Genomic DNA, 41071 nt, shown 5'->3' with positions numbered 1-41071 from the left:
CCGGAATCAAGCCCGACATTTGCGTATACCGCCAGGCTGCGTGCGAATCTTTAATCACACCCCAAGAGCTCAACCAATGGGGCAATTCAATGGCGGGTAATTTGGCAGCCCAGGTAAGCGCCAATCCATTGGCAGCCGCGACCAGCAATCCGCCGAAGGAGCTGCACGCTTGGGTGTAACCGAGCACTCGTTCACGTTGGTGCGGATCGGAAAATAACTCCGCTAGCCAGGCCACGGCCGCGACAAACTCGACGCAAACTCCAATAAACGACAGGCAACGAAACACCAGCAACATTTGCACGCTGGTGGAATAGCTGGCCGCAAACGTGGAAACGGCGTAAATCAAAATACTCCACGTGAGGACACGCCGCCGCCCCAGGCGGTCCGTTAAATAGCCCCCGAACAGCCCGACAATTCCGCCCACCAAGGCCGGCACAAAAAACAGGAGTCCCCGCCAGAGAGAAAATGCGTCGGTATTGGGCTTAATGCCGAACTCCATCAGTGCCGGCCGCAAAATGAGTGGCAGCATCAACAGCACATACGTGTCAAACGCGAAGCCGATGACCGCGATCATGCAAATCAGCCACTGGATGATCGTCATTCGTGGCGATGGAGAACTGCTTGCAGGGGGTGCAACAGGCACGCTCATGCGTAGATTCCGGAGAGGTGATGGTGTGTGCTATCGCCGTGCGGAAATGTAACGATTTACCACGAGGCGAGATTTCTAATGCCCACGTCGTTGCCGCCAGCGCAGCGGCATTGTAGGCCATCGCTGGGCAATACTCAAACGCAAACCGGCGCCGCAGGGTAGTGAATACAGAGCAAGACCGGCGGGTTTCCGCTGAGGCTAGGCCGCGCGCTGCAAGCTAGGAGTGTTGTCCTCGATCGGATCGGTTTCCGGCTGATCATGATCGTAGCTGACCACTGCGCTGCCGACCCACGGCACCAGCGGCCGTTTTCGAGTCATCCAGGATAAGAGGGCTGGCAGCAAAATCATGGAGGTTAACGTGCAGACGGCGACCCCAATCGTGAGCGAACGACCCAAGCTTTGCAAACCCTGGTGGCTGGCAATTAAGAGCCCCGCATAGCCGATGATGGTGGCCAACGAATCGACCAACAAACCCACCGCCGTTGCAGAAGACATGCGGTAGCGGCCCTGCTGTTCCAGAAACTCGTGCACCACATACACGCCATAATCGACTCCCATTCCCAACAATAACGGCAACGCAATGAGATTCGCTGGATTCAGCGGCTGGTTGAGATATCCCATCAACCCAAACGTAATGACCATGCCCATGGCCAGCGGCAGTGCGGCCAAGAACACGTGCAGCAAATTGCGAAAATCGATGAATAATAAAACAAAAATCACAATCAGCGAGTAGCCGGCGGCTTTTTGGTAGCTGGTTTCCATCTCTTGCGAAGCTTCAAACGCTTGCAGGGGATTGCCAGTCACTTTGGGATCGACGCTGCGAACCTGTTGGACAAACGGAGTTAAATTCTCGATATTCCAAATGTCGCCGCGACCATAAATTTTCAGCAAGTATTTTCCATTTTGACCGACGAACCGGCTGACCAAGCTGGGCGACAAGTCGCTCAACTGCGGCGGCTCCGGGTTGGCCATGCTGCGCATGAAGTACAAGGAAGTAAGCAAATCGCCCGCCATTTGCTGCTGAAATTGCGACAGCCTGGCGTAACAGTCCGAGGTCGACAGCCGGCGCATGGAGTCGCGCAACCATTCCAGGTGTCGGGTGCACTCGGCGGCATTCGGCGTGCGGCGCATCACCTCTTCCAAGTTCGCCAGCACTGCTCCGAGATCATCCAAAGAATCCAAGCCAATCAGCGGCGGGCGTTCGGGCAAAGACGCCAGCCGCTGCGCCATTTTGATGATAATGGGTTGCTTGCATTTCTCGTCGTCGGGCAAAAAGCGGGCGATTTCTTCGGTCCGATCGACGCTGGGCAATTGCTTGAATTTTGCCTCCCGCTTGAGCAACTCCTCGCGGCTGTCGGAAATGGAAAGTGCGTACCAGGCGCTTTTGTCGCACTCGACCAACAAACGCCGTTCTAATTTAACGCTTTCCAAATCTTTGGCTTGCATGTCCAATAAATTGTGATCGTACCACAGCTTTTGCACGCCCCAGCCGGCGGTCGCGGTAATGAGCAATCCGGCGCAAAATACCAGGCGAGGGAAACGCAGCAGCGGATTGATCCACTTGTGAACAGGCACCGGCGTAGGAAATTTCAGGCCTAACTGGGAACCATCGACCACCTTGATCAGCGGCGGCAGCACAAACAGTTGCGCGACCGCGCACAACAACAAGCCTCCGCCGGCGATGATTCCCAGTTCCGCCACGCCGGTAAAACTGGTTAGTGCCGCGGAGAAAAATGCAATCGAAGTGATCAACGCTCCCGTGACAATGGCCGGACCGGCGGCGCGAGTCGTTTCCAGTAAGGCTTCTTCACATGCCAGCCCTTCGCGCATCAATTGCATGTAGCGCGAAACATAATAGGCGCCATAATCGATGCCAATGCCGATCAGCGTGGCCGTAAACGTCACGCTAAGAATGTTCAAATGCCCAACAGTTAGCGTTACATACCCAAAGGCCCAGGCGGTGCCCAACAGCAGCACCAGATTGGCCAACAGAGCATGCCGCAAGCCGCCGAATCCCGCGATGACAATGATGACCACTCCCACGAACGAAAGCAGGCTACCCCACAGCATCGACGATTGGCTTTCGCGCATTTCGTCATTTTCCATGACGGGCAAGCCGGTCAGCCCGATTCGCACGTTCGGATGGCGCGTTTTGATTTCAGCAATAATTTCCCGCAGCGCATCGACGGCTTCGCTGCCGCGTGCAAATTCTTCCTTGTTGACCACCAAGCGCAACAGCACAAACCCCATTTGGCCGTCCTTGGCCAGCAGGTAGTTGGGGCCTAGCTGGCTCAACATCGACATGGCAATTGGCATGTCGGGTGGCGCGGCGGCACGGTAGGCCTCGCCCCGAAATTGTGCAACCAAACCGCTGAGCGTGGCATCGATTTGATACATCGTCATCTTCAAATCGATGCCAGCCACGCCGGCAGATGCCGCTTGGAGTTGCTGTGTTAAATTTCCAAGCAGCTTGCCCACTTGCAACTGGGACCAATCGCCGCAGGCAACGGACGCCTTTTGTTCAACGTAGCGATCAATGCCCTGCAATTGTTCCGGCGGCACCAGATGGAGAGCTTTCGGCCGAACCTTGGTCAGATCCCACTCGTCCAAAATTGCGTGGAACAGCCGCTTCTCGCGCTCCAGGGCGGTGGAAATTTCTTCCACGACCGGCACAACCTGCTCGCGGCCGGCCCCTTCGACGACAATCACGGCATCGTCTTCGTCGCCGAATTCATTGACGTACTCAATCCACAGACGGTTGTAATCGCTTTTAGGATTCAGCAAATCGAGGCGGCTGCTTTTGTAGCCCAAATGGCCGATGGAATAGATGACCGAGACGATGGCCAAGGCCACGGCGACCGCCAATGTGGGCTTTGGAAAGCGCAGCACCAGCCGCGTGATGGCCAACAGCCCGGCGGTTAGCCACGATTGCTGCGGCGCATGGGCAGACGAATCAGGTTGCACCGCCACGGCTACATCCGGAGACGGATCGCTTACGCCGTCTAGATCGGGAGTGGGCGGAAACTGCTGCGACATGCATCACCATCCATGGTGAACTTCGGCGGCTCGGTCCTTGAACCGCAAACAGAACGCTGTTTTGTTGCCATCTCGCGAATGGAGAGGACAGTGCGTCCGCCCCCCATAACTGACCCTGGCAAGCCGGGAATGGTAGCGAATTTGCCGCCTCGGACCAACCTCAGAGTTTTCGAATTTGACGGGCTTTTTCCGGTGATAGCTAGCTTTCCAGGCCGTCATCGCCCAGGGGTCGGTCGGGATAGCCGAAGGCTGGCTCTTCGGCAAAGTAACGAGCAGAACGAGTGCGTCCGGCCGCCGGTGAGGCGGGGTCCTCTGTCTCGGAAATCGGGTACCTGGGCCGGGCGGATGCAGTGCCAGCCTCTTCCCGCGCCGTGCCATCCAGCAGCCACAGCGGGTTAATGCGGTCGTCCAATTCTCCGCTGAATTCTTCGGCAGCCCAGCGTCGCATAATGGGCGACAACCTCACGCTGCTTTGCGGCATGTCGACACGCAAAGGTACGCTTGGCTCCTGGGCAACTGGCTCCAATTGGGGAGACAGAAACGGCAAAACAACTTCGACCGGGTACACTTCAGCGGGCGCTATGGACTGGGTTTCGACTGACACTGCCGGGCCAATCGCTTGGGCCGTGGCAACGCTTGTGATGGACATGACGGGCGGCGAAGCAGCTTCTTCTTTTTGCCGGCGCGGCCGGTGGCGCCGCGGCGGCGGATTGGCTTCGTCGACGTAAGGCTCGTCACGCCCCGAGCTGCGATTGCTGGGCAAGCGGCGGACATCCATTTTGCAGCTCTTAAACAGCGATGCCAAATGTTCATGGCACGTGAAGACGAGCAATTGATGCCCACGCCGAGAAAAATCTCGCAGCACCCGAACCGCTGCGCCAGCCCGTTGCGTATCAAAATTCACCAACACATCGTCCAGCACCATCGGCAACTGCACGCCACGCCGGGCATACAAACCGACAATCGCCAGCCGCAGGCTCAAAAATAGTTGCTCACGGGCTCCTTGGCTGAGTACTTCCACGGTCAGGGTACGGTCTTCGTCGTCATCGACCAGCAACGTATTTTCGCCCCACCGGGTCCACACGCGTCGATACCGTCCCTCGGTAAGTTGCGTCATGAATTCGGAAGCATCGCGTAAAGCTTCCGGTTGCCGATGGCGTTCGTAATGCTCCTTGATTGAAACCAGCCAGTGGTGCGTCAGTGTAAGGATTTTCCAACGCTGCAGCGCGGCGGCAATGTGCTGCTCGATTTGTGCCAGCTCAAACCGCTTCACGGCCGGTTGCCGGTCACAGGAAATGCGCCGAATTTGCTCGCTACGTTGGCCGCGTTCTTCAAACAGCCGTTGCTGCTGCCGGCGCAGATCTTCCAAATGCTGACGGCTGCTGGCGAGCTGGGAGTTAAGTTGCTCGAAGCTGGCATTCGCTACCAGTGAAGCGAAGAACGACTCTTTTTCGATCATTGCGCCGCCGAGAGGATTTTGCTGGCATGCGGGGTTGGTGGTCGCGCCTGTCAACAGCGAGGCAATTTCTTGTGCCGCGGAATCGCGCTGTGCGATGAGCGAGCTAATTTGTGAAAATTCTGCACTGCGCTGGCGAAATTCGGCTAAATTAGGCACGCGGCAATCGACGAGCAATTTCTTGGCACGTCCTCGCAACCGACCAAGCCGGCGCGCGGCGATTTTCCCTCGCCGCCGCAACTTCTTTTGTCGGTGGATCATCGAACGACGCTGCTGCTGGCGAGTTTCTTGTTCCGCCAGTGCGCGGCGCAAATCACGGAGTTGTTCGCTGGCCGTACCCGCCGGCTGCGGAATCTCGGCGGCCAGAAAGACTTGCTCCAGTCGGGCTGTAAATACTCCCAGCTCTCGGCGATGGCGCTCCAATTCCGCTTGTGCATCGGTGAGTTGCCGCTGCGCTTCGTCGAGTTGCTGACCCGCGTGATAGAGGGCTCGTGCTTGCCGTGGCGAAAAGTTTTCGGGCAAGCCAACAGCCGACAAAGCGGTTTTCCAATTTTGACGCGCAAGAGTCAAATCCCGGTCGAAATCGGCATTTTGAGAATCGGCAGCTTGCAACGCTTGATCCGCAGCCTGTCGCTGCGCTTCCAGCGGAAGCAGATCTTCCAACTTGGCCAGCTCTTGCTGTGCGGTTTGCAACCGTGCCTGCAGTGAGCCAGCACCTTTGGGAAGGTTGCGATCCAAGTCGCTGCGTTCGGCTTCGGCCTGCTGTACTTGTGTTCCGACCAGCGCCAATTGTTGACGGCTGGCTTCCAAACGACTGGCTGCTGAACGCTCGATGCTATATTTAGCGGCAACCGCCGAAACCATTCCTAACACTCCGAGACCAGCCATCGGCCAACCGAGCGATCCGGTGAACGTGCCCGGCAACAGCAAACCGCCAAGAATCAGCACAACACCCAATACAAATACGCCGCCCAACGAGAGCAACATCCAAGCAGGGAGAACTTGCCGTTGAAGACTGCCGGCGATGGAGTGTTCTAAATCGGCTTTGGTGTCAGCCAACTGTTGCAGCAGCCCGTCCAATTGCACGCGTCGCCGCAGTTGTGACACGCGCTGCCCCGCGGCATCTAAGGCGGCGGCCAGATTCTTTGGACCTTGTGCTGCCAATACTAGTTCTGCTTCCCGGAGGCGATTTTGCTCCGCAGCGCGCCGGACCTGAACTTTTTGCTGATCGGCAGTCGATTGGCGCTCCGCATGCAAAAGCTCCGCGGCCGGACGGCGCAGTGTGCGCCAATCGCGGCGGTCGATGGATACCAGCAAGTTATTTGGCTTGCCGGGCTTGGTTTCAACATTTGGATTGCTTAAATCGTTCAGCCGTTTCTCGGGCGTCTGGCATTCGGCGGTGAGTCGCTTGGCAGCTTCTTCCGCCTGGCGAATCTCTTTCTCCAGTGAAACAATCCACGATTCGTTTTCCGCCAGCGCTTCAATCCGTGCTGATTGTCTCACGAGCGGTCGATTCAACTTGAGCTGTGCCAAATTGCGGCTCAATAGTTTTCGCCGGCGGAGGACGAACCGCTGTTCCCTTTTTGTTTTGTGAATGCCTGACAATAAGCGGCTCATGCGTGCCGGCGCATCGGCTGGCCATTGTGCGATTGATCCCAGCGCTTCGATTTGTGCGTTCAATGCCCGCCGCCGCTGCCAGGGACCCATTAGTGCCGCGGCTGTTTCGCGCGTGCGATGTTCCACTTCCTGTTCGTCCACGGCGGCTTCCAGTTGCGCAATTTGCTGATCGGTGGCTGCGCGATCCGCAATGAGCTGGTTTAACTCCGTTGAAAGCTTGGAAAATTCCGCAAGTTCGGTGCGAAGCCGCTCGCGCTCGGACAGCAGTTGGCCAATTTGCGATTGTACTGTGTCCGACCAAAGTCGTCGCCGCGAATTCTCCAATTCGCCCAGCACTTCGCTGAGCGATACGCGGTCAAAGCCCAACGATAAATCGTACAGCCAGCGGGCGGCGTCCGAATCGGTAAGTGCGCCTAGTTCTTGCAACTCGTGCAAGCTCACGGCAAACACGTTCTGGAAGATCGTTTCGTCAACATCCTGCAACAAACGCTGCAATTGTGCTTCGCCTTGAACCGTGCCGTCGGCTGCACCGACAAGAACATCGCCCAGGGGCTGCTGCGCAGTTTGATGCCGCTGAACCTCCAATCGTCCCTCTTCGTCGTCCAGCACCGTCAGCGAGCCTCCGGCAGCAATTTCACCTAACGCCGGCAAATACCGGGCGGTTCGGCGCGGCGAAAAACCATATAAAACCGCGCGGACAAATTGCAGCAGCGTGGTTTTTCCAGCCTCATTCGGCCCGTAGAACACGGTGCATTCGGGGGAAAGATCAGCCAGCGTCAGCCCGCTCCAAACTCCGAAGCCGTCGATGTGAATATCGGTCAGTTTCATCGCTTGGGCTCCGCGGGACAAAGCAAATCGGCGCCGAGCCAAACGACCTCGCGCAAGGCCTGGCGATTGCTTTCCGGATCGTCCGCTTGGACCGATTGAATGGCTTCGATTCCGGCAGGTGAAATTCCGCCCAGCGCAGCCCATTCGGCCGCACCGTCGGGCAACGACAAGACCAGCGGCGGCACGGACGGTTGGCCCAGCGTATTCGCTGTCGTCAGGGTTGGCTCAATCGCTGCGTCTATCGGCTGGAGGTCGGAAAGCGTCGGCAAACATTGCTGCGCCGCGCGCAGAAAATCGCCGCGCAGCGTTTCTTCTGCAATCCATTCAGCCGGCAGCCGGTCGGGTGGTACCGGTTCGATCGCCAATGTCCAAACGGGCGCTACGGGCCGATTTCCGAACTCTTCGCGCAACTTGGAAACTAATTCCAAGGCCAACGATCCATCTTGCAGCTTCGAGCGCCAAGGATCATGGCAGGCTACGCGCCAGGTCACAAATAAAGGGACATCTGGCGATGCCGCTAACAGTTGCTCGGTGCGGTCGTGCAAAAGCGATTCCAATTCCTGGCGATTCGAACTCTCCAACACGGACAATTGCGGCGTCATCCAGCGCAGCACATCACAGGCAACCGGCGAAAGTTGAACGCGTCGCTGTTCATCGACGGCAACCATGGTGCACCCATGCGGGCCGGTTTCATTGCGATTGCGTCCCTGGGGACTCCCGGAGAAATGTGCCACGCTGCCGGCTTGCAGCGGCGTCGAGCGCTGCTGCTGGCCGCCCAAGGCCCAGTAGTTCACATTCATCTCGCCCAGCGCGCTCGAATTCCAGGACGCATGAGTAACGGCAATTGAAAATAGTTCTGAATTACTGGGCGCAAACTGGTAGGGTCGACTTGGCTCGTTATCGTCGTGGCCGCAGCCAATGATTTCGCACAATGGCGCCTCGGTAATTTCGTGCCGATACCGTTGGGTTCGATTCTGTGGAAACCGACGGACGTTGCTCGGCCAGGACACATATTCAGGCCAATCGTCGATTGAATCAATAAGCCCGCCAGACCAGTACACGACAATATTGTGGCTGGCAAGTCGTTGAAATTGCTCAACAATAAACAGCAGTTCGCGCGGAGAGGAGCAACGCGGATCAATCACGTTGCCTGCCAGCAAGACGAAATCGACATGCTGATTGATGGCGGCATCGAAGACCTTTTCCGCGGCGCGCAGGGGCGCGTCGATCAGAAGATCGACAAGGTGCTCCGGCAATTCGCCGGCGGCTTGGCAAGGGCGACTCAGATGTAAATCGGCAGCGTGTAAGAAGCGGAATGGCCGCTGCGGCATGGGTGCCTCCTTGCCCGACGATTTTTCTACGGAAATCCCATCGATGCCTGACCCAGGTGAGCAATTGACACGGGTAAGCAATGGGGAAGTTTAGTAAAGAGCGGAAGATTTGCCTATCCGAGTTCTGGCGACTTCCGGTCTGTGCCGTAACACAACACAGCGTTGACGGACGGTGCTGGGGCGATTTTATTCAGGCGGTTAGCGGCAGTTCGGTGGAAAGGAATTGCTGGTATGCCGCCACGACCGTGGCTTCATCCTGCTGGCGGGAGATTACCGCCGAACGAACCCGGGCCTTTAGGATGACTCCCTTTTCCAATCTTAAAGGGAAGAGATTGTGTTCGATGGCAATTCGGTTCGTCTCGGCCGGCGGCCTTTGGCTTGGCGAGGGCAGGGATGAAGCGACAATCGAACTTCGGTAAAAATCGTTCGGGTGAACCATTTCCACGTAAGAGAACGGGCAAGCTTCCCGGCGTACCATGAAGCATCCCGTGGCTTGGTTTGCCGCCGTGAAGACCAGACCCTGCTCCGTGGCGGTCGAAGCGACCGGCAATTGGATTTGCTCAGGATGGAATTTTTTTGAGGCCGACGGTTTCAAATGCAGCATTGCGCACTCAGACGAAAAGACTGATCGGACCTGTGATTTTGGTTCGCTGTCGAGCAAACTAGTGTTCATCGAGAAAATTAAATCGAAGGCTGCGAGTACTTGGTCGGCAGCCGCAGGAGCAAACTCCGCAGGGGTAAGGCACCGCCAGTAAATCTGCACGCGAATCTGTTGTGACCCGGCAGCGTCGTAGCTCGCTATCAAATCATTGCCGCGCACATAAGCGTCAATATGCGCCGGGACGAGGGGTTCCTCGTTTCCAAACTTCGCCGCCAAAATTTGCAACGGGGATGATGCCTTGGACGATTCTAGATTGCCGCCGCTGTTTGCCAACCGCAGCATCAAGCCACGGTCAGGATGCTGTAGATCGAGCGTGGCATTCCAGGCGGGGCACGTAATTCGTGCAGAGTTTGCAGCAAGCTGCCACACAACACTCATCTTCCAAAAGACGATTTAACAAAGGCGACGGAAAAATCCAATAAAAAACCCCGCCGCTCACTTGCGTAAGTCGGCGGGGCCGGAACAGAGAAGAGGCCGTAGTTGCGGATCACTCAGCAGGATGATAAGGATGAGTCAGTTGCACCAAGATTCTTGTGAGCAAAGGACCGAATGTTTTCCGCTAACGTCGACTTCTTCTATCCACAACCGCGATGATAACAAGTAGATTTCAAAAGTCCAGCATTTAGCAAAAAAATTTCAAAGATTCTTTTTGCCCCACTTTCGGGGAGCATCATTAATTACCCCAAGATTAACCCCACGCGGGGTTGTGATTCAATCGAATCCGACCGCGCCAGAGGGGTACTAACCCGCGTTTTTCCGCAGAAAATAACCATTTTTGTACCCGGGATAACCCCATGGACGATTATCTACCGACATGCGAACACGCCGCCCGGGCCGGGGGGCAGGTGCTTTTGGATTGGATCGGCCGATTTGCCGCCCGAGAGAAGGCCCCCGCCGATTTGGTCACGGAAGCCGATGTGGCCAGCCAGGAAGAAATCCGGCGGATATTACTGACGGCGTATCCAAAGCACGCGTTTCTCGGCGAGGAAGGAAGCCCGATGGGCCCGGCCGATGCTGAGTATCGTTGGCTTGTTGATCCGCTCGACGGAACCACCAACTACGTGCATCAGATTCCGCATTATTGCGTTTCTGTAGCCCTGGAGCGGCAAGGTGAACTGATTTGCGGAGTGGTATACGATCCGGTGTCGCAGGAGTGCTTTACGGCCCAAGCGGGTCGAGGAGCACATCGGAATGGGTGCAAACTTGCCGTCAGCGAGGTGGAGCAAATCGACCGGGCAGTGGTCGTTGTCAGTTTGCCGCCGAAGATGACTCCTCAGTCTCGTGAACTGGCCGAAATGCTGCGCATGGCAGTAGCTGCGCAGGCGATTCGCCGCACCGGCTCGGCCGCACTGAATTTAGCGTATGTCGCCGCCGGACGTTTTGATGCCTATTGGGGCGGGAACACCAAACCCTGGGACGTGGCGGCCGGGGCATTATTAATTCACGAAGCTGGTGGCATCATTACGAATTACAGCGGCGGGCCGCTGGATTTAAACGCTCCTCGGTTTGTGGCTGCCGCCACCATGCCGCTGCACGAACAAATGCTGCGCTTGGTCGGAGATAAGTGTTGAAATTTATGATTCTAGCTATTTATTCTGGCCACCAGATGTGCAATTAGTCACCCAGTCGCCTTTCGCACGGCAACAGATTACATTGATTTCGTGAGCGATTTAGAGTTAGGCGCGATCAGCAGCAGGGATCATGAATATGCCAGAAGCAATTGCAGCACTTGAGACGGCTACCAATTCCGCGGACCAACTTCGGGAAGAAGCGGCAAATGAATTCCGCCGACGGTATTCGCGTGAGCCACAGTATCTGGCGATTGCGCCTGGGCGGGTCAACATCATCGGAGAGCACACCGATTATAACGGCGGATTTGTGTTGCCGATGGCGATTGAACGGTACGTGGTGATTGCCGCAGCCAAGTCGACAGATCACCGCGGCGGCGATGGCCAACCAGCCGCAAGCGTTTTCAGCATGAACAAGCAGGAAGCTGCAACGCTGCAAGTGGCGGGGAAAATTTCGCCCGGCCCAGTTACTTGGTCCAGCTACGTGCAGGGGGTAATCGCGGGTTTTGTGGCGCGCGGCTTTAGCGTGCCGGCCTTCGAGGCCGTGATTCTGTCCAATGTGCCGTTGGGCGGAGGATTATCGAGCAGCGCAGCCTTGGAAGTGGCCACCGCCACGCTTTTGGAGGCGATGCTCGGCAAATCGCTGGAGCCAGTGCAAAAAGCGCTGTTGTGCCAGGAAGCAGAACATCAATATGCCGGCGTGCCCTGCGGAATAATGGATCAATTCAGCAGTGTGCTGTGCACCGCCGATCATTTGATGCTGTTGGATTGCCGATCGCAACAAGCAAAACTCGTCCCGTTTACTGCTGCCGATGTCACCGTGCTGATCGCCAATAGCAACGTCAAGCACGAATTGACCGGCGGCGAATATGCCCAACGTCGTGTTCAATGCGAGGCGGCGGCTAAAGTATTGGGCGTGGATACACTGCGCGATGCAACCGTGGCACACTTGGAAGCAGCGCGAGACAAACTGGGAAACGTAAACTACCGTCGCGCGCGCCATGTGATCGGGGAAATTGACCGGACCGAAAAAGCTGCCTTGGCCATTAGCGCGGGCCGCTGGAACGAAGTGGGACAGTTAATGTACGCCAGCCACAATTCGCTGAGTGATGATTACGAAGTTAGTTGCGCAGAGTTAGATTTGCTGGTTGCTTTGGCTCAGGAAATTGGCCAAGACGGAGCCGTAATCGGCTCCCGCATGACGGGCGGCGGCTTTGGCGGCTGCACCGTCAGCCTGGTGAAGAGCAGTGCGGCGGCAAATGTTGCGCAGCTGCTTTACGACCGCTACCACAAACAAACGGGCATTAAGCCAGCGCTGTTCACCAGCCGACCGGCGCAAGGCGCTCGAGCTTTTCCCAGCCGGCCGTTATGAATGTTCAAGACCATCCTCATCGCAGATTGAACGCGCTGACCGGCGATTGGATATTGGTTTCGCCGCATCGCACCCAGCGACCGTGGCAGGGAAAGCGCGAAAGCGTGGCAGCCGATAACTACCCACCATACGATCCAACTTGCTATCTTTGTCCTGGAAACGCCCGTGCCGCGGGAGTGCAGAATCCAAAATATACCGAAACGTTTGTGTTCACAAACGATTTCCCAGCGCTGTTGCCGGAGTTTGCGCCTGCGGGCGCAAGCGGCTTGGCACAAGAGGATTCTCCGACCCAAGGTTTGCTACGGCGTGAGAATGTTGCCGGAACGTGCCGGGTCATTTGCTTTTCGCCGCGGCATGATCTCACGTTGCCGAAAATGCCGCTCGCGGACATTCGGAAAGTAATCGACGTGTGGTCGGAGCAAATCGAAGAACTGGGAAAAACCTATCGCTGGGTGCAAGTTTTCGAGAATAAGGGAGAGGTGATGGGCTGCTCGAATCCTCATCCCCACGGCCAAATTTGGGCCAGCAATCAATTGCCTAACGAGCCGGCCAAGGAAGATCAGCAGCAGCGCGACTATTTGCAGCGGCACGGTACTAAGCTGCTTTTAGATTACTTGCAACTCGAACAAGAGCAGCAGCAACGAATTGTCGTTGAGAACGAACACTGGGTGGCCGTAGTGCCGTATTGGGCCACATGGCCGTTCGAAACGCTGCTCTTGCCTCGGCAAGCGGTATTGCGCCTGCCCGATTTGAATGCAGTGCAGCGCGCTGCTTTGGCCGACGCACTCAAACGGCTGCTTAGCAAATACGATCAACTGTTTGAAACCTCCTTTCCTTACTCGATGGGTTGGCACGGCGCACCGACGGCGGCGGGAGATTGGTTTCATTGGCAGTTGCACGCACATTTTTATCCGCCTCTGTTGCGCTCGGCGACCGTCAAAAAATTTATGGTCGGCTATGAAATGCTGGCCGAAGCGCAGCGTGATTTAACTCCCGAGCAGGCAGCCCAGCGCTTGCGTGAACTTTCAGAATCCAAAGAAGGGTAAATGCGAATGTCGGTTCTTGTGACAGGCGGCGCGGGTTACATTGGCAGCGTGGTTGTGGAGCAATTGGTGCAATCGGGAGAACAAGTTGTCGTGTTCGACAATTTGTATCAAGGCCACCGGGAAGCCGTTCATCCTCAGGCCACGCTCATCGAAGGCAATCTGGCGAATCGGACGGCTATCGATCAAGCACTTTCTCAGCACAAGCCGCACACGGTCATGCATTTTGCTTCGCACACTTTAGTGGGCGAATCGATGAAGCATCCGTTTCAATATCTTGGGGAAAACGTAACCAATGGCTTGAACCTGCTGCAAAGCATGGTGCAGTATGGCGTGAAGAAATTCATTTTGTCGTCCACGGCCAATTTGTTCGATGCGCCGAAAAAAATGCCCATTGATGAGGACGAACAGCTTGTGGCGGGCAGTCCGTATGGCGAATCGAAATTCATTTTAGAACGCATGCTGTATTGGTTGGATAAAATTCACGGGCTGCGCTACGCTGCCCTGAGATACTTCAACGCGGCGGGCGCCACGGCGGAGCGGGGCGAAGACCATCATCCCGAGTTGCATCTCATTCCGATTGTGCTGCAAGTGGCGCTGGGGCAACGCGAATCGGTTACGATTTTTGGCAGCGACTATCCCACGCCGGATGGAACCTGTGTACGAGATTACATTCACGTGGCTGATCTGGCCCAAGCCCATATTCTGGCGATGAAAGCCATCGACCAGAAAAGTCGCGTCTATAACTTGGGCAATGGGCAAGGTTTCAGCGTGAAGCAAGTGATTGAAACGGCACGTAAAATCACCGGCCACGCAATTCCGGTTCAGAATGGCGCGCGCCGGCCAGGGGACCCGGCAGTGTTGATTGCCAGCAGCGAAAAAATCCGCAAAGAGTTAAACTGGCAGCCGAAATATCCGGAGCTGCACAGCATTATTGAATCGGCATGGAACTGGCACAAAAAAAACCCGCACGGTTATAGTGGAAAGCCCAAACGGGAGAATACATGAAGCTCTGCGAACGGGCAATCTTTACCGACAAGGTAGATGCCGTAGTGAATTTCTACGAGCGGCTGTTGAATGCCAAGCCCGTGTTTCGCGACGAAGGCATAGCAATTTTTAGAGAGGCTGGCGTGCAGCTTCTCATTCACAAGCTTTACCAGCCCGAGCCGCAATGGCCGCCCTGCGAAAATCATGTGGGCTTTGCGGTAAGCAATCTGGATGAGGCAGTCGCAGAACTCGGACAGAGGGGAATTGCTGTTGAAATCCCCGCCCGAAATTACGATTGGGGCCGGGCGGCCTATTTGCGCGATCCGGCCGGGCATTTGCTGGAGTTGCACGAAGAGACGGCATGACTGTCGTTCCTCTTAGTTCGGCAAACTCACCACGATCGGCAAGGTTTTGCACGGCGAGGAAGCTACTGGACCGGCCAGGGTGCCAGGTTACAAAAAGTGCCCCGCCCCTTGTTTGCGTAGCGGTTGCGATTAGAGTACGATCACTGATCGTGGCGGTGCCAAGGGAGGAGCGGCACGCGCTATCGGGATGCTGACGACGACCGACAGTTTGCCGCCGGCGCCGACTCATCGGTTTGCGCTCGTACACCGTCTTCGACAATCGAAACTCGTGGGCATATCTCATCGGGAGTGAGGTTATTGCATGAATTTAACGTACATCGACTGGGCCATCATGCTGGTGTACTTCGTGTTCGTGCTGGGCATAGGTTTTATGCTCCGGCGCACCACTCGCAGCAGCACCGATTTTTTTCTTTCCGGTCGCTCCTTGCCGGCCTGGGTTACTGGTTTGGCATTTATTTCCGCCAATCTCGGCGCGTTGGAAGTGATTGGTATGGGCGCATCTGGGGCGCAATACGGAATCGCCACCAGCCATTTTTATTGGATCGGCGCGATTCCCGCGATGGTTTTTGTGGGCATTTTTATGATGCCGTTTTACTATGGTTCCAGGGCCCGGTCGGTGCCGGAATATTTGAAGCTTCGCTTCGACGAGAAGACGCGGGCCTGGAACGCCGCGACGTTTGCCGTGATGACGGTTTTTGCCTCCGGCATGTCGATGTTTGTGATGGCCAAACTGATTGTGACGCTGAAAATTTTTGACGGATTATTTGCCTGGCTGAATCTGCCGCCAAAATACATTTTTGATACGAGCATCGTTGTTACGGCGCTGATCGTGTTGGTTTACATCTTCATGGCCGGCCTTACCAGCGCAATTTACAACGAGGTGCTGCAGTTTTTTCTAATTGTGGCCGGCTTTTTGCCGTTGGTGGTGCTGGGCCTTATCAACGTCGGAGGCTGGGAAGGGTTGAAACAAAAAGTACCGGATTTTGTGCATTCGTGGTCCGGCCCCAGCGTGGAGACAATGGCTGGTTTTCGCCCGCCGGGAGGAACTCCTACCGGCCCGCAGGATATGTGGATGGTTTGGATTGGCTTGGCCATGGGGCTGGGATTTGTATTGTCGTTTGGATATTGGTGCACCGATTTTTTGGTGATTCAGCGAGCAATGGCGGCCGATTCGATGTCGGCAGCCCGTCGTACTCCGCTGATTGCCGCCATACCCAAAATGTTTTTTCCGGCGTTAGTGATTGTCCCGGGGATTATTGCTGTCGTGGTGCCCATGCGTGGTGACATGCAAGGCATTTCTCCCGAGGCGGCGGCGGCGAATGCTCAGATGGCGGCCCAAGATCAGGTTTTGCCGAAAGGGCTTATTCCTGTCATCCTGAATGAAGAAACGAAAAAGCCGGAACTGGACTACAACATGGCGATTCCCAATATGTTGCTGCAATATTTTCCGACCGGATTGTTGGGATTGGGGCTGACGGCGCTGTTGGCCAGCTTCATGTCGGGCATGGCGGGGAACGTGACGGCATTCAACACGGTGTGGACTTACGACATTTATCAAGCCTATATCCACCCCGGGGCAAGCGACCGGCATTATTTGTGGATGGGACGGTTCACCACGATCTGGGGAATTGCGCTATCCGTGGCCACGGCGTATGTGGCCGCGCGGTTCAACAACATTATGAACATGCTGCAGCTTGTTTTTGGATTTGTTAACGCACCCTTGTTCGCCACGTTCTTGCTCGGTATGTTTTGGAAGCGAACGACAGGCCACGGCGCTTTTTTCGGTCTGCTGGCAGGGACCGCAGCTGCAGCAATCCACGTGGCATTGACGTTGCCCGCCGGCGCCGCGGTTGGTTTGCAAGGTGGATGGATCAGCGTGACGCACACGTATCCCAGCGAGATGGCGCGAAACTTCTGGGGCGCCATTTATGCGTTCGCCGCTTGCTTTATCGTTACCATTGTCCTTAGCTTGCTGACCAAACCCCGTGAGGATCGAGAACTCGTCGGTCTAGTTTATTCTTTGACCGAACGTCCTAAAGACGATGCCCGAACTTGGTATCAACGGCCGGCGGCGCTGGGAATTGTCGTCTTAGCGCTGGTCGTCGTACTCAACGTGATTTTCCGCTAACTCATTGCCACCTGCAAAAGGAACAATTCATGCACCTGGATATTCGCTTTCCAATTGGCTTGTTGTTTGCCGTGCTTGGCGCAATGCTGGTGGCGTTTGGCATCTTGACGCAATTCGACATCCTCGAAAAACACGTTATTTACGACAACTCCCTGGGCTACAACGTGAATTTGTGGTGCGGTTTGGTCATGTTGGCGTTCGGAATTTTTATGTTTCTAATGGCCCGGCGGGGAACATCGGCTGTGCGCTCCACCCAAGACAGTCCCGAGGGGCGTGAGCTGGAAGCAACAGAGCAGCGCCGGGAAATGCAAGGCGGGCACGGTCCGCAGGGGCATTAATCGCATCCAGGCATTGGCCCCATTCTGGATGAAGAATGTTGCGAGCAACATGATCAATGGGTTCAATTCTTGTCAGTCGATTGGCCGATAACAACGACTAGCCCTCCTCGTTTTCCGCCCGCACGTCCCTCCTCGCTCGCTTTGCAATGTCGGCATCTCTTGCATCCGATCAGGCATTTGGCAGCACGCCGCTGCGCGCTGACTGGACGGGTGCGCTGAATTCAATCAAGACCTCCGCAGTTGAAAATCGCACGGCGGTTACCGCACCGTTGCGGTTGGGTCCGTGGCTGCTAGTCTCGCGGCTGAGGGAAGGAACGTTGACGCGAGCTTATCGTGCGCGACCCGCTGAAGCGAAAGACGACGCGAATTTGGCGCCCGCATATGTGATTAAAGTACTGCGTGAAGAGTGGCACGATCATCCGGCAGCCGTGGCGCGCATCCGACAAGAAGCCACGGTCGGCCGTTGCGTAGCCCACAAGCATTTGCTGCCGGTTTTAGCGGCTCACATTCACCGGCCGCCGTATTATTTGGTGCTACCACATCTTACGGCTTCCAGTGTGGCTTCCACGTTGGCCGTGCGCGGCCAATTGAACGTACCTGTGGCCTTGTGGATTGCTCGGCAGGCGGCTCAAGCGCTGGGGGCTTTGCACACGGCAGGTTACCTTCACGGCGATATCAAGCCACGTAATCTGCTGCTGGCCCCCAATGGGCATGTAACCTTGCTCGATCTGACATGCACGCGCCGTCTGGACGATGCCGCCGAGATGTCCGATCCGACTCTATATGGCCAGCCGCTGCTCGGCACGCCAAAATATTTAGCGCCGGAGATGTTTTTCGGCCGGCCCGCCGATGAGCGCAGCGATTTATACAGCCTCGGCCTGACACTGTATGAGATGCTGGCCGGAAAATTGCCAGCCATGCCCGATCATTTGCCCGACCTGGTGGAATTCAAGCGCACCGCACGATTGCTCAATTTGCGTAATTCGGCGCCGCAAGTGCAGGAAGAAGTGGCTCAGCTAGTGCGTTGTCTGACCGCACAGGATCCGCTCCGGCGACCTCACACAGCGCGCGAAACTGCCGAGCGCCTCATGCGATTGGAGATTGCAACTTTGCGGCAGCGCATTCCGGCATAAGCTGCCATGAACGCAACGGGCCGGCTAAGCCGTTACTGCCCCAAGCTGAGCTGCATGGCTAGGTCGCGATTTTCTTGGTACCAGGCTACGGTCCGGCGCAGGCCTTCCTCAAGCGATATTTGCGGCGTCCAGCCCAGCAATCGTTTCGCTTTATCGACATTTGCCCAAGTGGCAGGCACATCTGCCGGATGCATGGGACGGCGATTGATGATTGGCTCGCGGCCCAGCAATTTCGCAATTTGCCCGATGGCAGAATTCATAGAAGTCAATCGGTCGCCGCCTAGATTGATCACTTCAAATCCTAATGGCTTCAATGCGGCTACGGTGCCGCGCGCAATGTCATCGACATAAGTGAAATCGCGTTTTTGTTCCCCGTCGCCGGTGAGGGCAATTGGTACGCCTTCGGCAATCCAGCGGATGAAGCGGAAAATGCTCATGTCGGGCCGGCCAGCAGGTCCGTAGACGGTGAAGTATCGCACGATGCTGACATCAATTTTGTGCAAATGATGATACGTGAACGCCAGAGCTTCGGCTGCTTTTTTTGTAGCGGCATACGGCGAAAGAGGTCGACTGGTATCGGCATCTTCCGAAAACGGCACTTGATTATGCGCGCCGTACAAGCTGGAAGTCGAAGCCAACACGAATTTGGGTACGCCATGGCGGCGGCACAATTCCAACACATTCAGCGTTCCTTCGGTATTTGTGCGGAGGTAAATCAAAGGGTCGTCGACCGAAGGTTGCACTCCTGCCCGCGCACCCAAATGGAGTACACCAGCGAAAGTTGGGGTCTTAGCATCGTGGCCGGCGCTGTTTTCAAATACCTGCTCGATCGCAGTTAGATCAGTAAAATCGAGCCGATGAAATTGAAAGCAGGGCAATGAAGTTAGTTGGGCCAATCGCCACTCTTTTAGTTTTGGATCATAAGCGGCATTCAGATTGTCGACTCCGACGACGACATGGCCGGCATCAAGCAGAAGCCGACAGACGACGTTGCCGATGAAGCCTGTAACCCCCGTCACTAAGTAGCGTTCAGCCATTTGTGTGTAGCTTTCGTCAGACGATTTCAGGAACGAGAAGAATAACTTCTCATAGGTTCGCAACCGAGAGAGGTCCGACAAACAGCCCTTAAGCCTTGCAAATCTTCTCCCTACCCTGGCGAACATGCCGCGTAGCATTCCGCGTGTCAATCACCAAGCGGGAATGTTGTACGATAAAATCGTAGTCGTATGCCGAGTGGTCGGTCGCAATCAAGACACAATCTTGGGCTGCCAAATATTCGGCCGTGAGAGCTTGGCTGTGCATTTCTGGCAAACGGTGATGGCGCATTTGAGGCATTCGTGGAACATGCGGATCGTTATAACTTAGGATCGCTCCACGCGCCATGAGCATTTCCAGTAATTCGAACGACGGGCTTTCTCGTGGGTCGTCAACGTCTTTCTTGTAGGCAACGCCAAGCAGGCCAATTTTACTTCCCCGCACTGGTTTGCCGACATTGTTCAAGGCCTCGATCAGCCGACTAATGACGTAAAGTGGCATTCCGGTGTTGATTTCTCCGGCCAGCTCAATAAAGCGTGTGATCATTCCGTGCTTGCGAGCCACCCAACTCAAATAAAACGGATCGATTGGAATACAATGTCCGCCCAGCCCGGGCCCTGGATAAAACGCCTGAAAGCCAAACGGCTTGGTCTTGGCAGCGTCGATGACATCCCACACGTCGATTCCGATGCGGTCGAATAACACCTTCAATTCATTCACCATGGCAATATTCACCGAACGGTACGTGTTTTCGAGAATTTTGCAGGCCTCGGCTACTTCGCAACTGCTTACCGGAATTACTTGCACCACCGCTTGGCGATAGAGTGACTGGGCCAATTCAGAACTACCCGGATCGATGCCGCCGACGACCTTGGGAATTGCACTGGCCGTATAGTTCGGGTTACCTGGGTCTTCTCGTTCCGGGCTGTAAGCCAAGAAAAAATCTTGTCCAGGTTTCAACCCGGTGGCGGCTAAAATGGGCAGCACGACATCGCGCGTAGTGCCGGGATAGGTAGTGCTTTCGAGGACAATGAGTTGTCCTGGCCGGAGGACTGCGGCAATTTGGCGTGCTGTGGCTTCGATATAGCTTAGATCAGGATCGCGACTTTCATTCAGCGGCGTCGGCACGCAAATCAAAATGGCGTCGGCTTCTTTTAACCGCTGCATGTCGGCAGTGGGCACAAAACGCTGCGATTGAATGCATTCGCTGATCCAACTCGATGGAATGTGCCCGATGTAGCTTTGTCCTGCCAAAAGCCGATCGACTTTGGTCGAATCGATGTCAAAGCCCATCGTGCTATATCCGGCTTTGACAAATGCTTGAATCAGCGGAATTCCGACATATCCCAAACCAATGACGCCGACCGTGGCGGACTTTTTCAAGATTGCGGAGCTGAGATCGGGCATGGAAACCTAGGGAATATTGGGTTTGATTCGTACTATGTAATGCAAATTGTGCGATCGATTCTAAATCTACTTTAATCGAGAGTCCCATCGGCGGCTATGGCCGTGGAATCGCGTGTCAAATCAACCGATCACAGGACGATCGACGGTTCAGCAGCATTGAGGCCAACTCGGCGCCATACCACGGGCATGATCGCTGGATTGACTGACGCACTATCAGATTGTGGCGAGCGGCTGCGGCCGGTCCGTCGCACCCGTTTGCTCGTGTGCCTGGGTTTTGGTCATACGAAACTGGCTCGTCCATATACTGTCAGTTAAAATTGCGCAGAGATTACCGCTATACTGACACAGATCACTTGGCTTGCGCCAACACTTCGCGAAACTGGGAATCCAAGGCCTCCCATATTTGCTCGCGGCTAAAATCTCGCAAAACTCGCTGACGGGCTGCTTGACCGTGGCAGCGGCGGCGTTCTTCATCGTTAAGATACCGTAACAAGGCAGATGCTAACCCGTGGGAATCGCCAATTTCCACTAAGGCCCCGGTTACGTTGTCTTGGACGGCATCGACAGCGCCTGTAGCCCTAAACGCTACCACGGGTAATTCCGCGGCGCCAGCCTCCAAAACAACATTGGGAAACCCTTCTCGATACGTGGGGAGAGCTAGTACGGACATGACTCCGTAATACGGCGCTAGATCGCGAATGAAGCCCGTCCGGATAATGCGCGGATGTGTGGCAATCCGGTGAACATACGCATCTGGCACTGGATCTCCCGACTCGTAGTCTCCGACCAGCAAAAGCCATGCATCCGGCCGCGACTTGAGCACTTCGTCGAAAGCATCGATCAAATTCACAATGCCCTTGTCGTGAACAAAGCGACCCACAAAGCCGATCACGGGGTCAGCACCTGCAATCTGCCATTGGGCCCGGAGATTCTCGGCAGCCGATTTAACTGCGGAAGTTTGCGTAAATCGCGAGGCGTCGACGCCGTTGGAGGACCCGTTTAATAGAACGACCGTTTTTTCCAAGGGAGCACAATGGCAGGCGATATACTCGCGACGCAAGCTGTCGCTGACACAGATCACACGATGAGCGCAGGCCACGGTGATCCACTCGGCAATTTTCAGGATTCGGCGCTTGAGACCGTGAGTCGTTTCCAGTCGCAGTCCCCACAGCTGATAAATTCGCGCCGGAACTCCCGAGAGCCTTGCTGCCAGCAAGCCTAGCAGGCTGGCCTTGGCGGTGGCGGTGGTAACGATTTCAGGACGGAGGCGGCGAAATAATCTGCATAAGCGCCAAAGTGAAACAACATCGGCCAGTGGTCGAATTTCCCGCTGCATTGGAACAGCCATAGTTCGGACGCCCTCAAGGCTGGCAACCACATCCAGGTCCTCGCCTGGATTCGCGATAGCGATTACCTCGTAACCTTGATGACGATAAAACGCCAACTGCCCGGCGCACAGACTGCGTAGGGCGATAGGGGCAGTAGTCATATAAACCATTCGCAATGAGCGGCTCGGCACAGTAGGCAACGGGTCGGAATGAGTCACTTTTGGCCTCGACATAGGACTGCCAAACTGACGCCGCCAATCGTTGCAGACATAAGACCTGGATTAATACGCCACATGATCCAACGGAATGGATGTGCTAAGCGTTGGATTAAACGTGCGCGACTCGACGGCGCTTTAAAGCCAGGTGTAAAGCAGCAGTGAATGGGCAGCAATCCTGAGGCGGTCAGCAAATTCAGTGCTGTCGCCGGACTCCAGAAGCTAACATGTCCGACGCTTTGTAAGCGACAGTTAAACTGGTTGGTGAAAAGTACACTAAGCCGATCGTCCAATGGAATATGGAAAGCAACGTATCGCGCTCGCTGGCTTATTTTTGAACAAAATTCCTGCGGCTTAAGAACATGCTCGATGACATCATTCAACGTAATCAAATCGAAGTCTTGATCGTCTTCAAAAAAATTCATCCGTTTATAGCTGATCCCAGCGCGCCCATGTGCACGAAACTTTTCCTCCGGAAGAAGGTCATAACCGACAGCGCGCTCAAGTGGGCAGCCAAAGCGGATAAGCCCATCATAGATTCCTGCGAATGTGCCGCCGTTTCCACAACCGACATCCGCATAACTCGACAGCATTTTTAAATCGGGTATGTTTGCGAGCAGCCGAAGTATCTGCTCGGCTTTGAACTGGTCGTCGCCGAAATCGACGTCGTATTCGCCTGTTATATACCTCTGAGTCGCGACACTCATAACCGTCTCCGGAAGTTACTCGTTTTTGCTGACAATAGAAATAGAATCGTCAGGATGGATTTTTCGATCGCGACATAATTAGGTCATAGAAACGGCGAAGCAGCAACGTATTCAGACGAGAGCGACGCCGTTGACTATCTTCTTAAGTGGACGAAAGAATCTTGGGGTTTAATCCGGGTTTGCGAAGAACTACCGTAATGGATGCACCGAACCAGCGTTCAAGAAATAGCCACCGGACTGCTTCGTAGTAAGTATAAGACACCAAAAATCCAAACACGTTGAAGTCCAAATAACCAGTCGGGCCATACTCACGGGCATCGAGATGTTCAATTTGCAAATCGAATTTTTGTGCGTACCGCCGAAGTTTGCTTAAGGTGTTTATTCGGTACCAAGTGGGAAAGACATCGGATTCCTGAACCCCGGTGGTAGCCTTTAAAATTCTTTGCTTTACTCTCAGGGGCAATATGCCGGAACAAATGACTGCCGGATGACGATGGTTGGGAGTCAGGGCGATGAATTGCCCACCCGGCTTTAACACCCGCGTCAGGTTTGCAAAAAAATCCTCCGGATTCTCGACGTGTTCCAACACGTACCGCGAAAGAACAAGGTCAATGCTATTGTCCTCGACGGGCCAATTCGAGAAATCTTTGAGTAGTTCAAAGCGATTCAAATTCGTGTTGTGATTAGCTTCGGGATTCGGATCAATACCGATGACTTCCACATCAGGATATTGATCCCATGGAAACGGCGCGACGTGCCCTACTCCACAGCCCACATCAAGTACTCTGATTCCAGGCCGAAGCAGCGAGGCAACCATCTTATGATAAGTCCGCCAATCGTTGGTTTGGTCGTCGACTAACTTCGCTCGCAATTTTTTTGCCAGGCGCGACATCGTTATTTAAGCCCGTTCGATTTGACCATTGTCAGATTCCGGGAAAAAGTCACCCCTGCAAACCGTCCCACGGTTGTAGTTCGGATGCCGAACCAGCGGAATCTGTTTGAATTTAGCGCGATCGATGAGTTGGCTAGTGAGGGGGTGGCCGACGTGGAGCCGTGACGGTAAACCGCCGTGGTAGTGGCGGGCGAAGAGCCGGAATTGCCATGGGCCGCGCTCCGACAGGAATTATTCGCTGTTTAGCAGGTCTGATCGGCAACGGGAAACCTGACTGTAACTGTGGTTGATACAACCGCGAGCGGCGAATCAAACCTGGGGTGGCAGCCAAGACCATCATTGCAGGAAAAAATTGAATCCGTTGCCGTACGACCAAACCTAAATTTGGTATGTAGGTAAAGAAGAAAGCCATCAATATCGCGACGATCAAGCTTGTGAGCATCAAGGGGCGGGTCGCAAATCTTCGCCAATGGCGGAGATTTAGCCACGAGATGATCATCACGGTCGTCAGAAACCAAGCTTCAGCGCCAGCAAGAAATGCAATCCAGTGGGGAGCTTCCCATGGAAAGGGCCTTAAAAATAAAAGGGTGGCGCCAGTCACAGCGGGGATGGGGGCGCCTGTATCGTAAAAGATTTGCGACCCACCGACATCGATTCCTGTCATGTGGACCGAACCCTCCAGGGTTTCGAACATCCCGCGTTGGAGGACCGCTCTGAACTGCAGCGGCGCCATCAAAACCATCAACAAACCGGCAAGACTGATTACGATGAGCATCAAAAATGCCAAGCCCCAGCGTCGTTGCTTAATGATAACCGTTGCTCCAATCGCCATTAGCCACATGAAGGCAATGTGCGGTCTGAGGAACATAAATGTGGCTGTGCCGGCGATCGGCGCTATCCAACGGCGGACACCTTTGCGTGTAGGATCAGGAACGATGAGACGTAACATGTTGCATGCGCCCCATAAAACTGGTCCCTCCTTGAGCGTGTCGGAAGCGAAAAATAACGCTTCCGGATAGGCGCATACGATGACGACTACCCAAAAGGGCATTGCCGTGGCTTGCGTGCTGCGAGCTAAAACATCAAGCAGTGTAAGTAAGCCGCTAAAGGCCATCAACGTAAATAAGGCCATGACGGCCTGATCGGGGGCGTTGGTAAAGGCATAAATGGTTCCAACGGCAAAATCAAAACCATAGTTCCCGATTCCGCCCATACTGAAAGCCGATCTCACATCACCCGCTCGAATATAGTCCGCAATTTTGTGAGCATTAAATTCGTGAGTCGTGGAGTCTGCCCTGGCTCCGGGAAGATCTCTCAGCGTGTAAACGCGGATGACAAAGAAAAGCCCCCACAGCAATGAGAGCATGATGATTAAATATTTCCAGGAGCGAATGACCGGATTGCGTCGGCAAACGCGGGCAATGGGTATCTGTGCAATTGCCACAAAACAAATCGCGCTGAATATTGTGACAATCAATTGGTCCATTTTCATTCACCATTTCTTGGAAGGAGGCAATCGTCGCGTTTTCAGTCCGCAATTAAATTATGGATAAACAATTGGATTAAGTGATTGAAATAGGTGATTTTCGGCACCAATTCAAAAAGATTTTAGGGATTGGCGGCCAGCATCAATCGTCCTGGAACTGTGCCTTGTGGGCATGCTTGTCGGTATTATATCCGGTTTTTGCAGCATGCAATTCTCGTAAAGCGTGATGTATCGATTCGCCGTGGCCGCTAGCGAAAAATGGTTTTCCACGATCGTGCGGCCGGTTTGGCCGATTTTTGCGGCCAATGCAGGATTAAGAAGTAGTTGTGAAATGGATTGAGCCATGGCGAGAGGCTCGTTGACAGAGTGGAGAAAGCCCGAATGCCCAGATTCGATGACCTCGGCCCGGATTCCGGGGATATCTGATGCCACTACCGGCAGACCAGCGGACATGGCTTCCAAAACTGTGACAGGCAAGCCTTCAAAAAATGACGGATGCAGCAGAACTTGGCAGCAGCGCATAAGACGTGGCACGTCATTGCGCATTCCCAACAGAATGGCATTGTTTTCCAAGCCGCATTCGATAATTGCGTTTTTGACTTTCGACTGCAATGGCCCCGCGCCCACAAGCAGCATGCGGGCCTGAGGCACCGACTTTAGCACTTCCTGAAAAATCGCAAGTAGCCCCAAATGATTTTTTTCCCAGGTAAATCGACCGACATGTAATACGATGGGCGCCGCGGCAGGCAGACCGAGTTCCTGTCGCAGCGTCACGGATTCTTGCATCGTAGATGGCGAATTTAAGGCGACCCCGCTGTGCAGGACGATGCAATTTGATCGGGAAAGATGATCTGGCACGATGGCATCAAGCACTCCGCGAGAAACGCCGGTAACAAGATCCGAATGATTTATCGCATAGCGAATATTCAAGTGAGTGTAAACTGAATTTAATTGCTTTAATATGGGTTGGCTGGACCACCGCGTAATGAGTTGGCAGGTGCCCACAAATGAGGTAATCACACGCGCTCCACGGCGATGAGCCATCCAGACGGCAACGCCCCCGAACGCGCCCAAGTGATTATGGACGATATCGTAATTGCCTCGACGAATGATCTGAGCTAGCCGTCGGGCAAAGCCAATTTGGAACGGAGTCATTCGGCAATGGTAAACTTTTGCGCCGAGCTCTTCGGCTCGAGGAGCCATGATGCCGGTCGTTGGACCCTTGCAAACGATATCCATGGCAATCCGATCACGCGGTATTACCTCCAACAAGGAAATCAAGCGCTTTTCAAGGCCGCCAATATTGAGCGAACTGAGGAGATGCAAAACGCGGATCATAATAGCCTCATTTCGTTCATTTTAATCAATAGTTCAATGCCACAGGCTACAGATTGGTTGGCAATGGAACTGGATGCACCCGATTTCCGCGGAAACCATTAATTTTAACGATTTTACGGGCGTGACGTGCGCGGCCTAATGAAAATTTGCGGGAATAAAAGGCGGTATCATCCCAGGTATTGATCCCACCAAGCGATCAAAACTAATAGCGCAAATAATTCGTCTGCGCGGTGGTGAGTTACCCAGCGGTTTGCGCCTAGATTGACTTTTTTGATCATCTGCTGTACGCCTTGAGGATCGAGATAACCGCTTTTATAACAACGGCTGTCCATAATTTTCTGTTGGCCACCAGTTGCTAGGTATTGCCTCATCCAGCGCTTCAGCGGGATGCCAAAACCCTGCTTGGGACGATAGGCGAGTTTATTTCCAAAATGACGAGCGGTGAGGTGGCGCAATACCCGCTTTTCGTTCCCACTTTCAAACCGAGTCTCTTCAGGAATGCGAAAAGCGAATTCGGCTACGGACCGGCAAAGCATCGGAACGCGAACCTCAAGAGAGTGGGCCATGCTGGCGCGGTCTACCTTTACCAACATATCATTGGGCAAATATAAAAGTAAGTCGTAGAACTGAGCCTGAGTCACTGGCGGCAGCCCAGCCAATTCGTCATGATACTTATTCCAATGCCAATATCGTTGTTGCGCCGGTTCGCGAATCTCTGGAGCTAACAGGCGAGATCGCATGGCTTGGGCCGGTAGGCGCACCACAGAGAGCCGTCGCAAAACGGGAGACAAGCTCATCCTGCGAAACAGATTATGAAGCCTCAGATGCCGAGGCGTCAGTTTAGCCGCCATACCAAACAGCGGCTGACTAACTGTGGCGGGAAGCAGATCGAGACGACTAAGATAGTTGGCCCAGCGGTGATGGAGGTAGCCGCTGAAAAGTTCATCTCCACCATCGCCTGACAGAGCGACAGTAACCTCTTTGCGTGCTTCACGACTCACTGCATAGGTAGGAAGCAAGGAGGCATCAGCGAAAGGTTCGTCGTAATAGGTGGCAAGTTGAGGCAGGTGATCGACGGATTCGCCAGGCAACTGACGAAAAATAGCTTGCGAGTGAATTTGGTTCGCAACTTGCCGGGCAAATGGAGCCTCAGAAAAAGCTTGATCGTCAAAATCGATGGTAAAAGTACGCAATGGCGCTTCGCTGGATTGGCTGCCATAGAGCGAAACGAGTGTGGAATCAATTCCGCCGCTCAGAAAGGCGCCCACGGGAACATCCGCCACCATGTGCTGGCGGACCGCCGTCGAAAGCACAGTTTCGGCTTCATCGGCCCAAGAGTCGAGCGAACGACCTTCTTCCGGGCGGTATTGCGGCTGCCAATAACGCCGGAAGCTCGCCTGCCAGGAGGCCATGTCAAGCAACATGGTATGCGCAGGCAAAAGCTTCCGAACATCGCGGAAGATTGATTTGGGAGCTGGAATCCAGTCAAAGTCAAAATAATCGTTCAGTGCGCTAATGTCGATATCTCGATTGACCTCTCCGGAAGCCAATAGCGGCTTGATCTCGGAGCCAAAGACTAACCGTCGATCATCCAACGCATAAAATAGCGGTTTAATTCCAAAGGGATCGCGCGCCAGAAGTATCCGTTGCTGTTTGAGATCGACAATTACAAAGGCAAACATTCCGTCTAGCCGATCGACCATCCGTTCACCTTCTTCTTCATAAAGGTGAATGAGAACTTCGGTATCTGTTTTGGAACGGAATTGATGTCGGCTTTCAAGCTCTCGCCGCAATGCGGCGAAGTTGTATATTTCGCCATTGAAGACAATCCAAACCGTATTGTCTTCGTTCGCCATCGGTTGATGTCCGGCTGGCGAGAGGTCAATAATCGCCAAGCGCAAATGACCCAATCCGGCGCTGCCTAAGACCTGTACGCCACAGTCGTCCGGACCGCGATGGCGGATCGTAGCCGCCATCCGACGAAGTGTTTCCACTTCGGGCTGCACACGGGGATCTCGGAAAACCAATCCACAAATTCCACACATGAGGTGAATCCGGCTCGATGTTTAATGGCTGTATCCCAATTTACGCCAGCTAGGCGGTGGCGCATGAATCGGACAATTGTATTCTTGATGACTGACCCAAGGCGAACGGAATTAGGGGCCGACCCCGTGCCCCATCCATACAACGAATGCGGCACGCACCCACCGCGGTTTTTAGTGCAATCGCATTCACACGCACCGAGCTAAATCTTTTGCCCGATGTAAATGAGGTGAGGCAGGGTACGATGGCGTAGGTGAAATGCAATTCGAAGCAGAAGCGACCAAGTTCTCGAATTGTCAAAAACTGTGGCTCCGCAGTAAATCGTTTTGAAACCGAGCGGGCTCAAATAGGCTTCCAAGGAGTCTTTACTCCAAGAGCGCACATGTTGGACCGTGTGATATATGCAACCACACTCGGGACACAATATTTTGTTCTTATCCAAATCTTCGTCATTGGGGGTAGTCACGATGAGATATCCACCGCTGCGGAGCAAACGATGGATTTCCTGCATGGACGGCAGTAATTCGTCGTCCAAAATATGTTCGACGGTTTCAATACAAAATAGGACATCAACACTATTCCCCGGGAGCTGTGTAGGAATGCCGTCAATTATCGTGACGCCTCGGAAATAGGGGTTCCCCCGAAGTTTGCGTTCGACTTCGCGCGCCGACTCGGGAGAAAAATCCGCTCCTTCGCACGCGATCCGGCGATTCGTGAGATTTTGCAACAAATCGCCCCGGCCGCAACCGAAATCCAGAACCTTTCCCCTTAAGGGAACACCATTCCGTAACACATTATTGATGATTCCATTCGAAACCTCTGCGCTAAAGTATGTGAGGGTCGGCTTGCGTGAATAGAAATCCCAAAATCGACTAGAAAGCTCTCGCGTCCAGCAGATGGGATGCTCTTGATACTGAGGCGTCGTCATCGAGAACTCCGAGGGCTGATAGTTGCTAAATCGTCGCTACAAGCATCAAATGGTCGAGGTGCTGGATGACCAGATGGCAGGGCGTTGAAAATGATTAATGCGTGACACAGGGATTGGAAAGCTGATGCGGCAACTAATATCCATCCTATACCTTGCAGCCCAGCTCGTTGAATGGCCCATAACCCACCAAAATAAACGATTGCAATCCGGATCAGATAAACCGGAACTACAATCGCAAAGCGGCGCATGGAAGTTATGGCTGTGCCCGTGATGTTGGACACACAATTAATAATAGTCGTCAACAGCAGGATGTAGAATAGCCCCATTTCTTCGGTATATTTCGGTGTAAATACAATCGCCAACACGGGTTTGCCGACGAAATAAGATCCAGCCAATGCCAGCAATCCCACGCTGACGGACACGATGATGGAACGGACGCACAGGCGTAAGAAGGCGGTGCGCTGGTTCGTTGCAAACAAAACAGCCAATCGCGAACTCATCGATTGACAAATCGAAATGACCAGCAGATTCACCACCAAGGAGACTGAAAACAGAGCGGTAAACACGCCAACGGCAGCATCACCAAGCTGATCCTTAATTAAATATCGGGGAATTGCATCGCAGAGCGTCAAGAGGTACAACAGAATTGCGAGCCATATGCCCGCGGAGAGCAGATGGCGGTACGCTTTCCAATGGAACTGAGGAAAAATCGGCGAGCCTATCAGTCCGGTATCGTGCGCAGGTTCGAGCCCGCTGACTTTGAAGTGTTTGCTTGCATTGGGCCACTCGTATCCCACGAGTCGCAGGAAGGCGGCGCCGATTAAGCCCAGGACACCCCAACGCAAATCTTTTCCGATGGCCAATCCAGCGGTTAAGAAGACGCAAATCAGCACCGCCTGAAAGATGCAAGCCTTCGCCAGCAAATCCATGCGTTCATCTCGTGTAAACAGCCCGGCAAATGTATCGCTGATCGATTCTAAGGAAGTCCAAATCGTCACCAGCATCACCAAAGTGACGGTATAGCCATCAGCACGATTGATCAGAATCATGCCCGCTACAATCAACAGACCAATTACAGAAAAAACGAGCGTAAAACCCAAATATTCACTAAATTTCACTTCTCGACGGGCATCGGTAGCCAGCAAACTTCGGATGCCAAAGCTACATATCGTTACCGTGGGGACACAAAAAGCCACTGCCCAGCCGTACTGTCCTAGCATTTCAGGATTTCCAAGCTTGGCAATTAAGACGAAGATCAGTTGGCGTGCTCCAGCAAGCACAGTATTGCCGACGAGAATCCAAGTAGCATTGGCGCGCAGTCCTCGAGTCGGCACACTCAAAATATCGTTTATCGAGCTGGCCCCAGCAAAACCCGTCGCTAACGCACCGGGAGTGGAGTTCGCTTCGACGTTGGAAGGCTCTAGCGCCATTTTGATTCAACTGTTTCTTTTGAATTGGCCCAATTTTGTAGCGAAAAACGTGCCAGGCCCGGCTACAAAGCCCTGTTGACATCCTGCTTTGCACGTACTTGCCTAACGCCATTCGACTTATGTGTGAGACATATATTGGTCGAATTGACGATCACGTTGCAGTTTGGCAACCCAGAAAGCAGTACGATGCAGTATAAGGCCCCCACGACATTCCTGACATGCAGTAAAACCAGCAAACCGGCCCGCTGCGACGAATTGCACTTTAGGAAGATTTATGGTTTCCAGCCGTGACGGATCAATGCCGCATGTAGCTGGTCGAGCGACGTTAACTCAACAATCTCATCGGTCGGAAATACAATATTCGTGGCCGCTTCGACCGCCATAATTATCTCCAAGTGACGGAGCGAGTCCCATGCTTCTAGCGTTTCGCTGCTGGCATCGGTGGGAACTGCATCCAGTGGTAACTGCAGCGTTTCGGCTACAAGTTTTCGCAGGAATTCAGTGCCCATTCGAATTGCTCCCGTCCTGTTTGCCGATCCATGAAGGAAATGCGACGTGTGCAGGATCAATCTGAAATGTGAAATTTTCCTCGCCCACTGCCTGGAGCTGAATCTTCAGTCGCTCGAGAAATTGCCGCGCTGGAACGTTCTTTTTGGTGGAAATAAACGTGCCATGCAATGCCAAGCCCGCATCTGCCGCTTCGGTCGCAAGCATTGATAAAAAAGCGTCTTCCACGCCGCGGCCGAGCGCTCGGCAGCTCATCAAAAACGTATCCAACAACCAAGCCTTGTTTTGCCGCTCAACAATTGCCGCTCCAATGAGGCCCAGCTTGCCGAAACGATCTTCCAGGCTGATTGTATACAGGCCGAACGACGGATCGGATAATTTGGCTCGAATATCTCCCTCTGTGTAGCGACGCGTCGTAAAATTAAATTGATTGGTGCGTTGTGTCAATTGTGCAAAACGCGGCACCGCATAGGCATCGGGTTGCGCAATGCAGATCGTCATGTTCAGCGAGCGGTAGAATTCTCCCAGATTAGTCGCCGACGCTGCAGTGAGCCACTGCTGCCGATCGGCTTCCTGATGATACATTTTTCCGCGGCGGCGGTCCTCGTCGGTTAAATTCAACACGTCGAAGCAGTCCAGGTTGAGTAACGCACGGGCATATTCCGACGGGTCAGCCGGAACTTCTGGAACGAACACAGCCGGATGTTGGGTCCGAACGATTTCTCGTTCCCGGGGTTCGTCATCCCAAAACACAAAGCTATCCAAAGCAAGATTCAAAGTTTCCGCAATCCGCGGCAGCGACTCAGATTTGGGATTCCAATGAATTTCCAAACACGCAAAGTCCTGGCGGCGAAGGATCATTTCCGGATGCCGATCGATCACTTCCCAGGCATCCGCAGGGTTGTTTTTACTGGCCACCGCCAAGATCACGCCCCGCTGCGCCAATGCCAAAATGGCTAGTTGAAATTCGCGAAATGCCAGGCCAATGCCTTCCTGCCCCAGGGCAATTCCCTGCGGGCCATCCTCTCCGAGCACGCCGCCCCACAGCGTGTTGTCCAAATCCAGGACTAAGCACTTTCGGCGTGGCGTGAACAGCGCCGCGAGGTATCGGGCGTAAAGCGCTGCCACGTGGTTCAAAGCCCCACGGCCAAAGTGCATCCGGCCCAAGTACCACAGCCGATTGTCGAATAAGGTGTTTCGCCCATATTCCGCCACAAAGTTCGCATAATCGATAATGCGTACCCGAGGGTTCGATTCAGCCAGGGCGCGGAGTTGATCGTTCAAGATGTTCAACGTCGCGCCGGCGGAAAGTCCCGCATTGTCTTCCAGCGTGCCCAGCGCGCTCAGACGCGGCAACACAAAATTATGAACTAGCAGCGTGGACTGTTGCGGCAAATTCGCCAGCAGGCCGTTGATAACGGTCGTCAATCGTTGCCAGACAGCGCCGGCAGCGGCCGGTGCATCGGCGCGTCGCGACAATTGATCGCCTGGATGCAACGGCGGAAGCACATCTGCCGCGTCGGCAAACAAGACAACTGACTCCGGGGCGAACTGATGCAGCGGCGACTGTGGATCAAGCGCTTCCGGTTCCCACAGGCCGTAGCCTGTGAAGTAAAGTTCCGACTTCACCCCAGCTTGTGCCAAGACCTCGCTCAATGGCCGTTTGAGGAGATCCAGATTGAATGAGCAGAGAATCGCGATTCGCTTAAGTTGTAAGGCCATGAAATCAGTTGCGCAGTTGAGCAATTATCCTCGGTGCGAAATCAACGGCATGTGCCGGCCGGGCACGCCAAACACCAAAGTCGACGGACCGACATTCTGAGTGACCACGGAGTTGGCGCTGACTTTCGAGCCCCGTCCTACACGATTATAGGCCAGCACGCTGGCATGGGTTCCGAGGAATACATCGTCATCCAAAACGCTAAATCCATTCATCGTGGCGTAGGGAGAAAGATTGCAATACTGGCCGATTTGCGTGTCGTGACCCGCGGAGGAATAGATGTTCATCATTACGAAATCTTCGATTCGGGCTTCATTCATAATAGTGGCAAATGGATAAATAATGCAGCCTTCTCCAAGTTCGGCAGTGCTGTCAATAAATGCCGTTGGATGAATCAGCGTGAGAAATTTCGCGTCCCGGGATTTAAGCACATGGGTTATTCGTCGACGATCTCGAATATCGCCGATGGCTAACAGAAAACGATCGTTTTGTTCAGGTAGGTATTGTTCCGGATCGCCCAAGATGGGTTCTGGTAGACTGAACTTTTCGGAATCTTGCGGATTATTCGACAAAAAGCCTTTCATCTTTACCGATCGATAGGGAAAACTGTGTGGCACGAATTGGCGCACTTCTCGGGCAAAAGCGCCCGCGCCTACAATGATCAGATCGTACATATAAAAGTAGCGGTTGAGTGCACGAACCGTCTCCAAGTGGAAGCAGATTTTGTAGCAGAAAGTTATATTTCAAGATTGCCGAGCCGATTGGTATGCCTGCACTAAATCTCCAAATGTACGGATCGGTTCCCCACTTTTCCAAAATGGGTCTACGCCTAACTCAGACTCCAAAATGACCACGACTTGGGCTAAGTCGAGCGAGTCGAGACCGATTTTTGAAAACAGCAAATCTTGGTCCTGTAAGGATTGCGCGGAACGCCCGGAACTGGCCAGCACTTGTTGAATGACCTTCTCCACCGTCCCTCGGATATCCGCGTTTTGACTCATCATGGGCTATGACTTCGGGAATGTTCGCAAGGGATTGGTTTTGATGACTTTGGCTGGACAGCCAACCGCGGTTACATGCCCCGGGATGTCCCGGACCACAGTAGAACCTGCGCCTACAATCGTGTATTCACCAATCGTGATGCCAGGAATCACGTGTGCGCCGGTACCTAAAAAAGCCCCGCGCTGCACATGTACGTTCGCTGCCAGGTGCGCGCCGGGCGCCATGTGAGCATAGTCCGCAATAGCGCAGTCATGATCGATGCTGGCCGACGTGTTGATAATCGCATGTGCACCAATGACCACATCGGGCTGAATTATGGCGCCGGCAAATACCACGCTTCCTGGCCCCACCGTCGCCGTGGCATCAACATACGCACGCGGATGGAGAACGGTGACCCAATCTCGATCATAGCGTTCTGCCAAATATTGTCGAAAAAGCGGATCTCCGACGGCAATTACTGCCGGAAAGTGATCCGGTTCACTCAGCTTTTCGATGGGGCCCTCGATGTTGATTCCCATGATCTTTCGATTCCATTTCTTGCGATCATCGTCATAGACAGCGCGAACTTCCCAGCCACTTGCTCGTAAGGAGCTAATGACGACCTTCGCGTGACCCCCTGCGCCAACGACAATTAACTCTAAGCCAAGCCGCATATTTCGTTTTCAAATCGTTCAGTAGTCGGAAAGTTGACAATCACGATATGTCCGCATCGTCCGCTGAAAGGTGGTTCAGGCGATGATTTCGCGTACCAGCATAAACGCCTCGGCAGCTGACAAACCCGCGGTGCTGCCCCGGAGTGTGGCCAAAGCCTCCAAATTGGCCAGCGAGCGGGGATGCGGCGGGGTAAACAACTGGCTTTTAATGCACGCCATGGCGGCGAGCTTTTTCGGCAAATAAGGTCCAATGTCCACGAACACCGTGGGCTGAAAAGCACTTCCGGAGACCGGCGGACCCCATTCGGTTTCCGACAGCGTCTCGTAAGCGAGCACACGACGCACCTTTATTTTACCGACGGGTCGCGTTGCGACGAGACACGCTTCGTAGGTCAAGCCATGTTCGAAGTGCATGTCGCCATAGTGAGGCGCATACAAGGTATCGGGCGTCAATTCGGCAACGAGCCGCCGGATTGCGTCCGCCACGGTATGGCGGGGAATTGTATCCATTCGAGGCGCGGGGAAATCGAGGTAGCGAACGCTTTTGACCCCTAGCACGTCGTGGGCCTGCTTGAGTTCCGCACGCGTTTGATTAACTTCTTCAGCTTGATACACTTCCGGAGCGCCGCGCGTGACCACTGCCACGTGCACTTCGTCTCCCTCTGCAGCATGTCGTGCCATGACCCCGCCGCAACCGAGAATTTCGTCATCCGGATGGGGTGCCACCACCAAAACGCGCACAGCTGGTTCACTCCGTAAGCAGATTAAATCACCAGGTTGGATCAAGCGACTGGCGAGAAATCACGGTTTAAATGAGGTTGTATGTTCCCATCGCGGCGCGATTAACTCGACGTGATTTCTTTAAGCATTTCGTGGGCCCAGGTGCTGCGGCTCAATCGTTCGGTGCCTTGAGTGCTCAAGAACTTAACGTTGCTGTATTTGGCATCGCGGTAATCCGTGATGTCGCCGCGCGCAATCGCTTCCAGAACTTGCTCAATGCCGCGTTCCAGCGTCCACTGCGGCTCGAAATTCAAATAATTGCAAATTTTCGCAAAACTGACCCGGTAGTTGCGGCGGTCGGTGTCTTTCTCGTCAATAATTAATTCGGCGCCGGGCACGTGTTGATGAACAATCTCGCCGATCTGCTTGATGGTATAGTTTTGCGCATCGCAGCCGACGTTGAACATTTCGTTGCCGACCAATTCTCGGGGAGCGGCAAGCACCGTGGCCACGGACAAAGCGGCATCGTCGACGTGCACAAAGGGCCGCCACTGGTTGCCTCCCATCACGGTAATTTGGCCGTCGATTTTCGCCTTGGCAGTCAGCAGATTGACGACCAAGTCGAATCGCGTACGGCCGGACAGGCCGTAAATCGTGGAAAAGCGCAGAATGGTAGGAGCAAAGCGGTCGTCGGCCATTTGCCGCAGCACCCGTTCTGCAGCCAGCTTCGTGTTGCCATAGTGCGAAACCGGGCGTGTATTGGAACGCTCGTCCAGCACTTCATCGCAAGCACCATAAACAGAGCAGGTGCTGGCAAACACAAAGCGTTCTACGCCGCATAATCGGGCAACCTCGGCCACCATGCGCGTAGCCGACAAGTTCACTTCCGTCGTCAGTTCCCGATCCAGTTCGCAGGCCGGGTCACCGACAATGGCGCCCAAGTGCACCACCGAGTCGATGTCCTGCATGACTTCCACAATTTTGCCGACATGGCGGAAGTCTCCCTGCACCACTTCCAAATTCGGATGGCCCAGGACCGAGTCGATGGGCTCGGTATCATACAGCAACAAATCGAGCAACCGCACGCGATAGCCGCTGGCGAGCAGCTTGGGCAATAAAGCGGAACCAATATAGCCTGCTCCTCCGATGACCAAGACATTTTTGCCTTGGCCTCGACGCGCGCTTAAAACCCGATCGCGTTCTGGATCGGCAATCGTTTTCCAAATATGGAGCCACACGCGCGAACCAATTAACAGCACAGCCGTCAAAATCCACGAAATAACAAACGCGGTGCGAGAGAACGTCAATTCTCCCAACTGAAATCCATAATGGACGCAGCCGTAGATCAAATAGCTTTGGCAAACCGCCTGCAGGACAATGAGCGCTTTATAACGGCCCTGATAAAACCGGCCGTACGTGTAAAAGCCATTGAGGTAAAAAACCGCCACGCAAATTAAGGTCAGCGGCCAGGCTGCATCGGCGTACCCGCCGATCATAATCCAAAAATGTTGCGATAGTTTTTTATCGGGCGATAGATCTCCCAAGAGCACGTGGCAAAACCAGGTCAGCGAGATTGCCGTCAGCAGCGAGAATTGCACCATTAGCACATCGGCGAAGATGCGCAAAAACATCGCCGGCGTGACTTTTCCATTGGTGGCTTTAAACATTGGAGATTACCTTCCTCATGAGGTGTCGTTCGAAAGATGATTTAATTAGGAGCGATGCGTAATAACCCTGAAAAACTATTGAGCTGCCAAATGCGTTTTGACATCTTCCGCGGCATCGTGAATGCGCTGGCAGGCGCGGCAGATTTGCAGAGCAATTTCGTCCGTCAGATGCGACCATAAAGGCAAGCTTAAGCACGAAGCAGCGAGCAAATCGGTAACTTTCAATTGGCCGGCCGGAGGAGCGAATTGGCGGTATGCAGTTTGGCGATGCGCCGGCGGATCGTAGTATTTTCGCGTATCGATATTCTCGGCCGTCAACGCTTTGGCTAATCCATCACGCGAAAGCCCAAATGCTGCGGAGTCTACCGTCAGCGAGAAATCCTTGTAGGAGCAGCGATTGCCGGGCAGCACTTCCTGGAAACCGATGCCGGGAAGTCGGCCTAATTCGCGGCGGAAGAGCGCCACAATTTCTTGGCGGCGGCTCGCATGCTTTTCCAGCAATACCAAACTATGCCGACCCAAGCAGGCGTGGAATTCGCTCATGCGGGCATTGATGCCGGCGAACAGACTGTCGTAAGCCTTCCCCATACCATATTCGCGGCCACAGCGAATTTTTTCCGCCAACTCGTCTGAATTCGTGGCGACAATTCCCCCTTCGCCTGCGACAACTAACTTGGTGGGGCTCAAGCTATACACGTGTGCGTCACCTTGCGGACCAACAGGCACTCCCTGAAACCGTGCGCCGAATCCATGGGCTGCGTCAAACACCAATTTCAGATTCCGCCGCTTGGCGATTTGTTCCAAGGCAGCAATGTCGGCCGGATTTCCAAAGTTGTGCACCGCCACAATGGCTCGGGTGGCAGGAGTAATGGCCTGCTCAATGGCTGCCGGATCAATGTTATGGGTATGACGTTCGACATCGACCATAACCGGCCGTAAGCCTGCCCAAACGGCAGCGCTAATTGTGGCCATGAAAGTAAAGCTGGGAACAATGATGTCTCCCGTCAACCCCAAGCCCTGATAGGTAAGCATCAAGCCCGTCGTGCAGCTGGAAACAGCCACGGCGTGCTTGACTCTTAAATGTTCCGCGGCGGCTTCTTCGAAGGCCCGTAGATGTCGGCCTCGGGTAACCATGCCGGAAGTAACAATCTCAGCAAGCTCTGTGGAAAGTTCGCTAAACGGTGGCAGAGTGGGACGAACGATCGGAACCAATTGTTCAAATGCCGGCTGACCTCCGAGAATGGCCGGTAAGTTCGTTGAGATGCCCATCGCAGTTGCCATCAGTTCCTCTCAGCTCGAATGAATGGTTTATTTCTCAGGTTGATCTATACGAGGATCAAGCAACAGTTTCTACATCGCAATCTTCGATTTGCACCGAAGCGCCTGTTTGCAAAAACTCCACAGCGACAAGCAATGTATGCCGCCCGTGTCGTCGCAAAATGGTGCCTTCCAAGCGGGCCTCCGCATGATGCCTTCGAATACGATCTGTGCCACTCAACCTCAGCCGCAACCGTTGTCGGAAACAAGCGGCCGACGCGAAACTGTACACCGAGTCTGTTGCCCGCCGCACATGCCGCTCCGGCATTCCAACTCCCACAACGGAGTCCACAAGCATGCACCAACCGCCGGTGCCGCGCGTGCCAAAAGAACGGGGAAATGAAGCGATGAAAAGACTCCTTCGCAGCCCGCGACCGGCCATTCCCTTACCGATCAGTGCGCTGCCTCAGATGTGCCGATGCCCATGAACGTTAAGCCTGCTTTCTCATGGAACTTCCGGCACATCGCCCTAAAACCTCAGTGTACATGGTTGCGCCCGGATGTCAACGAAACGCCGCCGTTCTTTTGCTGGCAATAGCGCCTTAATTCGACCCATTTCAACAGCTTGCGCCACCGAGCGCGATCGATGCCAGCATGGCAATCGTTAAAGAATTTAGAGCCGCATTTGACGCGCGCATCGGCCCGCACAGAACAAGCATAAACTTGCCGCAAACTATCCGATTTCTAACAAGCCTGAGCGTTTAGCCGGCGCCGGCGAGATTCGGCTTGCACGAATTGGCTAACACCGGACGAGTAATCGCTTCATCGCAACGGATTAGTTTGGCTACTGGAGTGCGTTCCTACAAAGTTCCCAGCAGAATTGGCTGCATTTGCATATGCGGAAGACGTGTTGGCAGAAGTATTACCGGTCGCGGAAGAAGTGGCGGTTGTAGCGGCACTCAAACTTTGGGTTTTGATAATGCCGTATGCATTGGGATCATTTCTTGTCGAGTCAGAATTGATGAGATTTGTATTGACTACTGTCCCGACTCCAAGATCAGTCCGTAACGGATTTCCTGATGTATTTGACGCAGGTGTTCGTGGACTGGCGGTATCTAAATTCACAGTTGCCAATGGCCGGCTAGCAAGCGAGGGAACAATGAGTTCCGGTTCTTGGTCCGGGGAAATTGGGCGAGTGAAATCGTCCACATCGATGCGCAGACGCAGTGGTTTCGCAGCCGATGTTGCGTCACTCTTCGCCACTGATAAGCCGCTTAGTGCATGGGCGTTGGAGGCTGTGCTGACCGATTTTGTGCTCGGCGTATGAAACATTGGTTTCGGCGTCATGCTGGAGCCGCCAGGTGGCGTTGACGGGCTGGGTTGAGGATTGCTAGGCGGGACGAAGAATGGATTGTTGTCAGCCGGTGGCATGGCGCCCGGCGCTTCCTTGAGTGGCGGCAGCGCGTTGGGCTTAGTCTCTGGCAATAATTTGGTGCTTGGCGCCGCTGGTTCGTTGCTGGGGGATGGTTCGACCTCTGGCGTTGGCTGGGTGCCTGGCATCGGCTGGGCCGGCGTCGGCTCGGTTGCCGGTTCGGCCGGAGTGGGTTCGGTCGCCGCTCCAGCCTCTGTGCTTTTGTTATTCGTTGTCGATGGCACGGTGCGAATATCGGTTTCTTTTCGCGGATTTGGCAGCTCGATCCCGGGTGCCGAAATTCCTTCGCCCGTGGTTGCTGGAGCCTGTACCATGTCGGGATACAGCGCGCCCGGCCAACGGGTCCAATGAGTTTGGACATATCCCCACCAGGGACTCGCTGGCGTGCAATGGCTAGGGCAGGGAGATGTATTGGTCCCGAATAATTCTGCGGCGGATGCCACCGCGGCTGCAGAAAGCGACCATGCAAATATTACCGCGATTTTTCGACAAATCCTTGTGTCGAGCATTTTGCTCTCCTCTTCCTTCTGACGCATCGCGCCCATCGGATGTCGTTGGCTGCGACTGCGCATTAGATGGCGATCACTCTGTTCATGCGTCGAGTTTGATTTTTCTGGAACCGAAATCCTCGCTTCGGGTAACGCTCTTTCGTGTCTACAGACCTGCTGGGGCGGAGGGTAGGGAGCGGATGTTTTGGATGGTTTGGGCGCCGAGCAAGGTGGTGCCGAACATGCGTTCGAACGGATTGAGCATTTTGTTGACCAGCGAATCCAGCGCGATCATGTGATCTTG

Annotated in this window: 33 protein-coding genes; 10 read left to right on the top strand and 23 right to left on the bottom strand. The window is 54.2% G+C overall.

The window, feature by feature from the left end:
• The 5 genes from VFE46_01425 to VFE46_01405 all read right to left on the bottom strand — a co-directional run.
• The coding region (locus VFE46_01425) for an MFS transporter (protein ID HZZ26639.1) at positions 1 to 649 on the bottom strand (649 nt) is incomplete at its 3' end.
• Positions 650 to 847: 198 nt separating this feature from the next.
• Positions 848 to 3685 (bottom strand): MMPL family transporter, encoded by a 2838-nt coding sequence (locus VFE46_01420; GenBank protein HZZ26638.1) that lies wholly within the window; start codon positions 3683 to 3685, stop codon positions 848 to 850.
• A 199-nt stretch (positions 3686 to 3884) separates the two neighbouring features.
• Positions 3885 to 7586 carry an AAA family ATPase gene (locus tag VFE46_01415; GenBank protein HZZ26637.1) on the bottom strand — a complete coding sequence of 1234 codons (3702 nt, stop codon included), beginning with the start codon at positions 7584 to 7586 and terminating at the stop codon, positions 3885 to 3887.
• Positions 7583 to 8917, bottom strand: a complete 1335-nt coding sequence (locus VFE46_01410) for a hypothetical protein (protein HZZ26636.1) — start codon at positions 8915 to 8917, stop codon at positions 7583 to 7585. Before VFE46_01410 ends, VFE46_01415 begins: the two co-directional genes overlap by 4 nt.
• A gap of 190 nt (positions 8918 to 9107) precedes the next feature.
• Positions 9108 to 9956, bottom strand: a complete 849-nt coding sequence (locus VFE46_01405) for a hypothetical protein (GenBank protein HZZ26635.1) — start codon at positions 9954 to 9956, stop codon at positions 9108 to 9110.
• 416 nt (positions 9957 to 10372) lie between these two features.
• Between VFE46_01405 and VFE46_01400 the strand changes: the two genes are divergently transcribed.
• The 8 genes from VFE46_01400 to VFE46_01365 all read left to right on the top strand — a co-directional run bounded on the left by VFE46_01400 (position 10373) and on the right by VFE46_01365 (position 18512).
• Positions 10373 to 11149 (top strand): inositol monophosphatase family protein, encoded by a 777-nt coding sequence (locus VFE46_01400; GenBank protein ID HZZ26634.1) that lies wholly within the window; start codon positions 10373 to 10375, stop codon positions 11147 to 11149.
• Positions 11150 to 11285: 136 nt separating this feature from the next.
• Positions 11286 to 12518, top strand: a complete 1233-nt coding sequence (gene galK, locus VFE46_01395) for a galactokinase (protein HZZ26633.1) — start codon at positions 11286 to 11288, stop codon at positions 12516 to 12518.
• Positions 12515 to 13564: a UDP-glucose--hexose-1-phosphate uridylyltransferase gene (locus tag VFE46_01390; GenBank protein HZZ26632.1), complete on the top strand. Its 1050-nt coding sequence runs from the start codon at positions 12515 to 12517 to the stop codon at positions 13562 to 13564. The genes galK and VFE46_01390 overlap by 4 nt, the downstream gene beginning before the upstream one ends.
• Before the next feature lie 6 nt (positions 13565 to 13570).
• Positions 13571 to 14569, top strand: coding sequence for a UDP-glucose 4-epimerase GalE (gene galE / locus VFE46_01385; GenBank protein HZZ26631.1), 999 nt, complete (start codon positions 13571 to 13573; stop codon positions 14567 to 14569).
• Complete coding sequence (locus VFE46_01380; GenBank protein ID HZZ26630.1) at positions 14566 to 14913, top strand: VOC family protein; 348 nt, start codon at positions 14566 to 14568, stop codon at positions 14911 to 14913. The genes galE and VFE46_01380 overlap by 4 nt, the downstream gene beginning before the upstream one ends.
• A 301-nt stretch (positions 14914 to 15214) precedes the next feature.
• Positions 15215 to 17041, top strand: a complete 1827-nt coding sequence (locus VFE46_01375; protein HZZ26629.1) for a sodium:solute symporter family protein — start codon at positions 15215 to 15217, stop codon at positions 17039 to 17041.
• Between the two features lie 29 nt (positions 17042 to 17070).
• Positions 17071 to 17379, top strand: a complete 309-nt coding sequence (locus tag VFE46_01370) for a hypothetical protein (GenBank protein ID HZZ26628.1) — start codon at positions 17071 to 17073, stop codon at positions 17377 to 17379.
• A 146-nt stretch (positions 17380 to 17525) separates the two neighbouring features.
• Positions 17526 to 18512, top strand: coding sequence for a serine/threonine-protein kinase (locus tag VFE46_01365; protein HZZ26627.1), 987 nt, complete (start codon positions 17526 to 17528; stop codon positions 18510 to 18512).
• 32 nt (positions 18513 to 18544) lie between these two features.
• On the opposite strand, the gene VFE46_01360 is transcribed toward VFE46_01365, so the two are convergent.
• From VFE46_01360 to VFE46_01275, 18 genes are all read right to left on the bottom strand, one after another.
• Positions 18545 to 19630 (bottom strand): NAD-dependent epimerase/dehydratase family protein, encoded by a 1086-nt coding sequence (locus tag VFE46_01360; GenBank protein ID HZZ26626.1) that lies wholly within the window; start codon positions 19628 to 19630, stop codon positions 18545 to 18547.
• 7 nt (positions 19631 to 19637) lie between these two features.
• The gene (locus VFE46_01355) at positions 19638 to 20954 is read right to left on the bottom strand and encodes a nucleotide sugar dehydrogenase (protein ID HZZ26625.1); all 1317 of its coding nucleotides are present in this window, start codon (positions 20952 to 20954) and stop codon (positions 19638 to 19640) included.
• Between the two features lie 349 nt (positions 20955 to 21303).
• A complete protein-coding gene (locus VFE46_01350) occupies positions 21304 to 22443 on the bottom strand; it encodes a glycosyltransferase family 4 protein (protein HZZ26624.1) in 1140 nt (379 codons plus the stop codon).
• Positions 22444 to 22496: 53 nt separating this feature from the next.
• Positions 22497 to 23204: a methyltransferase domain-containing protein gene (locus tag VFE46_01345; protein ID HZZ26623.1), complete on the bottom strand. Its 708-nt coding sequence runs from the start codon at positions 23202 to 23204 to the stop codon at positions 22497 to 22499.
• 142 nt (positions 23205 to 23346) lie between these two features.
• Complete coding sequence (locus VFE46_01340; GenBank protein ID HZZ26622.1) at positions 23347 to 24096, bottom strand: class I SAM-dependent methyltransferase; 750 nt, start codon at positions 24094 to 24096, stop codon at positions 23347 to 23349.
• A 133-nt stretch (positions 24097 to 24229) separates the two neighbouring features.
• On the bottom strand, positions 24230 to 25588 hold the full coding sequence (locus VFE46_01335) for a hypothetical protein (GenBank protein HZZ26621.1): 1359 nt from the start codon (positions 25586 to 25588) through the stop codon (positions 24230 to 24232).
• 105 nt (positions 25589 to 25693) lie between these two features.
• The gene (locus VFE46_01330; GenBank protein ID HZZ26620.1) at positions 25694 to 26368 is read right to left on the bottom strand and encodes a glycosyltransferase family 4 protein; all 675 of its coding nucleotides are present in this window, start codon (positions 26366 to 26368) and stop codon (positions 25694 to 25696) included.
• A 719-nt stretch (positions 26369 to 27087) separates the two neighbouring features.
• Complete coding sequence (gene asnB / locus VFE46_01325) at positions 27088 to 28965, bottom strand: asparagine synthase (glutamine-hydrolyzing) (GenBank protein HZZ26619.1); 1878 nt, start codon at positions 28963 to 28965, stop codon at positions 27088 to 27090.
• A 200-nt stretch (positions 28966 to 29165) separates the two neighbouring features.
• Positions 29166 to 29891 carry a class I SAM-dependent methyltransferase gene (locus VFE46_01320; GenBank protein ID HZZ26618.1) on the bottom strand — a complete coding sequence of 242 codons (726 nt, stop codon included), beginning with the start codon at positions 29889 to 29891 and terminating at the stop codon, positions 29166 to 29168.
• Positions 29888 to 31321 carry a lipopolysaccharide biosynthesis protein gene (locus tag VFE46_01315; protein ID HZZ26617.1) on the bottom strand — a complete coding sequence of 478 codons (1434 nt, stop codon included), beginning with the start codon at positions 31319 to 31321 and terminating at the stop codon, positions 29888 to 29890. The genes VFE46_01320 and VFE46_01315 overlap by 4 nt, the downstream gene beginning before the upstream one ends.
• A gap of 272 nt (positions 31322 to 31593) precedes the next feature.
• The gene (locus VFE46_01310; protein ID HZZ26616.1) at positions 31594 to 31830 is read right to left on the bottom strand and encodes an acyl carrier protein; all 237 of its coding nucleotides are present in this window, start codon (positions 31828 to 31830) and stop codon (positions 31594 to 31596) included.
• Positions 31820 to 33550 carry an HAD-IIIC family phosphatase gene (locus VFE46_01305; protein HZZ26615.1) on the bottom strand — a complete coding sequence of 577 codons (1731 nt, stop codon included), beginning with the start codon at positions 33548 to 33550 and terminating at the stop codon, positions 31820 to 31822. Before VFE46_01305 ends, VFE46_01310 begins: the two co-directional genes overlap by 11 nt.
• A 24-nt stretch (positions 33551 to 33574) precedes the next feature.
• Entirely contained in the window at positions 33575 to 34222 is a 648-nt protein-coding gene (locus VFE46_01300) for an acetyltransferase (protein ID HZZ26614.1), read from the bottom strand.
• Between the two features lie 69 nt (positions 34223 to 34291).
• Positions 34292 to 34552 (bottom strand): acyl carrier protein, encoded by a 261-nt coding sequence (locus VFE46_01295; protein ID HZZ26613.1) that lies wholly within the window; start codon positions 34550 to 34552, stop codon positions 34292 to 34294.
• 3 nt (positions 34553 to 34555) lie between these two features.
• On the bottom strand, positions 34556 to 35203 hold the full coding sequence (locus VFE46_01290; GenBank protein ID HZZ26612.1) for an acetyltransferase: 648 nt from the start codon (positions 35201 to 35203) through the stop codon (positions 34556 to 34558).
• A gap of 75 nt (positions 35204 to 35278) precedes the next feature.
• Positions 35279 to 35944, bottom strand: coding sequence for a PIG-L deacetylase family protein (locus VFE46_01285; protein HZZ26611.1), 666 nt, complete (start codon positions 35942 to 35944; stop codon positions 35279 to 35281).
• A gap of 101 nt (positions 35945 to 36045) precedes the next feature.
• Positions 36046 to 37590, bottom strand: a complete 1545-nt coding sequence (locus tag VFE46_01280) for an NAD-dependent epimerase/dehydratase (GenBank protein ID HZZ26610.1) — start codon at positions 37588 to 37590, stop codon at positions 36046 to 36048.
• A 75-nt stretch (positions 37591 to 37665) separates the two neighbouring features.
• Entirely contained in the window at positions 37666 to 38871 is a 1206-nt protein-coding gene (locus VFE46_01275) for a DegT/DnrJ/EryC1/StrS family aminotransferase (GenBank protein ID HZZ26609.1), read from the bottom strand.
• A gap of 856 nt (positions 38872 to 39727) precedes the next feature.
• Here VFE46_01275 and VFE46_01270 point away from each other — a divergent pair.
• Entirely contained in the window at positions 39728 to 40174 is a 447-nt protein-coding gene (locus VFE46_01270) for a hypothetical protein (protein HZZ26608.1), read from the top strand.
• 84 nt (positions 40175 to 40258) lie between these two features.
• Complete coding sequence (locus tag VFE46_01265; protein HZZ26607.1) at positions 40259 to 40630, top strand: hypothetical protein; 372 nt, start codon at positions 40259 to 40261, stop codon at positions 40628 to 40630.
• Positions 40631 to 41071: the final 441 nt, after the last annotated feature.

This window comes from Pirellulales bacterium (assembly GCA_035656635.1).
In the GTDB taxonomy this organism is placed as follows: domain Bacteria; phylum Planctomycetota; class Planctomycetia; order Pirellulales; family JADZDJ01; genus DATJYL01.
Note: the sequence above shows the minus strand (reverse complement) of the source record. Positions and strands in the feature narration are given on the sequence as shown.

Excerpts from the sequence above, each read along its gene's own strand:
- VFE46_01420 (HZZ26638.1), bottom strand. The coding sequence starts at position 3,685 with ATGTCGCAGCAGTTTCCGCCCACTCCCGATCTAGACGGCGTAAGCGAT.
- VFE46_01415 (HZZ26637.1), bottom strand. The coding sequence starts at position 7,586 with ATGAAACTGACCGATATTCACATCGACGGCTTCGGAGTTTGGAGCGGG.
- VFE46_01410 (HZZ26636.1), bottom strand. The coding sequence starts at position 8,917 with ATGCCGCAGCGGCCATTCCGCTTCTTACACGCTGCCGATTTACATCTG.
- VFE46_01405 (HZZ26635.1), bottom strand. The coding sequence starts at position 9,956 with ATGAGTGTTGTGTGGCAGCTTGCTGCAAACTCTGCACGAATTACGTGC.
- VFE46_01400 (HZZ26634.1), top strand. The coding sequence starts at position 10,373 with ATGGACGATTATCTACCGACATGCGAACACGCCGCCCGGGCCGGGGGG.
- galK (HZZ26633.1), top strand. The coding sequence starts at position 11,286 with ATGCCAGAAGCAATTGCAGCACTTGAGACGGCTACCAATTCCGCGGAC.
- VFE46_01390 (HZZ26632.1), top strand. The coding sequence starts at position 12,515 with ATGAATGTTCAAGACCATCCTCATCGCAGATTGAACGCGCTGACCGGC.
- galE (HZZ26631.1), top strand. The coding sequence starts at position 13,571 with ATGTCGGTTCTTGTGACAGGCGGCGCGGGTTACATTGGCAGCGTGGTT.
- VFE46_01380 (HZZ26630.1), top strand. The coding sequence starts at position 14,566 with ATGAAGCTCTGCGAACGGGCAATCTTTACCGACAAGGTAGATGCCGTA.
- VFE46_01375 (HZZ26629.1), top strand. The coding sequence starts at position 15,215 with ATGAATTTAACGTACATCGACTGGGCCATCATGCTGGTGTACTTCGTG.
- VFE46_01370 (HZZ26628.1), top strand. The coding sequence starts at position 17,071 with ATGCACCTGGATATTCGCTTTCCAATTGGCTTGTTGTTTGCCGTGCTT.
- VFE46_01365 (HZZ26627.1), top strand. The coding sequence starts at position 17,526 with ATGTCGGCATCTCTTGCATCCGATCAGGCATTTGGCAGCACGCCGCTG.
- VFE46_01355 (HZZ26625.1), bottom strand. The coding sequence starts at position 20,954 with ATGCCCGATCTCAGCTCCGCAATCTTGAAAAAGTCCGCCACGGTCGGC.
- VFE46_01350 (HZZ26624.1), bottom strand. The coding sequence starts at position 22,443 with ATGACTACTGCCCCTATCGCCCTACGCAGTCTGTGCGCCGGGCAGTTG.
- VFE46_01345 (HZZ26623.1), bottom strand. The coding sequence starts at position 23,204 with ATGAGTGTCGCGACTCAGAGGTATATAACAGGCGAATACGACGTCGAT.
- VFE46_01340 (HZZ26622.1), bottom strand. The coding sequence starts at position 24,096 with ATGTCGCGCCTGGCAAAAAAATTGCGAGCGAAGTTAGTCGACGACCAA.
- VFE46_01335 (HZZ26621.1), bottom strand. The coding sequence starts at position 25,588 with ATGAAAATGGACCAATTGATTGTCACAATATTCAGCGCGATTTGTTTT.
- VFE46_01330 (HZZ26620.1), bottom strand. The coding sequence starts at position 26,368 with ATGCAAGAATCCGTGACGCTGCGACAGGAACTCGGTCTGCCTGCCGCG.
- asnB (HZZ26619.1), bottom strand. The coding sequence starts at position 28,965 with ATGTGTGGAATTTGTGGATTGGTTTTCCGAGATCCCCGTGTGCAGCCC.
- VFE46_01320 (HZZ26618.1), bottom strand. The coding sequence starts at position 29,891 with ATGACGACGCCTCAGTATCAAGAGCATCCCATCTGCTGGACGCGAGAG.
- VFE46_01315 (HZZ26617.1), bottom strand. The coding sequence starts at position 31,321 with ATGGCGCTAGAGCCTTCCAACGTCGAAGCGAACTCCACTCCCGGTGCG.
- VFE46_01310 (HZZ26616.1), bottom strand. The coding sequence starts at position 31,830 with ATGGGCACTGAATTCCTGCGAAAACTTGTAGCCGAAACGCTGCAGTTA.
- VFE46_01305 (HZZ26615.1), bottom strand. The coding sequence starts at position 33,550 with ATGGCCTTACAACTTAAGCGAATCGCGATTCTCTGCTCATTCAATCTG.
- VFE46_01300 (HZZ26614.1), bottom strand. The coding sequence starts at position 34,222 with ATGTACGATCTGATCATTGTAGGCGCGGGCGCTTTTGCCCGAGAAGTG.
- VFE46_01295 (HZZ26613.1), bottom strand. The coding sequence starts at position 34,552 with ATGATGAGTCAAAACGCGGATATCCGAGGGACGGTGGAGAAGGTCATT.
- VFE46_01290 (HZZ26612.1), bottom strand. The coding sequence starts at position 35,203 with ATGCGGCTTGGCTTAGAGTTAATTGTCGTTGGCGCAGGGGGTCACGCG.
- VFE46_01280 (HZZ26610.1), bottom strand. The coding sequence starts at position 37,590 with ATGTTTAAAGCCACCAATGGAAAAGTCACGCCGGCGATGTTTTTGCGC.
- VFE46_01275 (HZZ26609.1), bottom strand. The coding sequence starts at position 38,871 with ATGGCAACTGCGATGGGCATCTCAACGAACTTACCGGCCATTCTCGGA.